Origin of the sequence: Cylindrospermopsis curvispora GIHE-G1 (assembly GCF_014489415.1) — a bacterium.
Taxonomy (GTDB): domain Bacteria; phylum Cyanobacteriota; class Cyanobacteriia; order Cyanobacteriales; family Nostocaceae; genus Raphidiopsis; species Raphidiopsis curvispora_A.
In genome coordinates, this window is sequence record NZ_CP060822.1 from 1,787,819 (window position 1) to 1,845,489 (window position 57,671).

The 57,671-nt window shown below is 39.4% G+C and carries 50 protein-coding genes and 1 CRISPR repeat array (1 of these 51 cut by a window edge); of the genes, 26 read left to right on the plus strand and 24 right to left on the minus strand.

The features are described from left to right. Window positions 1-252: 252 nt before the first annotated feature. Window positions 253-2,388 (plus strand): WYL domain-containing protein, encoded by a 2,136-nt coding sequence (locus IAR63_RS08155; protein WP_187707215.1) that lies wholly within the window; start codon window positions 253-255, stop codon window positions 2,386-2,388. 74 nt (window positions 2,389-2,462) lie between these two features. Here the strand turns inward: IAR63_RS08155 and IAR63_RS08160 are convergent, their stop codons facing one another. The 5 genes from IAR63_RS08160 to csx18 all read right to left on the minus strand — a co-directional run bounded on the left by IAR63_RS08160 (window position 2,463) and on the right by csx18 (window position 6,356). Further along, window positions 2,463-2,672 carry a type II toxin-antitoxin system HicA family toxin gene (locus tag IAR63_RS08160; protein WP_006278808.1) on the minus strand — a complete coding sequence of 70 codons (210 nt, stop codon included), beginning with the start codon at window positions 2,670-2,672 and terminating at the stop codon, window positions 2,463-2,465. Beyond that, window positions 2,669-2,869 carry a type II toxin-antitoxin system HicB family antitoxin gene (locus IAR63_RS08165; RefSeq protein WP_006278807.1) on the minus strand — a complete coding sequence of 67 codons (201 nt, stop codon included), beginning with the start codon at window positions 2,867-2,869 and terminating at the stop codon, window positions 2,669-2,671. Before IAR63_RS08165 ends, IAR63_RS08160 begins: the two co-directional genes overlap by 4 nt. 221 nt (window positions 2,870-3,090) lie before the next feature. Beyond that, window positions 3,091-4,314: a CRISPR direct-repeat array (repeat unit 36 nt; unit sequence GTTTCCATTGATTCCACTTCCCAGAGGGAAGCGGGG). Between the two features lie 414 nt (window positions 4,315-4,728). Further along, window positions 4,729-5,010, minus strand: a complete 282-nt coding sequence (gene cas2 / locus IAR63_RS08170; protein ID WP_006277913.1) for a CRISPR-associated endonuclease Cas2 — start codon at window positions 5,008-5,010, stop codon at window positions 4,729-4,731. Window positions 5,011-5,091: 81 nt separating this feature from the next. Next, window positions 5,092-6,084 carry a CRISPR-associated endonuclease Cas1 gene (cas1, locus tag IAR63_RS08175; RefSeq protein WP_057176789.1) on the minus strand — a complete coding sequence of 331 codons (993 nt, stop codon included), beginning with the start codon at window positions 6,082-6,084 and terminating at the stop codon, window positions 5,092-5,094. After that, window positions 6,084-6,356, minus strand: coding sequence for a CRISPR-associated protein Csx18 (csx18, locus tag IAR63_RS08180; RefSeq protein WP_057176790.1), 273 nt, complete (start codon window positions 6,354-6,356; stop codon window positions 6,084-6,086). Before csx18 ends, cas1 begins: the two co-directional genes overlap by 1 nt. 333 nt (window positions 6,357-6,689) lie before the next feature. Between csx18 and IAR63_RS08185 the strand changes: the two genes are divergently transcribed. Genes IAR63_RS08185 through IAR63_RS08205 form a run of 5 tightly spaced genes read left to right on the plus strand, consistent with a single transcriptional unit; the run spans window position 6,690 to window position 12,250 of the window. After that, window positions 6,690-8,306 (plus strand): Cas10/Cmr2 second palm domain-containing protein, encoded by a 1,617-nt coding sequence (locus tag IAR63_RS08185; protein ID WP_115538355.1) that lies wholly within the window; start codon window positions 6,690-6,692, stop codon window positions 8,304-8,306. Continuing rightward, window positions 8,291-9,334, plus strand: coding sequence for a type III-B CRISPR module-associated Cmr3 family protein (locus IAR63_RS08190; protein ID WP_057176792.1), 1,044 nt, complete (start codon window positions 8,291-8,293; stop codon window positions 9,332-9,334). The genes IAR63_RS08185 and IAR63_RS08190 overlap by 16 nt, the downstream gene beginning before the upstream one ends. An 11-nt stretch (window positions 9,335-9,345) precedes the next feature. Then, window positions 9,346-10,191: a type III-B CRISPR module RAMP protein Cmr4 gene (gene cmr4, locus IAR63_RS08195; protein ID WP_115538357.1), complete on the plus strand. Its 846-nt coding sequence runs from the start codon at window positions 9,346-9,348 to the stop codon at window positions 10,189-10,191. Between the two features lie 3 nt (window positions 10,192-10,194). After that, window positions 10,195-10,614 (plus strand): hypothetical protein, encoded by a 420-nt coding sequence (locus IAR63_RS08200; protein ID WP_187707216.1) that lies wholly within the window; start codon window positions 10,195-10,197, stop codon window positions 10,612-10,614. Further along, a complete protein-coding gene (locus IAR63_RS08205) occupies window positions 10,607-12,250 on the plus strand; it encodes a hypothetical protein (RefSeq protein ID WP_187707408.1) in 1,644 nt (547 codons plus the stop codon). The genes IAR63_RS08200 and IAR63_RS08205 overlap by 8 nt, the downstream gene beginning before the upstream one ends. A gap of 246 nt (window positions 12,251-12,496) precedes the next feature. Here the strand turns inward: IAR63_RS08205 and IAR63_RS08210 are convergent, their stop codons facing one another. The 4 genes from IAR63_RS08210 to IAR63_RS08225 all read right to left on the minus strand — a co-directional run bounded on the left by IAR63_RS08210 (window position 12,497) and on the right by IAR63_RS08225 (window position 17,243). After that, window positions 12,497-14,386, minus strand: coding sequence for an ABC transporter ATP-binding protein (locus IAR63_RS08210; RefSeq protein ID WP_187707217.1), 1,890 nt, complete (start codon window positions 14,384-14,386; stop codon window positions 12,497-12,499). A 180-nt stretch (window positions 14,387-14,566) separates the two neighbouring features. After that, window positions 14,567-15,373, minus strand: coding sequence for a phosphonate ABC transporter, permease protein PhnE (gene phnE, locus IAR63_RS08215; RefSeq protein ID WP_187707218.1), 807 nt, complete (start codon window positions 15,371-15,373; stop codon window positions 14,567-14,569). Window positions 15,374-15,376: 3 nt separating this feature from the next. Next, on the minus strand, window positions 15,377-16,108 hold the full coding sequence (locus tag IAR63_RS08220) for a phosphonate ABC transporter ATP-binding protein (RefSeq protein WP_187707219.1): 732 nt from the start codon (window positions 16,106-16,108) through the stop codon (window positions 15,377-15,379). A 148-nt stretch (window positions 16,109-16,256) separates the two neighbouring features. Then, on the minus strand, window positions 16,257-17,243 hold the full coding sequence (locus IAR63_RS08225; RefSeq protein WP_187707220.1) for a phosphate/phosphite/phosphonate ABC transporter substrate-binding protein: 987 nt from the start codon (window positions 17,241-17,243) through the stop codon (window positions 16,257-16,259). 435 nt (window positions 17,244-17,678) lie between these two features. Here IAR63_RS08225 and IAR63_RS08230 point away from each other — a divergent pair, with 435 nt between their 5' ends. From IAR63_RS08230 to recJ, 8 genes are all read left to right on the plus strand, one after another. Then, window positions 17,679-19,067 carry an AAA family ATPase gene (locus IAR63_RS08230; protein WP_115538362.1) on the plus strand — a complete coding sequence of 463 codons (1,389 nt, stop codon included), beginning with the start codon at window positions 17,679-17,681 and terminating at the stop codon, window positions 19,065-19,067. A 4-nt stretch (window positions 19,068-19,071) separates the two neighbouring features. After that, complete coding sequence (locus IAR63_RS08235) at window positions 19,072-19,608, plus strand: hypothetical protein (RefSeq protein WP_187707221.1); 537 nt, start codon at window positions 19,072-19,074, stop codon at window positions 19,606-19,608. A 497-nt stretch (window positions 19,609-20,105) separates the two neighbouring features. Beyond that, on the plus strand, window positions 20,106-20,309 hold the full coding sequence (locus IAR63_RS08240; RefSeq protein WP_152980378.1) for a hypothetical protein: 204 nt from the start codon (window positions 20,106-20,108) through the stop codon (window positions 20,307-20,309). Further along, window positions 20,263-20,871: an IS607 family transposase gene (locus IAR63_RS08245; protein WP_057176801.1), complete on the plus strand. Its 609-nt coding sequence runs from the start codon at window positions 20,263-20,265 to the stop codon at window positions 20,869-20,871. Before IAR63_RS08240 ends, IAR63_RS08245 begins: the two co-directional genes overlap by 47 nt. A gap of 215 nt (window positions 20,872-21,086) precedes the next feature. Continuing rightward, entirely contained in the window at window positions 21,087-21,791 is a 705-nt protein-coding gene (cysH, locus tag IAR63_RS08250) for a phosphoadenosine phosphosulfate reductase (RefSeq protein WP_187707222.1), read from the plus strand. A gap of 73 nt (window positions 21,792-21,864) precedes the next feature. Next, window positions 21,865-23,109 (plus strand): exonuclease subunit SbcD, encoded by a 1,245-nt coding sequence (sbcD, locus tag IAR63_RS08255; RefSeq protein ID WP_187707223.1) that lies wholly within the window; start codon window positions 21,865-21,867, stop codon window positions 23,107-23,109. A gap of 436 nt (window positions 23,110-23,545) precedes the next feature. Beyond that, window positions 23,546-25,381, plus strand: a complete 1,836-nt coding sequence (locus IAR63_RS08260) for an APC family permease (RefSeq protein ID WP_187707224.1) — start codon at window positions 23,546-23,548, stop codon at window positions 25,379-25,381. Window positions 25,382-25,435: 54 nt separating this feature from the next. Then, the gene (gene recJ / locus IAR63_RS08265; protein WP_187707225.1) at window positions 25,436-27,259 is read left to right on the plus strand and encodes a single-stranded-DNA-specific exonuclease RecJ; all 1,824 of its coding nucleotides are present in this window, start codon (window positions 25,436-25,438) and stop codon (window positions 27,257-27,259) included. A 76-nt stretch (window positions 27,260-27,335) separates the two neighbouring features. Here the strand turns inward: recJ and psb30 are convergent, their stop codons facing one another. Beyond that, window positions 27,336-27,455 carry a photosystem II reaction center protein Ycf12/Psb30 gene (gene psb30, locus IAR63_RS08270; protein ID WP_009342523.1) on the minus strand — a complete coding sequence of 40 codons (120 nt, stop codon included), beginning with the start codon at window positions 27,453-27,455 and terminating at the stop codon, window positions 27,336-27,338. Between the two features lie 132 nt (window positions 27,456-27,587). Between psb30 and IAR63_RS08275 the strand changes: the two genes are divergently transcribed. From IAR63_RS08275 to IAR63_RS08285, 3 genes are all read left to right on the plus strand, one after another. Then, window positions 27,588-27,944 (plus strand): YkgJ family cysteine cluster protein, encoded by a 357-nt coding sequence (locus tag IAR63_RS08275; protein WP_096544177.1) that lies wholly within the window; start codon window positions 27,588-27,590, stop codon window positions 27,942-27,944. A gap of 68 nt (window positions 27,945-28,012) precedes the next feature. Next, on the plus strand, window positions 28,013-28,387 hold the full coding sequence (locus IAR63_RS08280; protein WP_187707226.1) for a TMEM165/GDT1 family protein: 375 nt from the start codon (window positions 28,013-28,015) through the stop codon (window positions 28,385-28,387). A gap of 20 nt (window positions 28,388-28,407) precedes the next feature. Then, entirely contained in the window at window positions 28,408-28,698 is a 291-nt protein-coding gene (locus tag IAR63_RS08285) for a TMEM165/GDT1 family protein (protein ID WP_187707227.1), read from the plus strand. A gap of 23 nt (window positions 28,699-28,721) precedes the next feature. Here the strand turns inward: IAR63_RS08285 and IAR63_RS08290 are convergent, their stop codons facing one another. The 4 genes from IAR63_RS08290 to metG all read right to left on the minus strand — a co-directional run bounded on the left by IAR63_RS08290 (window position 28,722) and on the right by metG (window position 33,119). After that, window positions 28,722-29,225 carry a hypothetical protein gene (locus tag IAR63_RS08290; RefSeq protein ID WP_187707228.1) on the minus strand — a complete coding sequence of 168 codons (504 nt, stop codon included), beginning with the start codon at window positions 29,223-29,225 and terminating at the stop codon, window positions 28,722-28,724. 166 nt (window positions 29,226-29,391) lie between these two features. Then, the gene (lptC, locus tag IAR63_RS08295) at window positions 29,392-30,555 is read right to left on the minus strand and encodes an LPS export ABC transporter periplasmic protein LptC (protein WP_235678384.1); all 1,164 of its coding nucleotides are present in this window, start codon (window positions 30,553-30,555) and stop codon (window positions 29,392-29,394) included. A gap of 99 nt (window positions 30,556-30,654) precedes the next feature. After that, complete coding sequence (locus IAR63_RS08300) at window positions 30,655-31,284, minus strand: LabA-like NYN domain-containing protein (RefSeq protein ID WP_040009398.1); 630 nt, start codon at window positions 31,282-31,284, stop codon at window positions 30,655-30,657. 233 nt (window positions 31,285-31,517) lie between these two features. Further along, window positions 31,518-33,119, minus strand: coding sequence for a methionine--tRNA ligase (gene metG, locus IAR63_RS08305; RefSeq protein WP_187707230.1), 1,602 nt, complete (start codon window positions 33,117-33,119; stop codon window positions 31,518-31,520). 659 nt (window positions 33,120-33,778) lie between these two features. Here metG and IAR63_RS08310 point away from each other — a divergent pair. Both IAR63_RS08310 and IAR63_RS08315 read left to right on the plus strand, forming a co-directional pair. Beyond that, window positions 33,779-34,597: an alpha/beta fold hydrolase gene (locus tag IAR63_RS08310; protein ID WP_187707231.1), complete on the plus strand. Its 819-nt coding sequence runs from the start codon at window positions 33,779-33,781 to the stop codon at window positions 34,595-34,597. Window positions 34,598-34,638: 41 nt separating this feature from the next. Then, a complete protein-coding gene (locus tag IAR63_RS08315) occupies window positions 34,639-36,114 on the plus strand; it encodes a leucyl aminopeptidase (protein ID WP_187707409.1) in 1,476 nt (491 codons plus the stop codon). Window positions 36,115-36,133: 19 nt separating this feature from the next. On the opposite strand, the gene ilvN is transcribed toward IAR63_RS08315, so the two are convergent. Further along, window positions 36,134-36,661 (minus strand): acetolactate synthase small subunit, encoded by a 528-nt coding sequence (ilvN, locus tag IAR63_RS08320; RefSeq protein WP_096544190.1) that lies wholly within the window; start codon window positions 36,659-36,661, stop codon window positions 36,134-36,136. 216 nt (window positions 36,662-36,877) lie between these two features. Between ilvN and IAR63_RS08325 the strand changes: the two genes are divergently transcribed. From IAR63_RS08325 to IAR63_RS08340, 4 genes are all read left to right on the plus strand, one after another. Then, window positions 36,878-37,120: a TIGR02450 family Trp-rich protein gene (locus IAR63_RS08325; protein WP_096544192.1), complete on the plus strand. Its 243-nt coding sequence runs from the start codon at window positions 36,878-36,880 to the stop codon at window positions 37,118-37,120. Window positions 37,121-37,570: 450 nt separating this feature from the next. Beyond that, entirely contained in the window at window positions 37,571-38,437 is an 867-nt protein-coding gene (gene bchL / locus IAR63_RS08330) for a ferredoxin:protochlorophyllide reductase (ATP-dependent) iron-sulfur ATP-binding protein (RefSeq protein WP_009342543.1), read from the plus strand. A 220-nt stretch (window positions 38,438-38,657) separates the two neighbouring features. After that, window positions 38,658-39,188 carry a DUF5331 domain-containing protein gene (locus tag IAR63_RS08335; protein WP_096544196.1) on the plus strand — a complete coding sequence of 177 codons (531 nt, stop codon included), beginning with the start codon at window positions 38,658-38,660 and terminating at the stop codon, window positions 39,186-39,188. 30 nt (window positions 39,189-39,218) lie between these two features. Beyond that, the gene (locus IAR63_RS08340; protein WP_096544198.1) at window positions 39,219-40,622 is read left to right on the plus strand and encodes a ferredoxin:protochlorophyllide reductase (ATP-dependent) subunit N; all 1,404 of its coding nucleotides are present in this window, start codon (window positions 39,219-39,221) and stop codon (window positions 40,620-40,622) included. Window positions 40,623-40,879: 257 nt separating this feature from the next. On the opposite strand, the gene IAR63_RS08345 is transcribed toward IAR63_RS08340, so the two are convergent. The 5 genes from IAR63_RS08345 to IAR63_RS08365 form a co-directional block, all read right to left on the minus strand. Then, a complete protein-coding gene (locus IAR63_RS08345; RefSeq protein WP_235678385.1) occupies window positions 40,880-41,851 on the minus strand; it encodes a Uma2 family endonuclease in 972 nt (323 codons plus the stop codon). A 154-nt stretch (window positions 41,852-42,005) separates the two neighbouring features. Continuing rightward, window positions 42,006-43,328 (minus strand): CO2 hydration protein, encoded by a 1,323-nt coding sequence (locus IAR63_RS08350; protein WP_187707232.1) that lies wholly within the window; start codon window positions 43,326-43,328, stop codon window positions 42,006-42,008. Between the two features lie 29 nt (window positions 43,329-43,357). Further along, on the minus strand, window positions 43,358-44,875 hold the full coding sequence (locus IAR63_RS08355; RefSeq protein ID WP_187707233.1) for an NADH-quinone oxidoreductase subunit M: 1,518 nt from the start codon (window positions 44,873-44,875) through the stop codon (window positions 43,358-43,360). Window positions 44,876-44,918: 43 nt separating this feature from the next. Next, on the minus strand, window positions 44,919-46,778 hold the full coding sequence (locus IAR63_RS08360) for an NAD(P)H-quinone oxidoreductase subunit F (protein ID WP_187707234.1): 1,860 nt from the start codon (window positions 46,776-46,778) through the stop codon (window positions 44,919-44,921). A gap of 188 nt (window positions 46,779-46,966) precedes the next feature. Continuing rightward, window positions 46,967-47,188, minus strand: coding sequence for a hypothetical protein (locus IAR63_RS08365; RefSeq protein ID WP_187707518.1), 222 nt, complete (start codon window positions 47,186-47,188; stop codon window positions 46,967-46,969). 75 nt (window positions 47,189-47,263) lie between these two features. Between IAR63_RS08365 and IAR63_RS08370 the strand changes: the two genes are divergently transcribed. After that, on the plus strand, window positions 47,264-47,653 hold the full coding sequence (locus tag IAR63_RS08370; RefSeq protein ID WP_187707235.1) for a 6-pyruvoyl trahydropterin synthase family protein: 390 nt from the start codon (window positions 47,264-47,266) through the stop codon (window positions 47,651-47,653). On the opposite strand, the gene IAR63_RS08375 is transcribed toward IAR63_RS08370, so the two are convergent. Beyond that, entirely contained in the window at window positions 47,622-48,797 is a 1,176-nt protein-coding gene (locus tag IAR63_RS08375; RefSeq protein WP_235678386.1) for an AI-2E family transporter, read from the minus strand. The genes IAR63_RS08370 and IAR63_RS08375 overlap by 32 nt on opposite strands. Before the next feature lie 727 nt (window positions 48,798-49,524). Between IAR63_RS08375 and IAR63_RS08380 the strand changes: the two genes are divergently transcribed. Both IAR63_RS08380 and IAR63_RS08385 read left to right on the plus strand, forming a co-directional pair. Continuing rightward, entirely contained in the window at window positions 49,525-50,925 is a 1,401-nt protein-coding gene (locus IAR63_RS08380) for an LCP family protein (RefSeq protein ID WP_187707236.1), read from the plus strand. 55 nt (window positions 50,926-50,980) lie between these two features. Further along, window positions 50,981-52,144, plus strand: coding sequence for an RNA-binding domain-containing protein (locus tag IAR63_RS08385; RefSeq protein WP_057176915.1), 1,164 nt, complete (start codon window positions 50,981-50,983; stop codon window positions 52,142-52,144). Between the two features lies 1 nt (window position 52,145). Here IAR63_RS08385 and brxL read toward each other — a convergent pair whose 3' ends face one another. The 3 genes in view from brxL to pglX are tightly spaced (at most 19 nt apart) and all read right to left on the minus strand, a layout consistent with a single transcriptional unit that may run on beyond the window. Further along, window positions 52,146-54,206 carry a protease Lon-related BREX system protein BrxL gene (gene brxL / locus IAR63_RS08390; RefSeq protein WP_235678387.1) on the minus strand — a complete coding sequence of 687 codons (2,061 nt, stop codon included), beginning with the start codon at window positions 54,204-54,206 and terminating at the stop codon, window positions 52,146-52,148. Then, on the minus strand, window positions 54,187-56,805 hold the full coding sequence (gene pglZ, locus IAR63_RS08395; RefSeq protein WP_187707237.1) for a BREX-1 system phosphatase PglZ type A: 2,619 nt from the start codon (window positions 56,803-56,805) through the stop codon (window positions 54,187-54,189). Before pglZ ends, brxL begins: the two co-directional genes overlap by 20 nt. 19 nt (window positions 56,806-56,824) lie before the next feature. Then, window positions 56,825-57,671: the 3' end of a BREX-1 system adenine-specific DNA-methyltransferase PglX gene (gene pglX, locus IAR63_RS08400; protein WP_187707238.1), read on the minus strand. 2,792 nt of this gene lie beyond the right edge of the window; only the last 847 of its 3,639 coding nucleotides appear in the window; the start codon falls outside the window, past its right edge — the gene reads right to left on this strand; its stop codon occupies window positions 56,825-56,827.

Here is a 57,671-nt window from a genome sequence, read left to right on the forward strand (position 1 = left end):
ATGTGGTTTTTGACAATCTGTATAACTAATTACAAGTTTCATCATAACATCAAAGTACCTAAGCCGTGTTAATTTGACGCGAACAACAAAATTAAAAGTTGTAACGATTAGTTATAGATTTGTTGTAATTGGTAATTTTAGGTAATGAAAATTTGGGAATCTTCAAGGTATTTTTCGTGATTCGCGTTAAGTATTATTAAGAATTAGTAATTTAGCCTAGTATATATTTATTGATTTTTAATCATTTCTTTTATGTCTCCAATTTGTCATTGTCTTATCGGTCTTCCTGGTTCCGGAAAGTCAACCTTTGCTCGTCAGTGGGTGGAATATGATCCTAATTGTGTAATAATCTCTACAGATACAATTCGGGGGGAGTTGTTTGGTGATGAAAGTATACAAGGTGATTGGAATTTAATTGAACAGGAGGTATTGAATAGGGTTAAAGTTGCTGTTGCTTCTGGTCGTTCTGTAATTTATGATGCTACAAATTTTAAGCGATCGCAACGTATGGATATATTGCAAAAGTTTGCATGTGTAGGTGCAGAAACTTGGATGGGTTGGTATTTAAAAATACCCTTAGATGAATGTTGCCGCAGAAATGAACAGCGACAACGGCAAGTTGGTAAAAACATAATTGAGAGTTTCAACAAGCAGTTAATAAACTTTGAACCCATTGAAGCAGAGGGTTTTGCTAAAGTAAATGTTGTGCCAATGGTAAATGGCAAATATGACTTTTCTCTAGTTGCAAAACAGATTAAAAGTTTACCTCGTTCTATTGTTAATCGTCGTAATTGTAGCCAGAAGAAAACTTTACATCACTATTCTGGTTTAATTGATTTTGAACGATTAATGTATTTGATTTCGTTAATTATTAAATTCCCTGGGTTGGGTTTACTCCATGAAATTAATCCTGATCTTTTACAAAAGGAGTTAGTTGGTAATGTTCAACCTATAACAGATTCTTTAGATGAAATATCTGCATTAATGTCGCGTAAGTATCATTCTATTTATGCTCAACCCGAAGCTTTAGCTAATGATTTGCAATGGTTAGAAAAAAATGGAATTCTTAATGAACAAGGATTAGCATCAGAAATTTTGGTTGGTGAATATACAGGAAATATTGATAAATTTGAGGCACATACCTATTCTGATAGTGATGCCTTTTTACGATTAATAACAATTATTCGCTGTTTGGTACACTTCCCTTGTTTTCGCCATGAGGAAGACGAGGATAAAACAGTTCAAGAGATATTTTTTGAAAGCTTGAAAAAATATATTGTTGGTTTTAGTCAAGACACACTGCGTAAAGATATTCAAAGAGTTTTACACCCCTATAAAATATTACCTAAGGATATTATGAAACGTGCTTATTTTGTTGGCAATGCAATTTTAAATAAACATGAACTGGTACAGGTTTATAAAGTGCTTCGTTCTCATGCTAAAGATTTAGATGATCCTATTTCTTTATCTATTTATGAAGGGATTGAGAAAAAGTTAGAATTAAGTCAAATATTGCGTCCTCAGAAGAACAAAAAAGCAGATTCTAAAGAGCCTGGTGAATCAGAGTCTCAGGATTCTACTCAAACCGATTCTGAGGACTATACTGATGATTACCGAGTGAGAGCGATCGCTGATAGTCCCGGTATTGATCTGGAAAAATTGTCAGACAACGCAGCTTACAAGAAACTAGATCAACTTACCGAAGCTATTTTATCAGGTCAATTATTAGAACTTATCCGCTTTGCAAATACAGGACGTCATCTTAATGATCCCTATCCTAACCAACTATTCCAAGTCTGGCCTTTACAAATTGTATTTTCAAAAATAGGCTGGTATTTAGGCTACGAAACCAAAGGTGGAAAAGCTGATAAATTATTTAGATTTGAGCGATTAGATCGCTTTTCTATTAATGAGTATTTACCAACAAAACGCGACAAAAAAGAACAGAAAGCAGCTTTATCTAAATTAGAAAAATTATACCAATCTAGCTATAGTTTATTTTTAGGTAATAGCGTTGACGAACAGCAAAAGTATTTAAATCCTAAACAACGTTCTTCTGTAGAAATTACAGTAGAAATATGGTGTGAAGAAAGCATTTTTAATTTTCTGAGTGAAAGAACTAAACGATTACCTCATAATAAAATTAAATTCTCAAAGCGATCAGGAAAAAGAATTTCACAAGGGGAGACGATATTTGTTTTACCACTAACAGAAGATTCTAAGTATCCTTATTGTTGCCAACTGACTTTACCCTGTTGGAGTATTGAGGATATAGACCTCAGACGTTGGATTATTGGTTTTGGAGATAAAGTTAAGGTTGTACAACCATTGGAGATTCGGGAACAAATTAAGTTAATGGCGGATGGGATTAATAAGCTATATCAGTAGTTTTGAATGAGTTGTTTTATAAAGAGCAGATGCAAAGAGAAGAGACTTTACAAGGAGGGAGTGCGTTGGCGAAATTAGTCTAAATCTTCTTCAATCAAACCAGCATCTTTCAAAATACTTTTCAGTGTACCCGTAGGTAGATCACGATTTCCATGAACAGGTATAGAAAGAATCACACTCATACCTTCCCTAACATAGATATGATGACTACCTGTAATCCTTTTTAGATTCCATCCATAGCGTTCAACAATCTTACACAGAGACTTACCAGAAACGGATTTCATAAAGATAACTCAATTAACTGTTTTTGTGGTTCAACTTCTTCTTGCTGACTAGCAACTTCTAACCAACCTTGAACAGCATCTTTCAACATTTCTAATAAATGTTCGTAACTTTCACCCCAGGTATGACATCCTGGTAAAGCTGGTACAGAACCACACCATACACCGTCTTCTTCCCAAATAATTGCTTTTATTTTCATAGCCAATTCCTTGAACTAACGATATTTTAGCGCAGAAGGAGTCAGACGTACCAGTTTAATAAAAATGAATAATCGCTGTTTGGGGAGTTGAGGAGGTGCGATCTTATAGCTTATTGTAGGCGATCGCTCTCATATTTTAAATTTCTCCCCATTCCCTAGCATCAATAAAAATAGAAAGATGCTTTTTATTGCTCGTGGCAATAATTACCTAAAGACAATGCGTTTCTATTGATTCCACTTCCCAGAGGGAAGCGGGGAGATTAACAGTGTAAATGATTTTTTGTAGGAGATTAAGGCGTTTCCATTGATTCCACTTCCCAGAGGGAAGCGGGGAACAGCTTTCCAAGACTTCTGACCCGCAGTTAGTTATGAAGTTTCCATTGATTCCACTTCCCAGAGGGAAGCGGGGAGCCGCGCGCCTTACACTTTAAGTTACCTGTAAAAAAGATGTTTCCATTGATTCCACTTCCCAGAGGGAAGCGGGGCACCGAGGGCCAAGAGGCTCTACTCTCCATCACCCACGGTTTCCATTGATTCCACTTCCCAGAGGGAAGCGGGGAGGATTTAAAAAATGACAGCAGAAAAAAATCAGGAGGTTTCCATTGATTCCACTTCCCAGAGGGAAGCGGGGATACAGCGGTTTCTTTGGTCGAGAAATCAAGGCTACGTTTCCATTGATTCCACTTCCCAGAGGGAAGCGGGGGGATATAGAACCCCTGCCCGCTCCAGTAGAACTCATGTTTCCATTGATTCCACTTCCCAGAGGGAAGCGGGGAAAGAAGGTCGTGAAGGTTTTAGCAAGAACGTTCAAGTTTCCATTGATTCCACTTCCCAGAGGGAAGCGGGGAATTTTAATCCATATGCAGAAGAGGAAGAGAAGGAAGGTTTCCATTGATTCCACTTCCCAGAGGGAAGCGGGGTAAATAAAGACCGGATGAGGTTTCACTACCTAGCTAAGGTAGTTTCCATTGATTCCACTTCCCAGAGGGAAGCGGGGCCTCGATGGTACTATCAGGATCTCAAAGATCATTTTGGTTTCCATTGATTCCACTTCCCAGAGGGAAGCGGGGGGTATTTTATACGCCTATTGAAACCGTTAGGTACTAGCGAAAGTTTCCATTGATTCCACTTCCCAGAGGGAAGCGGGGTTATATTTTTGTTCGCTCTGGCCCTTGGCAATCTATCTACGTTTCCATTGATTCCACTTCCCAGAGGGAAGCGGGGTTCTAATACTTCGTTGGGTAATGCGGTGGGTAATGTCAGTTTCCATTGATTCCACTTCCCAGAGGGAAGCGGGGTATTACGCAACCAAGCTGGAATCATCCAAGTCATCTGTTTCCATTGATTCCACTTCCCAGAGGGAAGCGGGGACTACCAATTGTAAAGGACTTAGTAACTAGGGAATATTTGTTTCCATTGATTCCACTTCCCAGAGGGAAGCGGGGACCTCCATTTTAAGCCCTTACCCTGACTGGTGTCTAGACCCACTTTGCGAAGGTCAGCAAATTTTCTCTGTTTTTCACCCCTACCACCCTCAAAATAATGGCTGAAACCCTTACACCACAAGGCTGCGAGGTTCCCGACGAAATAATAGGCATTCCAGCGTTTTTTGCTGACCTTCGCATTTCATTCGTTAATCACTGAATTTACTGTCATTAATATCACTTTAGCCCTTAATTAATACTCAATAAATAATCTCAATACTAATCGTTAATTAACCCATCTAGCTATATCATTATAACTGATTCATGCTCAAATAACTAGTATTCAAAAACAAAAATTTTATTGTATATTTTATTTTTGCTTAGACTAAAGTAAACAGATATCATATAGATTAAAACTTTACCTAGCATGAATACTCAGATAATAATAGAATTGGGTAATTGCACTATGGGTACTCCCACTCCCCAAGCTTCTATTTGAGGAATGGTATGTTTAGATAAAGGATAAAATCTAATATTATCCTCTTGTAACTTGATAATCTTTTTCAGTCGGGAATGCAAATCACGATATTGCTGTGTGCTTAGTTGACACTCAAATACGGAATACTGCACTCGCTGACCATAACCTTCTAGTAAATCAGCTACTTTCTTGCGCCTTTTATCATCAGGAACATCGTAGGCAATTACATATAAAAACATAATTAGAAGTACCACTTAATAATACCATAAACTTATAATGTAATTCAGCATAAAATTAAGACATTCTGCTGTAAAGAAAAACTAATGTATTCTATATGGACGATAGTGATGGGCAGGATTGTAAACAAACTGCTTAAAAGCTCTTACCTGTTGAGTGAGTAAGTCCCACTTTGGTTGTTTAGTTCCATCCTCCGTTTGTACTTCCTCTGTCATTCTTTGCAAAAAAGCTTGTAAAAACTTTTTTCTTCCTGAATTATTTAAATAACATCCCCCTTTTATAAACTCAAAATCAGCTCCTACATCAAAAATATTGCGATTGATTAACCACATAACCAATGAGTCTATTAATGGGGAGCGAAACTCTTCAATTAAATCAGAAGCTAATGCTGGATGACCATCATGACCTTGATGCAAACAACCATAGTAAGGATCTAAACCTTGAATTTCTATTAGTGCCAATAGATGATTCCAAAGCACTTGATATCCAAAACTCAACATGGCGTTGACCTGGTTTCCAGGGGGACGACGACTGCGACCTAAAAAAATAAAATTCTCGTTGCTAAGACATTCCCCAAAAGCTGAAAAATATTGGGCAGCACCAGCGCCTTCTATCCCCATTAGTCTCTCACAACTGTCAGCTGATGCAGTTTGCTCTGCTAAATAATTAAGGCTTTCTAAAACACGTTCTAAATTAGCAGATGCTGTTTTTTTCTTCTGTCTTTGCAATAATACTCTACTGTTCTTTATTTTACTTTTAATAATCTCCCTCGCTGTTACTAATTTTTCCATAGCAGAAAGTTGTTGTTGATAACGAGACAGTTGGCGATATCCTCTCGATATTGGTAAAATTCTGCCATAGCAGTAACCCATTCTGGATAAATAGGCAATAGGAATGTCGCGCAACAAACAGGCTCGAACTACTTGAGTGGTTACCTGGGAACTACCAAATATTAGTATCTGTTCTAATAAGGGTAACTGCACTTGTGCTTGTGTAACTTCACCTCTTTTTACCACTAATATCTCTTTTTGCAAGCAAATGTAGCAGTTTTGCTCAGAAACATACAGGGTTTGCATTAACGCCACCAACGTTGTAAATTTGACTTCTTGACAGCAGAATATTCGTTTCCACCAGCTTCCATATCTTTCCTCGATTCTGACTGTAACCACCATACTATCCTATCAGCAATATTGGATACAAAATAAGTAGCAAATGTTATCAGTATTGTATTGATAATAACTGCTGCTAATCCCAAGGGCGCAATCAATAAAATTACCAAGGTGATAATTCCATTAACAACGGCAACAGAAATGTTTCTAAGAGTGGCAGAGCGACGTGAAATATACACAATTATCAAGTTCCTTATTGATTTTTCTCAAGGTGTAAAACTGGGGAGCGGAAAGTATTAAACTTTTTCAATCCGTAGATTAAATTGCTTTGAGATAGAAGACTGCAATGTAACAATATAACACAAGTTTTGTAGCCATAGTCATATACGGCTGAGGTAAGTCAGAAAGTCTACCTAGCACTCACTTCTAGCCATTAACCTTTACCCTAATTGGTGTTCCCCACTAGAGGAAAGTCTGTGATATGTCAAGAATTGTTACAAAACTGAGCTTTTGTTAAAAGTGTACCTTCTAAGTATGTACTATATAGAATAAGCAAACACGAGTTAGAGAAAATGGGTAAGTATAGTGTTGTCACTTTTGCTCCCGTACAAGGTTTCATCGAAAAGTCCCGTAAACTACGAGACTTGTATGGTGCATCCCTGATTTTATCTTATTTAAGTAAAAAAATAGCCAAACATGTGGATCAAGATCCAGATTTAAGGCTAATTTCTCCCGCAAGTCCTAACATTCTCAAGGGAATGCCCAATCGTATTCTAATTAAGGGGGAACTCACAAAAGAAACAGCTGAGCATATTATACTCTGTTCCTGGAAGGAATTACTAAAACATTGCCGAGAATGGATAGAGGGTAATATTACCAACTGTGGTCCATATTACTGGGAGAGAGAATGGAGTTTATGGGGTTCCCACGCATGGGAAGTATTCCAAGGCTCTGGTGATACTATTATTGCTGCAATGTCTGACCTAGAAGTTAAAAAGTTATCCCGCGATTGGAGCGCTGTCAATTGGATTGGCGAAAGTTCTAGTTTAAGTGGATCCGATGGTATTGCATTCCCTGATCTGGGCTCAAGTCATCGCAATCCTCAAACTTTGAATTATGGGTGGGAAAAAGAACAAATTCAAAATTTCTATACTGAATTAGCTAAATTAACCGACAATACGGAGGAAGAAAATCCCGAAGGTAAATTTATTGCAGTCAATGAAAAACTCAGTATTCCCGAACTGGTTAAACGTCTCATAACATGGCACGAAATTCAAAAGGGAATTAATATAGAGCGATCGCTCACAAATTTTAGAGAAATACAACGTAAACCAACGGAAACCTTTAAGGGTCAGTGGACAGGATGGTTTATGGGGGATGGTGATAGAGTCGGATATCACTTGCAAAAACTAGCTAGGATGGAAGATCCTGATACTGCAATTCACAATTTCAGCCTAGCTATACGACAATGGGGTAGAGATTTTGAACGAGGATTCGATTTAGGTAAGGTAGTTTATGCTGGTGGTGATGACTTTTTAGGGGTAATTTATAGTCAAGATCCTAGTCTTTCTGTCTCCCCATTAACTGCTTATGAGTGGTTGCTGGGTTTAAATGATACATGGAAAAAACATGAACAAGAAATTTCATTGAGTGTTGGTTTTGTCTGGGTAGCAGGTAGTGTGCCTCAGCGAGATGTTTTACAACACTGTCGGGAAGCTGAAAAAGTAGCTAAGTCTCGGGGAAGAAATAGGATAACTATGCGCATACTATTTAACAGTGGTCAGTATGTTCAGTGGACTTGTCCTTGGGACTATTTGGATATTCTAACCAAATACAAAGACAGAGAAGGAAAAGCAAATTGGAGTCACATTTATCAAGATTTGGCATATTTAAAATCCCGGCGTGCTTTTGATATTGATGATCGTACTAATGTCAATAAAACTAAACTGGTTGAAATAACAGCCTTGGTAACAGCTTTGCATTTTTTAGATCTTTACTTCCCTAGTCAAGATTCTGAACCAAGTTTGGTTACTACCTTGATCAATCAAATGAATAAAAATCAAGAGGAATTAGCTCAAAAATTATCAGGATTTAGTGATGATGCTGATACCATAGAAAAGGCAAAAGCTATTATTGATTGGATTACGGACTTAGTAGAAGTAGGTTGGCATTTATGTTCAATTACTTAATTAGTATTAGTCCTTTGGGACTTATGTATGGCAGTGCGGGGGCATTTTTATCTCCGGAAAACTTAGTAGGTCGCTCTGGTGCTAAATTCCCCCCTGAAGCTGCTACTTTGGCGGGTCTCATATTTAGCATCAATAAGGTCAATAACAAGCGATCTCAAGTAGAATTAAGAGATAATTTGTATGTAGCTGGGCCCTTTTGGGCAAAGTCAGATAATCCACAGAACTTTTTTGTTCCCATACCACGCAATAAAATTATTGGCAAAAAAGAATGGGGAGAGTGGAATATCCAAAATGGCGAATGGTATTTGCCTAACAAGCAGGATAATAAACAAGAGGAGAAGCTAGACTATAAATTGGAGTCAGATTATAATTGGCAAACCATAGAGTCGTGGAAATTACCTACCAAAGAACTAGTCAAAGCTAGTAAACCTAGTAATGATTCTTGTAACCTTGCTAATGATCCTTGGAAATTTGTTTCTTTTCTCCACCCGAAAATTGAGTTTTCAGCAAGACGCGTTGAAAAATCCGATGGATTGTTTTTAGAAAACTCCGTACAACTACCAGATGATGTTTGTTTAGTCTATTTATCCACTTATGATATCGATAATGGTTGGTATAAATTCGGGGGCGAAAATCACATTGTGGAAATAACCTGTAAAAAACTTCAACCCAAAACCAAGGAATTACTCCAACAACCCATTGGTAAAAGTTTTGCCTTATTGACACCGGGAGTATGGGGATCCAACCGTATTTCTCACCGTTATCCCCACCCAGAAGATGACAGTCATCCCTTTCCCCAGGTTGTGCAATTACTCACAGACAAAGCAGTTCCCTATCGTTTTCGTTCCCAGGGAACTTTAGGAAGAGGACGTTATGCTGTACCTGCTGGTAGCGTTTACCTCCTCAAAGAACCCATTAATCAACCGTGGTGGAAATGGGATGAAAAATGGTTTCCTAACGAAGGTTACAGTCTCAAAAAAGTAGGCTGTGGTTTGTGTTTACCAGTAGAAATTCAGGGAATTAACTAAAGGAAGAAAAAATGTACACCAAACAATATGGCATTATAGAAACACTAGCACCCGTTCATGTTGGTGCAACTGCAGGAGAAGAAAGTGGTAATTTGAACCTCATATTCCGTGACCAGTTCACCCAAACGGGGATTATTCCCGGTAGTTCCATTCGTGGAAGATTGCGGGCTGAAACTCGCATTTTAGAAGGAGAAGAAAGGGCAAATCACTGGTATGGTAACGGAGCAGATGACGATAAAAATAACGAATCTATTGTCAAATTTGAATATGCTTCTATTATTTGGATTCCCGTTTTTTGTCCAGGTCAACCCATAGTTTGGGTTACTTCTCCTCGCTTATTAAAACGTTACCAACGTATAGCTGGTGACACGGTAGAAATAAAAAAGAATGGTCAAAATAAACTTCTTCGGGAAATATCAGTTCCCACACCTTATACAGGTTCTACCATAATTAAGACAAAACAAGCTGCAGGAGGTAAAAGAACTATATTTTTTAACCTAGGATTCTTAGAAATTAACAACACTGAAGATCTATCAGCGTGGTTCCCTGAACTTGAACAAAAATCAGCAGTAGTGGTAGATGATGGGGATATTGGAATGATCCATGATATGGCATTATATCGCCAAAGTCGGGTGCGTTTGCAATCGGAACAAAAAGTAGTAGATAAGGGTGGATTTTTCAATACTGAAGCCTTACCTGAAGGCACAATTCTAGTATTTCCCATAGCTATTAGAAACAATATCCAGGGTGAACAAAAATGGCAGGCATTTGGCACTAGTAACACGGGAGATATTTATTTGGGTGGATTAGAGTCCATTGGTTTTGGTCATTGTCAATTAACAGTTAAAGGAGCGTAAATTATGACTTGGAAATCCTATAATTTAGATCAGAAAGCTCAAAAATTAGTTCTTATCTATCGGGATAAAAAAGGTGTGATTGGTCAATCCCATAAAATGCGTAGCACCGTAGCCTACGGTTTAGAAAGATTTTCCGGTGAACACCTACGACTGTTGAGTAAAAATAATGATGATGACCAACAAAAAGGTAAGTATTGGCAGGCTACCTGGAAAGAATTCACACAGATTATGAAGAATGCGGGCGTACAATTACCAGAAATACCAACTAATAATGACACCGCACAACTACAAGACTATGCATCTAGATTATGGAACCTATCTATTGATGACCAACGTGTTTGTTTAGCCGTGTTAACACAATTTTGTGATAGCTTAGTGTGGTGGACTCAACGCTATAAAAAAGCAGGTGAAAATGATGATTAATGAATTACGTTTAATGAACAGTAATGAAGTCCCCTTAATGTTTCAAGCTCAAGTTGATGGAAGGGGACAGGTTCAGTATATTGCAGATCGGTCAAAGCCAGAAAGATGGGTTGACGAATGGGATGAAGCAGTAGCAAACCTACCTAAATTTGGGACTCATGTGAGAACCAAAGAATATGAGATTTCCTGGCGTTTTCTTGCCAATAGTGGACAAGATGATGATATTATTAGACCTGTAATTGGTGCCAATGGATTTCCCTATTATCCTGGTGCTAGTATGAAGGGGGCATTTTTAAGAAGTTGCACCCGTGAACAAGGTATAAGATATTGTGGAACTCAAACTACCCAGGATACCAAACCAGGTATATTGCGGTTTCATGGTGCATATCCAAAAGATGATAGTTGGCGTGAGGAACAATTAATTGACATAGTTCACCCTCAAGAAGAATGGCAAGTTAAAAATAATCATAGTCATTCTGCATTCCTACAAATTTCCCTATATCAACCAACCCTGGTTTTTGGTATTTCTAGCAATATTGAGTTAGATGATACTGAGTGGCAAACAATTTGGGAGATTTGGGATAAAGCCATACAAAAGGGTATTGGTTCTAGAGTCAGTGCGGGTTATGGTCAACCTGTTATTGCACCAGAACAAAACCAGAATAAATTATTAAGTGTTAAACTAAAGGGCAAAGGTTTAGCATCACAGTTAATAGACAAAAGTGGTGAATTTCGTCCCAATATATTTAAAGCTGCTCTCCGTGGTCATACCCTCAGATTATTAAGTGGAATGATCAATGAAAAAACCGCAGAACAATTAACCAAAGAACTGTGGGGAGGATTTGCAGGAAATAATGGAGCCATAGCAGGAGATTTAGGGATTAGTTTTAATCCAGAAAATTTAGTCATGGGTGAGTTTAGATATAATAATGTCACCATGCCCACCTACGATTTAAAAAGTGGTACCTTAACCATTGTTTGTATGAAAAATCCTTCTCCTGAATATAGAAAGCAATTGAAACTGTTGGCAAGGGCTATTCTGCGATTTAGTATGTTGATTGGTGGATTTGGCAAATCCTCTCGTCGGATAGATCATAGAGAATTTTTTCCACAATATTTGGATAATCAAAATAGGCCCATGATTGGTTGTCACTGGGAATTCATCCCGGATTCAAAGGACTATTATTTCCCAGTTAATAATATTCCACATATCAAAAATGCCATTGATAAAGTTCGTCAAACTGTGGAAGAATGGTTAAGGTTTAAAGGAATAACACCTGAAAATGTGAGGTGTTTATGGAGAGAATCTTTTCACCCTCAGAATGTACAAATTTGGGGACGTATAGCTGAAGATAAGGATGATAGTTTAGCAGTGCATTGGTTCCATGGTAATTATCAAGGGAATCAATCAATCAAGGGTTCTACCTTGACTGGTCGCATGGGCAATATTGGCAGAATTTATCATCGAATGTATCCTCATTACAAGAAAACTGTAGATGGTAATATAGTTCGCCAAAAGGGGTACGTAGAATTACTCACTATTTTTCCTGGTGCTAATTCTCCTGACCAAACTAGACAATTTTTGGCTTTTTTAGGAACACCTGCAAGTAATTTCCAACGATTATGGGGCCACTAAGTAGGGAGGCACAATTATTTGTAGGATGGGTGAACCCATGCGGGCGTTGGGTTCACCCATCCTACGTTCATCTTATATTTAATTCCTCTCTCGACAATCTAAATCATCGAATACTAAGATTAAACTACATACTTTTTATGTCCAGAGCATACTTCGCTGGATATAAACAGTCCTTTTCCACAAGAAAAAAATGTGTGGCGCAGCAATAAAACTGCGATCGCTCTCCACTCCTCTAATAATATTGGTCTAGCCTACCTCTAACTCAGAGGGTAAAAATCCATTAGCTTGCATTTTCCATAATTTGTGATAGGTTCCACCCAATGCCAGTAAATCATCATGAGACCCATCTTCAACAATAGTTCCTCTGTCGAATACCAAAATACGATCCAGATGGGAAATAGTAGACAAACGATGGGTGACCACAATCACCGTCTTATTATTCATTGCCAAATCTAGTGTTTCTTGAATTGCCTTTTCAGTAATAGAATCTAAACTGGAAGTTGCCTCATCTAGAATCAAAATTGGTGCATCCTTTAAAATAACTCTAGCAATAGCAATCCTCTGTCTTTGCCCTCCAGATAATTTCACTCCTCGTTCACCTACCAAAGAATTATAACCATTTTTCATTTGGGCGATAAAATCATCAGCATAGGCCTTAATTGCCGCTATTTTCACATCTTCATCTTGGGCGTCTAAGCGACCATAACGGATATTTTCTATTAAAGTTCTATGGAATAGGGAAGTGTCTTGAGGAATTAAGCTAATCTGGGAATGGAGAGCATCCTGAGCCATTTCTCGCACATCTACCCCATCAATAAGAATTTTTCCCGATTGGGGGTCAAATAATCGCAAAATTAAATTGACAAAACTGGATTTACCAGAACCAGAGAATCCCACCAGTCCCACACGTTGTCCTGGTTCGATTGCCACAGAAAGATTTTCAAAAACTTTTTTTTCTTGAGAATAACTAAAGTTTACCTGGTGAAACTCAATCCGTCCTTGGGAAAATTGATGGGTAAGTGCATTCTCTTTATCAATTAATTCATGAGGTTGAACTATTATATGAACTCCACTGGCTACATTACCAATAAAGTCAAAAAATTCAATGAGCCTGCGACTTAATTTTCTCGAGTCACTGATGATTAACAATGACAAACTGGTTGCTACAACAAAATCAGCTCCTGTGATTAATCCCTTACTCCACAAATATATAGAATAATACAAGGTAGTAATTTTAAGAATTGCAGCAGAAATATATTGAAACCAACGAATTCTTTCTCCGTACCAATTAGACTTTTTTACTTCCTCTAGTTCATGTTTTAGCTGATCATCTAAATACTTCCTTTCAAAGTCAAAATTGGCAAATAACCTGGTGCTACTAATATTTGTTACAGCATCAACAATCAACCCATTAGTGTTACCTTTAGCTACTGCTGCGTTGCGGGAGTAAATTTGACAACGGTTGGCTAACCAAAAGGAAATGACCATAAAAAAAACTGCCCATGTACCAACTAATGCTGCTAGGGGAGGATAGGCACGATAAAGCAAAATTGTGGATACAATGCACACAATTATTATAGGCATAAATTCGGTAATCAGCACGCTGATTATTTGAGTAACACCTATGGAGGTTTCACTAATACGATGTGCTAATGCTCCTGCAAAACTACTACTTAAATAACGATAGGAATGATATTGTAAATAAGCGTACAAAGATCGGACAATATGCTGGCGATGAATGAGAGGCACAAAAGTTTGCAAAAAACCTGATGCACGACTAAAAACTACTTCACCAATACTGAGCAGAATAAATAAAGTTAATGGTTGTTTAATAACTTCAAAGATTTGCGCATTATTTGAATTAGTTACTGTGACACTACGAAGAATTTCCCCTATACCATAGGGCAACATAATTCCACAGGTAGCATTTAATATCTCCAAGATTACCATTGCTACATACCACCAGCGAAACTGGTTGACAAAATAACAAACAAATCTGAATGGTGTATTGGGCAAATTTGGTGCATCTGATGCACACTGAAAAGAGTGCCAAGGTCTTAGTTTTTCAGAAAGTACTTCTTCCTGTAACGGTTCACCGCTTCCCACCAAAGTATATTTTAAATTAGATACATCCATATTTTCTTCTTATAATATAAATGAGGTAAGTAGTGCCAATAGAAAAATTATGAGTCTTGAGTACACGAAAGATTCCACAGCACTTGAAACTCTCTAATTAGATAATACATATATTTCGCAGTTAGATAATAGGATAACACCCATAAGTAATATTGATTAGAGGAATGTGGGTGTAAACATTCACATAGAATCCAGATAACGACGTAACTTGCTACTAAAAATATCAATTACTGTCACCACAACTAACAATACTAACATCATAGTAGTCGCCTTATTATACTCAAAACCGTCTATATAACTCTTTAACTGAAACCCAATTCCACCTGCACCCACCACACCTAGCACAGAAGCAGCACGAATATTATACTCAAACATCCACAGAGTATAACCCAGTCCCAAAGGTAACACTTGAGGTAATATGCCATACTGAACCATTTGTAACTTTGATGCGCCAATTACCCGTAAAGATTCCAACGAACGGGAATCCACAGCTTCAATAGCTTGTTGATAAAATTTCCCAAGATAGCCAATAGTGTAGATAGCTAGTGCTAAGGTTCCAGCAGGTGATCCCAAACCCGTAGCAGCAACAAAGATTAAACCTAAAATAATCGAAGGAACAGAACGAACAGCATTTTGCAGGAGATTGGCTAACCATTGCAACCACAAGGGTGCAATATTATTAGCACTAGCTACTGCAATTGGTAAGGAGAGCAGCGCACCAATAGAAGTACCCCACAAAGACATTTGTACAGTTTCTATTAGGGCCCTAACAGCTATATCCAGAACTTTCCAATCGGGGGGAAATAACCTGACAATAAAATCTGTGACGTAGGGCCAACTGTTCTTGACCAACTCAAAATCAACTTTTAAACCCTGCAATGCCCAAACATACACCCCCACAACCACTAAGAGGATAATTATATTCCTTAACCAAAAACCAAGCTGAGAATAGTGATTAAATAGAGGGTGTTTAGGTGTTTTTGTCATAGTCTAAAAGTGTGAAACCTGAGCAACTTTCTCTGGTAAATTATAAGGTTTACCGTCATAAACAATGCGCCCAGCATTCAAAACTATAGCACGATCGGCATATTTTGCAGCCATAGCTAAATCATGTAGCACCATAATAATAGTTAATCCCTGCTCTCGATTTAGTTTGACCAGGGTTTCCATTACCTGTTGAGAAGCCATCATGTCTAAACCAGTAATTGGTTCATCCGCTAACAGGATTTGCGGGAATTGAATTAGAGCCCTGGCAATAGCTACTCTTTGTTGCTGTCCACCACTGAGTTGACTGGTTTTTTGATAGATTTTACCTTTCAAACCCAGTTGTGCTAATAATTGTTGAGCTAAGAAGTGATCCTGACGAGGAAATCCAAATAAAGTTTGGGTGGTTTTTCTTTTGCCTAAACGACCACATAACACATTATCTAAAACTGATAACTGCCCAATTAATCCCCCACCTTGAAATAACATGCCAATATCTTGACGAATTTCTGGCAAGGTCTCGTTTGTCATCTGTCTATTGTTTATGTAAACAGAACCACCTACTACCGGAGCTAACCCTATGAGCGATCGCAATAGGGTGGATTTCCCTGCTCCGTTTAAACCCAATAGAACCACAAATTCACCTTGGCTAATCTCCAAATCAATCCCATTGAGGATGGGACGATTTGAGGATGGAGTGTAACTTGTTTTTAGATTGTGACATTCAATTAATTTCATGGTAGTAACCAAATTATTGTTAATTAAAAATATTCTAGCATTTTTAAACAGTTTGTGACAGGAAATAGCTTTGTAAAAAACTACCTATAGAAGTTACATATCAAAATCCACCACCCCATTTTTCGCCAGGGTTGGCTGCTGTTCGACATTATGGTTCTATGCCCAAATTTTTCAGAGCATCGCGCACGGGTTTCAAGTGACGATTATGATCAACTCTCACTAGCTCGGTGGAATTATACAAACCCTGCAACAATTGGTTATTTTCTGGTTTGTTTAACTTGAGAAAGGCGTTAATAATTTTTTCTCGCATGACTACTGGAACATCATCATCAACAACTATTCCATGAGCGGGAACACCGGATATTTTATACAGCACTCGCAATTTAGCAGCATCTGTGGTGGATATATAGGGGGGATACATGGCATACTCAGAAACTGTTGCTACATCTGCTTGACCACGCACCACTGATTCCAGTGCTTTACTGTAATTACCTCCATAAGTAATTTGACTAAAGAAACCTTCCATCCGATCTTTGTCGGGGACAAATCCGTTCTTTACCAACTCACTGACTGGGAAAATAAACCCTGATCCAGAGGTGGGGGAGGTAAAGGCAATTTTTTTGCCTCTGAGCTGTTCCAGCGTCGCTTTAGTAGAAGCTTTAGGAGTTAGAGGACTGTTTTTGGCAACTACAAATATGGAATTATAAGTGTATCTACCGGAGTAGTTAGATCTCACCTCTGCTAGATATAAACGAGAATTTGCTAGTCCTTCCGCTTTTAAGGCTGGACGACTACTTAAAAAAGCCACATCGGCTCTATTAGCTCTTAGGGCTTCTACAGCAGCAGTATCATCGCTAATTTGTGCCTTTACGGGTATTCCTAACTCCCGGGACAAGAAGTTAGCTACTTTCCCCACTTGTTCTTGCAGGTTAGGAGCATCCTTTCGACTAGGAAAGACTATGGTCAAATTTTTGAGATTTTTTGTAAGTAACAGTGGTGCTGCTGCAGAAGGATTGGAGTTAGCCACCGTCGGTTGGGTTTTCACCACATTGCTGACAAATAAACTTGTCACTGTTGCCAATGTACTGGCAATCAAGAACTTTCTTTTCCCAGTTAGGAATTGGTCAAGGTTCATTAGTAATAATTCTCAGTATTTTTGCAAATTAGTTTCAACTAATCCCAATGGTTAATCTAGAACTTTTGAGAATAAAAGTCAATAGGCTGGGGTAGAAAATTTTGGGATTCAAAATATAGTTAAAGTATTAGTATTGATTATATTAAGATTAAATACTAGCTAAACACAAACTGTTGCTACTTAATTTTTAGAGATGAAGATATAATTCTAGGGCTATTTCAAACTATAAATTTGTTTAATCGCATCCCATAAATAGGCTATACCTAAACATATCCTCCTAAGACAAAATGAGTTGATGGAGTTGACATATAACTTGATATCTGTTACTTTAAGGTGAATGTATGGTGTCTCTCTTAAAAAATCAACTACTCGTAGCCATCTGCAAGACAGTTTTGGACAAGGCTATATATTTAAACCAGCTAAATGTAAAAGCGAATGAAAATTTCCATAAAGAATCTCGGACCTATCAAGCAGGCAGAGTTTACACTTAACGAACTAACTATTATATGTGGTGGGAACAATACCGGTAAAACCTATGCTACCTATGCATTGTTTGGCTTTATCTCATTTTGGCGTGATGCTTTCTCCATAGATATTTCCGACGGAGATGTGTGGCAATTGTTAAATGAAGGTTTAATTGAGTTAAATATTGAAGAATACATCCGCAATGCACCAAATATCCTTGAGAAAGGTTGTAAGGCATTTACACAACAATTACCTCACTTCTTCGCTTCCTCCGAAAAACATTTTGCCGGGAGTCAGTTTTTGGTAAACCTGGATTCTAGTGATATACACCCTCTTTCAACCTTCGAGCGGACTATGGGTGCAGCTAAAACCCAGCTATTCTTCATATCGAAAAAAGCCGACTCTTCCCTAGTTTCAATTTCTTTGCTCGTTGAGAAAGAGCAGGTAAGGATACCTCAAGAAATAATTAGTCGAATTATCGGAGACGCTCTAAAAGACATTATTTTTGGGGACCTTTTCCCCCGTCTTTTCATTGCCAGCGCCGAACGAACTGGTGTGGCAATATTCAGAAGAGAGCTTAATTTTGCCCGAAACCGTCTCCTAGAGGAAATGAGCTCAATGGAAAAGGAAATAAATCCACTTGAATTACTTTCCAAAGTATATGCGGATTATGCTCTACCCATTAAGTCAAACGTTGATTTCACAAGACAGTTAGAAGAGCTTTCAAAAAAAGATAGCTTCATAGCAAAGAATCATCCAGAGATTACAAATGACTTCTCAGACATTATTGGTGGTGAGTATCTTGTCACGAAGAATGATGAATTATACTATAGCCCTAAAGGAAAACGCGTAAAATTGACCATGGATGAAAGTTCAAGCGCTGTTCGTTCACTACTGGATATAGGATTTTATCTGCGACATGTTGCTGCTCCTGGCGACTTACTCATGGTTGATGAACCTGAGCTTAATTTGCACCCGGAGAACCAGAGACGCGTAGCTCGTTTGTTTTCGAGGTTGGTAAATGTTGGAGTAAAAGTATTTATAACTACTCACAGTGATTATATTATTAAAGAGCTTAACACTCTCATTATGTTAAATCAGGGAGGAAAAAGGCTAAGTGAAATAGCAGAGCGTGAAGGATACCGCAAAGAAGAGTTGCTCAAAGCTGATAAGGTTAGCGTTTTTATTGCAAAAGAGGAATTGATTAAGCTAGACAGCTTAAAGAAAAAGACTTATTGCCAAACACTAGTTCCTGCTCCCATAGATGCCAAAATGGGAATTGAAGCTTCTAGCTTCGATAAAACAATTGAAGAGATGAATCGCATTCAGGAAGAAATTGTTTGGGGGGACGATGAGTAGGGACATGGAAATTCTTGCCGAACTAATTAAGAAAACCGCACAGGTTGAGCTTAAAGAGGAGAACGGGAAGTTATATGCTATACTCGATGAAACTCAATCCCCGGATTCCATGGTAAAGATACGTAACTTACCTTCGGATGCTCTGGTGATAAAAGTGGATCAGTTTCGGTCTCCTGAGGATATCTTTAATGGGACGAAAGGGGAGTGCAGACGCGCCGACTACGTTATAATAAGTTCGGAGAAGCGATGCATTCTCTATATTGAAGTCAAGCGCACAAAAGATAAATGGCATAAGATTGTGCAGCAATTAAGGGGAGCAGAATGTTTTGTAAAATACTGTCAAGACATTGGTAAGTCATTCTGGAAGGAGAGTAGTTTTCTAGCTTGCTATAAACACCGATTCGTCAGTATTGGTTGCACAAGTATAAGCATCGATAAGAAAAAGACACGAATCGATAAAAATAGCCCAATCCATGACTCGCCAGATACAGCTATGAAAATTGCCTACCCAAAATACATCCTATTCAATAGCTTGTTATGAGACTAGACTCCCTGAGTCTAGAAGATTTATGAGGAAGAGAATAGATACAAGATACAAGTAATTAGTAACTTTTATAAAAATGGTAAAAAGAAACATAATCAATCCAAAAAATCCTACACATTTGCAGACTATTTTAAACTTAATTTTACTCCACAAGACATTTTACCTTATTTCAATGTTTCCTTAGAACGTTCCAGTTTGGAGTTAGCAAAGTATACTAACGATTTGAATCTTTTAAATTTTTAAAGAACCGTATCGAAGAAGTATTACCTCATTTAAGTCTTACCAGTGAAATTGCACGCAGAGAGTTTTTGATTGCTCCAGTGTTAACAGACCTGCTACACTACACAGGAGCTACCTTAAACATTGAATATCCTATAGTAGTCAACCATCAACTAAAATGTTTTAGGCAGTAAAAAGCAAATCTAACAAATCATACTAAATATTACCAAAATCTCATAGTATATGATATAGTATATGTATTGGAGTAAATTGCTGTGAACAGCAAAAAGGTAATCCGTGTTACAAAAACTGAGTTTGGGTTGGAAGACGGCACAATTTATCCTCATGCAGTGGAACTTGATGAAGTCCCTACACTTGAAGAGTTCCAAATGTATTACGACTATTGGTTCTTTATCTTTGAGGAAATAACCAATGGAAGAAAAACTAATGACAATAAAACAGGTTTGTACTGCGCTTAATGTCAGCATTCAAACGCTTAGGCTGTGGGACGAGTCAGGTAAGTTATCAGCAATTCGGACTGTTGGAAATCATAGAAGATATAAACAGTCCGATATTTATAAACTTATAGGTATTGATAAACCATCTGAGGAAGTAGAAGAGTCAGTGGCTCTTTACTCTCGCGTCTCAAGTGGTGAACAAAAGACTAAAGGTGATTTAGATAGACAAAATACTAGACTTACAGAATACGCAGCTAAGAAAAAGTATAAAGTTAATTACATATTTACTGAAGTTGGTTCTGGGATGAATGATTCTAGAGCTGAGTTACATCAGTTAATGAAATTAGCCATAGAAAGGAGGATTACTAAAGTAGTTATAGAACATAAAGACCGTCTAATCAGATTTAACTTCAATATATTAAAAATGTTCTTTGAGTCACATAACGTTGAAGTTGAATATGTAGAAGAAGTCTTACCTAAGTCTTATGAAGCAGAGCTAATAGAAGATATGTTATCTTTAATGGCTTCATTTAGTGCCAAGACTTATGGTGAACGTTCTGCTGAACGAAGGAGGAACAAATGATATTAGTTGAGAGACACATCATTCTAAGTTCTTAGGTGAACCTAGAATACCGGGTTACAAAGATAAAACCAAAGGACGTAATGTAGTTGTCTACTATCATGAGTCAGTATATAAAGCTGAACTCAAGCAAAGGTTTTCCAGCAACTTTTAAATCAGGTGGGTCAATTTTCCGGTAAAATACTTTGAGATATTTAAATGTTGACAAGAGAATTACCATGACAGTTGCAACAGCCTTTGACTTAGAAAGTTTAAATGAACAATTTGAAACCGCCACTCCCACGGAAATTCTGGCATGGTCGGTGGAAAACATACCTACGGGTTTAGTCCAAACCAGTGCTTTCAATGTTGATGACTTGATTATTACCCATATTCTTTATGAAGTACTGGATCACCCAACACCAGTGATTTTCCTTGATACCCTTCATCACTTTGAACAAACTTTAGACTTGGTTGCTAAAGCTAAAACAGTTTATGGCTTAGACTTAAAGACCTATAAAGTACCCAATGTCTATAGTCGTGAGGAATTTGCCGCTAAGTATGGAGAGGCGTTGTGGGATACTGATATTAGTAAATTTCATCAAATTACTAAAATTGAACCTTTGCAGCGTGGATTGGATGAATTAAATACAGTAGCTTGGATTACTGGTCGTCGTCGGGATCAGGCGGTTACCCGTGCGAATATGCCCGTGTTTGAGTTGGACAATCAAGGGCGCTTAAAAATTAATCCCTTGGCTACCTGGACAAGAAAAGAAAGCTGGGAGTATGTAGCTGAATACAAGGTAATTTATAATCCCCTACATGATCAAGGATACCCGAGTATTGGTGATGAGCCAATTACTACCAGAGTAGCTGATGGAGAAGATGAAAGAGCTGGACGTTGGCGCGGTACTGGGAAGACTGAGTGTGGTATTCACATTTAACATTTAAATCTAGATATAAATCCCACACTGTGAGTGTGGGAGCGTATCATGAAAAAAAGATTGCCGTAAATCCATGATCAAAGTTCTACACCTTTCAGATATTCATATAGGAAGCGGTTTTTCCCACGGACGTATTAACCCCAACACTGGATTAAACACCCGCTTGGAGGATTTTGTTAATACCCTATCTTTATGTATTGATCGGGCCCTGTCTGAACCAGTAGATATGGTTATATTTGGTGGTGATGCTTTTCCGGATGCTACCCCTCCACCCTACGTACAAGAAGCATTTGCCAGTCAGTTTCGTAGGTTAGTTGATGCCCATATTCCAACGGTTTTATTAGTTGGCAATCATGATTTACATTCTCAGGGTATAGGAGGAGCAAGTCTTAATATTTACCGAACTTTGGGAGTGCCTGGTTTTGTGGTGGGTGACAGTTTGACCACCCATCATATTCAAACCCCCAATGGTAAGGTACAAGTAATTACTCTACCTTGGTTGACTAGGTCTATGTTAATGACCCGCAAGGAAACTACGGGAATGTCTATGGCTGAGGTTAATCAACTTTTGATTGAAAAATTACAAGTGGTTTTAGAAGGAGAGGTGAGAAATTTAGACCCAAATCTGCCCACCATACTTTTAGCCCATTTGATGGCTGATAATGCTATGTTGGGTGCGGAACGTTTATTAGCTGTAGGTAAGGGTTTTACTCTGCCAGCTTCTTTACTTATTAGACCATGTTTTGATTATGTGGCATTAGGTCATATCCACTGCCATCAAAATCTGAATAAATCCAACGACCCACCTGTGGTTTATCCTGGTAGTATTGAGCGAGTGGATTTTAGTGAAGAAAAAGAACAAAAGGGTTATGTCATGGTAGAGTTGGAAAAAGGTAAGGCCAATTGGCAGTTTTGCCCACTACCTGCTCGCATTTTCCGCACCATCGAGGTGGATTTATCCCCCAGCGACAATCCTCAACAAACATTATTGCAGGCGATCGCCAAACATGACCTAAGAGGGACTGTGGTCAGACTAGTTTATAAACTGCGTTCGGAACAATTAGATGTAATAGAAAACGCTGTTATTCATAAGGCGCTGGGAGATGCACATCATTATACGATTCACCCAGAACTAGTGAGTCAACTAGCTAGACCTCGAATTCCCGAATTAAATGCTAGTAGTAGTATGGATCCCATAGAGGCATTAAAGACCTACTTAAATAATCGTGAAGATTTAAAAGATATTGCCACATATATGTTAGAAGCTGCACAAGAGTTATTAGGAGATGATGAGACTATGATTTTAGTAGATAGATAGTGGTATATTAGTTTGTTGTATTACCCATAAAAAAGAGAGTGGGAGGAGGCATTACCAAGCGCCATTCACTCCCACTCTCTTATTTGCCGCTGAAGCGATTAGGGAATATCACTAACAAACCTGATCGTTAATTAGGGGGGTAATTTGTAATCGATTAGGTTTGTATTTATTGATCATTCCTATTGCAGCAAATGGTTATTACGTTATTAGTTTCACAAATCGAAAAGTGGAGACTAGTACCTTGTGGAACCATTAGTTTCTGTTTTTTCGTTTGTCAAATTCAATGTAACTCAATTCCAGAGACCCTGGTTGCCAAGTTGGCACTTGGTTAAGACATTATGGAAAAATTTTGCTTAGTGTTAATATTGGACATTATATTATAGATTTGCTGGATTTGTTCCCAACCACGTCAGAACATTAGTTCAGTAGGACTCTTATGTCATTATACTCCCAAATTAAAAAGTTTTTAATTGGTAAATCCTTACCCACCAGCGCCCACACAGAAGAGAGACTAAGCAATGCTGCTGCATTAGCAGTTCTTTCCTCAGATGCGCTCTCTTCAGTTGCTTATGCAACCGAAGAAATTTTATTGGTTTTAGTAGCTGCTGGTAGTGGTGCCCTAGGATTTTCCCTACCCATTAGCATTGGTATTGTTGCACTCCTAGCAATAGTTATCCTCTCCTATCGTCAAACCGTCCGAGCTTATCCTCAGGGAGGTGGTTCTTACATTGTTGCTAAAGAAAACATAGGTTTATATGCTGGTTTGGTAGCAGGCAGTTCCTTAATGATTGACTACATTCTGACTGTTACAGTTAGCATATCTGCTGGTACAGCAGCTCTAACATCGGCGATACCAATCCTGAGAGGTCACACAGTTCTTTTGTGCTTAATCTTCATATTTCTATTGAACCTAGCAAATTTAAGGGGAGTTAAGGAATCAGGAAGGATATTTATGATTCCCACCTACGCCTTTATTGGCAGCATTTTTTTGCTGATTATGGTGGGGTTATTTAAACAATTAAGCGGTGAGGTTTCCACATCATATCCTACCATTGCCATCAGTCAAGAATTAAGTTTATTCTTTGTTCTACGGGCCTTTGCAGCTGGTTGTACCGCACTAACAGGTGTAGAAGCAATTTCCGATGGGGTATTAGCATTTAAACCTCCAGAATGGAAAAATGCCCGTTTAACCCTCTTATATTTGGGAATTGTTCTGAGTTCAATGTTTGCAGGAATTACATTTTTAGCCAATTCCTATCATCTTGTTCCCGAATCAGGACAAACCTTACTTTCCCTATTGGGGAGAGAAGTTTTTGGTGATAGTGTCATTTATTATTTTCTACAAATTGTCACCCTATTAGTTTTATTATTAGCTGCAAATACCAGTTATGCCGATTTTCCCAGACTGTGTTACTTCCTTTCCAAGGATGGATTTTTACCTCGTCAATTATCATTACTGGGAGACCGACTGGTCTACTCCAATGGCATTGTTCTTCTGAGTGTTTGTGCAGCCATTTTAGTTGTCATCTTCAAGGGTCAAGTCAACGCTGTTATTCCTCTTTACGCAGTTGGTGTATTTACTTCCTTTACCCTATCCCAAGCAGGAATGGTGCGTCATTGGTTTCAAGAAAAAACCCCAGGTTGGCAGGCCAGTGCGGTCATGAATGGCATAGGTGCAATTACTACATTAATTGTTTTGTTGGTAATAGTTTACACTAAGTTTTTGTTTGGTGCTTGGCTAGTAGTAGTAGCCATTCCCATATTCATAAATTTGTTTTTAGCCATTGCTAAACATTATAGGCATGTAGCTGAAAGTCTTAGTGTTCAAGATGTGGTACCTTGTAGTTACGTGGCTAGACTTAAATCGGAAGTGGTTAGTCATCCTGCGGTGATAGTAGTTGGTCAACTAAATCGGGGAACAATAGAAGCTTTGGATTATGCACGCATAATTGCTGATAAAATTGTTGCCATACATGTGGATATTGGTTCTACAGACAGGAAAACATTGGAGGAAAAATGGCAAAAATTAGAGTCTGATATTCCTCTGTATATTATTGACTCCCCCTATCGTTCTGTCATCGATCCGGTTGTTAAGTTTGTGAGTGAGTTTGAGGAACAGTATCCAAATATGTTTACCACCGTTATTATTCCATCCTTTGTTACCCGCAATTGGTGGGATGCAATTTTACACAATCAAACTACTTTATTTTTGAAGGTTGCTTTACGGGCTGAAAAAAGCCGAATTGTCACCAGTGTCAATTATTTTTTGTGAAAATAGGGAACGATTAGAGTTTTAGATAAATCTATCTTCATATCACAACCAGTTATGAGTGTAAACAAAAAAAATATAGGGTTGCCATATCAACGCTGGCACATAGCAAAGCAAAATGAAGAATTAGCTGAAAAGTTAGCAAGTGTCAATAATGTTTCTCCTATTATAGGTCAGTTGTTAATTAATAGAGGTATGGAAACACCAGAAATAGCTACTAGATTTATCAATCCTGAATGTATAAATTTACCCTCTCCCTTGGACGAGTTCCCCGATTTAGTTCCTAGTGTGGAATTATTGGCAAGTGCTATTAGGAACCATGAGAAAATTGCTATCTGCGGCGATTATGATGCTGATGGCATGACTAGTACAGCCTTGCTGTTACGCAGTCTTGGATCTTTAGGTGCAAACATTGACTATGCTATTCCCAGTAGGATGCATGAGGGTTATGGAATCAATAAACGAATTGTGGAAGAATTTCACAGTGAAGGGGTCAGTTTAATTCTAACCGTAGATAATGGTATTGCTGCTTTTGAACCTATTGCAAGAGCAAAAGAGTTGGGTTTGAAAGTGATTATTACGGATCACCATGATTTACCTCCCCAATTACCAGTTGCTGATGCAATTCTTAACCCCAAATTAATATCTCTATCTTCTCCTTACAGAGGTCTTGCTGGTGTGGGTGTAGCCTATGTTTTAGCTGTATGTTTAGCTCAACATTTGGGAAAACTCACAGGTCTAGTTCAACCTATGTTGGATTTATTTACTTTGGGAACTATTGCTGATCTAGCTCCTTTAACTGGTGTTAATCGTCGTTGGATAAAACGGGGTTTAAAATCATTATATAAGTCTAACTTACCCGGTATTCAGGCTTTAATTCAAGTCTCTGGTGTACAACCGAGTATGGGAGAAAATCAGCAAGTATCTAAGGCACAAAATTCTAAGTCTTTAAAACCAGAAGATATTGGATTTCGTCTGGGACCAAGAATCAATGCTGTGGGTAGAATTGGCAATCCTCAAATTGTGATCGAATTACTAACTACGGATGATATGGGAATTGCTTTAGAACGAGCAATGCAATGTGAGCAAATAAATGCTGAACGTCAAAAAATCTGTGAGGAAATCCAAGGAGAGGCAATATTGTTGGTTGAAGATTTGTATGCACAAAATTTGCATCAAGACCGGGTTCTGGTGGTGGTCAAAGATAATTGGCATCATGGTGTAATTGGTATTGTCGCTTCTCGTCTGGTAGAACGTTATGGAGTTCCCGTCTTTATCGGTACTTACGAAAATAATAACCTGGTTCGTGGTTCTGCTCGAGGAATACCCGAATTCAATGTGTTTGAAGCTCTGGAGTTTACCAGGGATTTACTATATAAATATGGTGGGCACAAAGCAGCTGCTGGATTTTCTTTACCCGCAGCTAATCTAGAAAATTTCCGGTTGCGTTTATCAGAGTTTGCCAATCAATGTCTGGAAGTTCAACATCTCAAACCACTATTAAGAATAGATGGTCAAATCAATCTTTGTCAAGTCAATCGGGATTTATTCCAACAGTTGAATATTCTTCATCCCTGTGGAATTGAAAACCCTGACCCTATCTTTTGGACTCCCCAAGTACGAGTGGTAGAACAGCAAATGATTGGTAAGGGTAGTATTAAGTTGACTTTGGCTCAAATCATAGATAATATAAGATATGAAATTAGAGCTTTGGCTTGGCGATGGGGTGATTATTTCCCTTTACCCTTCACTATTGATATTGCTTATAAGTTGCGGGAAAATAACTTTAATGGTGCGAATGATATTGAGTTGGAATTAGTCGGTGTCAGGTTACCTCAACAGTATCATCAAAGCTGCAATTACAGCTTTGACGGAAACTAGTTGACTTAGTTTTGGCTTAGTTTTGTAGTATTTTGGCAAAGTATGGCTTGCTCACACCTGCTTCCCATTTATCCAATTAAAGATCCCCGTTACGAAAAGCAAGTACAAAAATTACAGCGGGTCCAGCAAGGACAATTAATGCTACACAAGTCAATTGAAACACGACTTCCCAGTTGATATTAGCTAGAGCTTCCATTTTTCCTCCCAAGGGGTTTAAAAAATTAAATAATTCAAATTGCTAAATGGCAATTTTCCCTACTATATCAATATACCAAAAAATAGGATCAGTTCATGTCTCTTTTTGTTTCATCTATTATGGAGGTAATTTATGGCTACTTGGCAATGTGTTAAGCAGTGTGGTGCTTGCTGTCATCTTGACCCTAGCGATCGCCCCCATTTATCCGATTATCTCTCACCTGCTGAACTCTCACTCTATCTCCGTTTGGTAGGTGAGGATGGTTGGTGTGTTAATTTCGATCATCAAACACGAGAATGTAATATTTATAGGGATCGTCCTTCATTTTGTCGGGTAGAGTCTAAAACCTTTGAAAAGATGTATGGTATCAAACCAGAGGAATTAAATGACTTCGCTATTGACTGTTGTCATCAACAAATAGATTCTGTATATGGCGATCGCAGTTTAGAAATGATTCGATTTAATGGGACCCTAGGTCTTGAGTTGTGAAGTAGGGACACGGATCTTTTTTTAAAAACTTGTCATTGGTCATTACATTATGAGATAATGATAAAAATATGAAAAACTCCGTTAGCACCGTGAAACTTGATACTTTAGATTTAACCATTACTGCACCTGGTGACCAATCACCACCCAAGACAAAAAAGTCTGACTCAGTTTGGGTAGTATTTGGGACAACCTTTATTACCATTTTTTTGGCGGAAATTGGTGATAAGACTCAATTATCAACATTATTAATGAGTGCCCAGTCCCATGCACCTTGGTTGGTATTCCTGGGAGCGGGAGCTGCTTTGGTCACCACTAGTTTACTGGGTGTACTGCTTGGTGGTTTTATTGCTAGTAGACTTAGTCCTAAAACGGTAGAAAAATCAGCAGGACTGGTATTATTGTTAGTTTCTTCGATGTTATTTTGGGATGTGATTCACGGTTAAGTTATTAAATAGATATAGATATGGATTGGAATCTTCTGGGAATTAGCTTTATTACCGTGTTTCTTTCCGAACTGGGTGATAAGAGTCAACTAGCGGCGATCGCATTGTCTGGTCAAGGACAATCTAGAAAGGCTATATTTTTTGGCACCGCAGCTGCGCTGGTGTTCACTAGTTTGCTGGGTGTGTTAGCTGGAGGAGCGGTGGCACAATTATTGCCCACTAGAATTTTAAAGACAATTGCAGCTATTGGTTTTGCTGTTTTGGCCATTCGTCTTTTACTACCTGAGAATGAAGACGATCGCGCTTCCTAAAAGCGATCGCCTTCATGGTCAAACTAGATTGCTGTGATTTCTCTATCATTCCAACAGCGATTAAATAGCCAACCAGCTCCTACTAACTTAATAACTTCTAGGATAAAATAACCACCATGTAGTAAATTCATGGTTTCTGGCACTGTACCAGGTGTAACCATCAAACTCAAATTACTACCCAGAGCGGACATTTGGGGGGTGAGGAGATAGGTATCTAACAGGGCCACCATGACCAATAAACAGGACCAACATATATAACTCAAGTCCCATTTTGACTTGGCTTTACCCATGGCCAATATGGAGGTTAATACTACCGCAGCAGCTACTAACTCCACACGGTTAAAATTCCAAAAAATGGTGTATCCGGCCATGGTAAAATTTGCTTCTTTCATCATACCAGTAATGTAAAGACTGGGCATGATTAACCCATCTAATACCATGCTAGCGCTGAGCCAAAAGCCCAGGGTGAAGATCACGGTGGTTTGCCAACCGGATCTTTTAAATTGAAGGTTAGAAATACCGTTCATAAAATATGATTGCTGTAATTCTTTTAATTACGTTATTTGAGAACACTAAAGAATCAGGTTTTGGGAATTGCTGACTACCTAAGTGCCATACCATTTAGTTTCTATCCAAAAATCCAATTTGACAACGAATATGCACCAAATGTTACAAATCGTTATCTTTCTCCAATCATGGGGATGGGGTAATAACCTGCTGGGGAATAATTTCTGTCACCACCCGACCAAAACTACCACCCTTAACGGTAATATTTTCCGTTGCCAAATTGCCAATTGCGGTTGACCCTTGGAAAGTCAGGGGTGGTTTCATCTGACGATAAATGACCTTTCCTTGAGCTTCCACCAATTTGCGCTCTAAATACCAAGTGAGTCGCTCTGATTTTAAAAATTGATTACGTTGCCCAATTGCCTTAACATCACCCGTTAAATAAACCGTTTTCTCTAGCAATTTCATTTCCGCTTGATTGCCAGATACTGTTATATTCTCCCCTTGATGAATTACCCTTACGGGAACATTACTTTTGACAATTTCTTGATTAACATCCCAGGCGATCGCATTGCTATTAATTTCCATTGGTGGATTAACTAACTGGAGTTTAGCTTCCGGTCCTAGGGTGGTAATTTGGGTTTTCAAATTAACCTCTATACCCTTTCCTTGAGCGCGATCAGTCAATTTATTGTTTTGATAACGTTGAATTTCCACAGGGCGATCGCCCACTAACTTTTCTGATTGAACTTGCCAAAGTAGGCGTTCGGTTTTGATTTGTAATTTAGGGTCATTAGAAACGGCAAATACCTGGCCTGTAAACTCCACCTGTTGTTGACGAGTTTTGACTCTAGCCTCCTGGGCGCTAGCTTTCAATTGACGATGACGACCATTGAACTGATTACGGACTATTAATAAATCTTCCTGGGGTCGCCATTCTAATTCATTTCCTTCCAGCACTACCCCATTGCGAGGATCTGTAGCCACAATCTTACCCTTGAGCACAAGTTGTTTACCATCTTGCTGAATATCCGCCGTTTCTGCTTTAATTGTATAAACTACTTTACCATCTTGATATAGTTCACCCTGGGGATTTTTGGCTTGACCAATTTCCTTTTCTTTGGTGTACTTAGCCTGGCGAGCTTGCACCTTCCAAAATGGTTTACCATCCTGGTCAAATTGCTCCAGACTAACATCAAAAAAAGTCAACTGACTATCACTCCTCAACTTATCAGAATTAGAATTATTCTCCACTGAAGAAATAGTAGATGAACCCGAGCAACCAAATAATCCTGTTAACAATAATAAAATCACTGACAAATAACTGAAATTTTTAGGCATGTTTAACATATAAAAGCACATAAAACTGTAGCGGGAGGAATTGGATTTACTTCCCCTCAAGAAGTTGCGCATTAACGCTACCATAATTCCCGCCTAGTTGGTTTTGCATTATTCTGGAATCTGTAAATGTCCTTCACTATCTTGATGGTCGTCCAAGAATCCCATACTGGATAATGGCCTATAGGGATAACCCTGACGAGGTGTCTTTTGGATATCCTCCCTAATCGCTTCCAAATCAATATAGCGATCGCTCACATTAATTAAGCTGTCACTGGTCATGGAGCGTAGACTAACAACTTCCACCCTGACGCCACGATAACTGACCGAGTTAACAGCATAGGCCAAATCGCCATCACCGCTGACCAAAACTGCGGTGTCATAGGAATCCACTAAAGCCATCATATCCACAGCTATCTCCACATCTAGGTTAGCTTTCTTGGAACCGTCTGGCAATTGTACCAAATCCTTAGCTATGACTCGATAACCATTGCGACGCATCCACAACAAAAATCCCTGTTGCTTCTCATTAGTCCGGTCTACACCAGTATAGAAAAAAGCCCGTAATAGCCTTGATCCACCAGTTAACCGACATAATAGTTTAGTGTAATCAATTTCGATACCTAATTGCAAAGCTGCATAAAATAAATTTGAGCCATCAATAAATATTGCCACTCGACCCCGATTTTCCAAAACCTGTTCTGGCGTAAAAATCGAGTCATTTTCCAAATTATTCAACATCATTGTTAGACCTCGGTTGTTATCCATGTCGTCTGCGATAGAAATCATTAAATTCACGCCCTTACTAGATTGGGTTAATTGACTCAGAAAAATGTCAGTTTTATACACCTCCCCACGGTAACAAACACCTCCAGGAGTAACCTTTGCCATGAGGAGACAAATGTTGAGAGGCTTAAATCCGGTTTTTTTCCCAACAGACCAAATTCAGTGGTGCAACTCAATAATAGAAAGTGTTAACTGTCTTTTGGTAGTTCTATCCGTTTGAAAATTGGCTGAGGTGTGCCTAACTGTTGTTTATTCGATAGTACGCCCCATGTTGCATGGGTAGTAAAAGGTGCAACAGTGGAGGTTTCTTTTGGATTGTTAAAATTGATTCCCCATCCTAATTGCTGATAAATATCGCTACTGATATTAGGAATAATTGGCGATAGTAAATAAGCTGCTAGTCTCACCGATTCCAGAACGGTGTACAACACTGTTGCCACCTCGTTGTGGTTTCCCTGTTTATATAATGACCAAGGAGCTTGTTCATCTATAAACTTGTTACTGGTTTGAACTAATAACATTACAGTTTGAGCTACCTCGTTGAAAGCTAAAACTGAATAAGCTTGTTTAACTTTCTCCCCTAATTGCCCACCAATTGTCTTTAAGGTATTCTCAGGGGGAATATCTTGTGGAGCAATGGAGGGAATCTCCCCAGCACAGTATTTTTTCACCATGTTCAAAGTACGATTTAACAAATTACCTAAGTCGTTGGCTAAATCTGCATTTAGAACATGGATGAACCTAATTTCATTAAAATCGCCATCCTTGCCAAATTCGATTTCCTTAAGGAAGTAATAACGAACAGCATCACTACCATATTTTTTCACCAGCGCTACAGGATCAACAGTATTACCCAGAGTCTTCCCCATTTTTTGACCATCTTTAGTCAAAAATCCATGTCCGAATACTTGTTTTGGCAAGGGCAAATTAGCTGACATCAGCATAGCTGGCCAATATACGGCATGAAATCTTAATATATCTTTACCAATTAAATGTAAGTTAATTGGCCACCATTTAGACACGGCATTTTCTAAAGTTGCTTCTGTTCCTGGTTCTAATAGTGCTGTTATGTACCCTAAAAGTGCATCGAACCAAACATAAAGAGTGTGTTGGGTATCCACAGGTACAGGAAAGCCCCAATCTAAATTGACCCGCGAAATTGAAAAATCCTGTAAACCTTGACTAACAAAGCTAAGAACTTCATTGCGCCGACTAGCAGGTTGAATAAAGTTTGGATAGGATTGATAAAACTCCTCCAGTGGTTTTTGATACTTAGATAGACGAAAAAAGTAATTTTGTTCATCGCGCCATTCTACTTCCTTGGTGGTATGGATAGGACAGCGCTTACCTTCTATCAGCTCCCTTTCTTCCTTAAACTCTTCACAGGATACGCAGTACCAACCCTTCTGCTCTCCTCGGTATATATCACCCCGTTCCCAAACTCTATTAAAAAATTCTTTGACAATTGCCTGATGCTTTAAATCAGTAGTACGACTAAATCGATCATATTGAATGTTCAAAAGTTGCCATAAATCAATAAAACTAGGGACAATTTGATCACAAAATTCCTGGGGTGATTTTCCTTGACTTTGGGCTGATCTTTGGATCTTTTGTCCATGTTCGTCTGTCCCAGTAATAAATATTACTTCATTACCCAATAAACGCTGAAATCTAGCTATAGTATCTGCAGCTATTGTGGTATAAGCACTACCAATATGGGGAACATCGTTTACATAGTATAGGGGTGTGGTCAGGGCAAAGGTTTTTGAAGTTTTATTTGTTAGATTCATAGATAATAAAAAAGAAATTATTAAACAGTTTTACCAGCTAGTTAGTTCTGTAAAGCTAGGTAATTATATAACATTACAGCTATTTTTTCCAACTGTGTTTTGATCATGGCAAGTTAATAACCTCACAATTTTTTTCCATTCTATAAACACTAATGATTGTTCTCCGTGACCAGGAGACAATTACTCAACAATCACATTCCCGGATTTGGCCTGGATTTTGATTACTGTAGTCAGAGAGTGTACTCAGATCAAAAACTGGGCAAACCGACGGAAAATCAGGCCTAATCTCTAATTTCTACAGTCCCATCTGATCCCGTTCAGGTTTAAGTACAGAAATGTAAAATATTAATTAAGAAAAATGCCAAATTTTTACGCAACATATAGGAATTAATCCGTAAATAGGTAGAAAAATTTGATTTTTTAGTATGGGCACTAGAGATTGTGCTTCGTCGAATACAATCTCATATCCAAACTTCAACTACCAACCATTGAGATGGATTAACTGCGTCAAGGATTTATTCAGCGATTTCACCTATTTATATATAATTCATTCAAACTTCGTTAAAATCTGTAATTATAGTTTCAGACTGAATTAATTTTTATATAGAAAGCTTGATGTAGTTAGCTTTTAATGACTCTATTCCCCGACAAATACCAAGATGACAGATGTGGAACTCAAACTCCGGTTTTTAACCCCCAAACCCCCACAACCAGAATATCCATTGTTTATTTATTTACCAGGAATGGATGGAACTGGTGAAATGCTACAGTCACAAATTACCGATTTAGGGCGGGGGTTTGACATTCGTTGTTTAGCGATTCCTAAAACGGATATGAGAGATTGGAACCTATTAACTACAAATGTCCTCGACTTAATTAATATGGAGTTGACTACAACACCCGTCAAGAGAGGAAACCGCTCGGTTTATTTGTGTGGTGAGTCATTTGGTGCTTGTTTGGCCATGAAACTGGCTACCCAGTCACCAAGTTTGTTTAAACGTATTGTTCTAATTAACCCCGCTTCTTCTTTTAAACTAAATCCTTGGATCAGCGTTTCATCCCAAATAACAAATTTAGTGCCATCATGGTTTTATCCCATGGGTGCTTGGGGGTTGCTACCCTTTTTAGCATCTTTACCTCGCATATCCAGTTCCCTCCGTCGTCAACTGCTGCAAAGTATGACTTCCCTCCCTGCAGAAACTATTAATTGGCGATTGTCCTTATTGCGTCACTTTCACGTAGACCATGAGAAAATGCAACAACTTAAACAGGAGACACTGTTAATCGCTGGGGCGAGCGATCGCCTGTTACCATCCCTTACAGAGGTAGAAAGATTAGGAAGGATGCTGCCAAATAGTAAGATCCTGATTTTACCTGATAGTGGTCACGCTTGTCTAGTAGAGGAAGAGATAAATCTATATAAAATTCTCCAAGACCAGGGATTTTCCGAGAAAGTCTCCCTCAATAGAAAATTTTAGGCCATACTGGAAGCAGGTAAAAACAAGAAAAAATGACAGAAATGATAACTCGGACTAGTGACACAGAATTATTAAATTGGACTGGTGATACCCTGGGTATTGGACTGTTTGAAGATGCAGTAGAGCTAAAAGACGATCTAGCAACTCTCAACCAGAAATACGGGGGAGTTTTCTCAGAAGTCATCGCTGAAGAAGAGTTCACCGGTAAAGCTAATACTACAGTGGCCATTCGTGTGGGAGCCAACTCCCCCATTCGTAAAGTAATTTTTATTGGCTTAGGAAAAGTAGATACACTGAAATTAGAAACCTTGCGCATAGCAGGTGCAACCCTTGCTAGGACTGCTAAAAAGCAAAAAACCAAAACTCTGGGTATTAGTTTTCCAATATACAATAATCAACCAGCGGCCACTGCCCAAGCTATTACAGAAGGGGCCCAACTAGCACTTTATCAAGATATTCGGTTCAAATCAGAACCAGAAGATAAGAATCCCTCTATTGAGACCATTGACCTATTAAATTTATCGGGACAACAACCAGCTATCACTCGCGCAGAACAAATTGTTTCCGGAGTTATTCTAGCTCGAGAGTTGGTAGCAGCACCAGCTAATGCTGTCACACCCATTACCATGGCACAAACTGCTCAAGCGATCGCCCAGGAACATGGTTTAGAACTAAAAATTCTGGAACAAGAAGACTGTGAAAAACTGGGTATGGGAGCATATTTAGGCGTAGCACAAGCTTCCGACTTTCCACCCAAATTTATCCACCTCATCTATAAACCCGCAACCACCCCTAAACGTAAACTAGCTATTATTGGTAAGGGTCTCACCTTTGATTCTGGTGGTTTGAATATTAAAGGAGCAGGTAGCGGAATTGAAACTATGAAAATTGACATGGGTGGAGCTGCTGCTACCCTTGGTGCTGCTAAAGCTATAGGTCAGATTAAACCAGATGTAGAAGTTCACTTCATATCAGCAGTTACTGAAAATATGATTAGCGGTAAAGCTATGCACCCAGGAGATATCCTCACCGCATCCAATGGCAAAACTATCGAAGTAAATAACACTGATGCGGAAGGGCGTTTAACCCTAGCTGATGCTCTAGTGTACACCGATCAGTTAGGTCTGGATGCCATGGTAGATTTAGCAACCCTTACAGGCGCTTGTGTGGTAGCTTTAGGCGATGATATTGCTGGCTTATTTACCCCTAATGATAATATAGCATCTCAATTGCAAACCGCTGCTGAGTCTTCTGGAGAAAAGATTTGGCGGATGCCAATGGAAGAAAAATATTTTGAAGGTTTAAAATCAGGTATTGCTGATATGAAAAACACTGGACCCCGCTACGGTGGTTCTATTACAGCTGCTCTATTTCTAAAGCAGTTTGTTAAAATGACACCATGGGCACATCTGGATATAGCCGGACCTGTTTGGGCCGATAAAGAAAGTGGCTACAATAGTGCTGGAGCAACTGGTTTTGGTGTAAGAACCTTGGTGAATTGGGTTGAGAGTGATTAGATCTAGTATTTTCGTGCTACTATTTTTGTAGTACTTCTCTGGGAATTGATTTCAACAGTTCAGTATTGACACCGGATTCGCGAGTGAGAGAAATTTTCCCTGTGCGGGCAATTTCCTTCAAACCGAATTTTTGTAAAACCTGAACAATTGCTACCATTTTCCCAGGATCTCCTACCACTTCTATGGTAAGAGAATCTTCTGCTACATCAACCACCCTAGCACGGAAAATCTGAGCCAGTTCCACCACCTGGGATCTGTTAGTGCTATTAGCATTTACCTTTAATAGCATCAATTCTCGCTCTACACAGGGAGTTTCTGTAACATCTTGTACCTTTAATACATTAATCAATTTATATAGTTGCTTAGTTATTTGTTCAATTACGCGGTCATCTCCAGGTACAACCATGGTAATGCGGGATATTCCCTCCTGTTCAGCAGGACCAACAGCTAAGCTTTCAATGTTAAAGCCACGACGGGCAAATAAACTAGCAATGCGAGACAAGACTCCCGCTTCATCTTCTACAAGAACTGAAAGAGTATGTTTCATGTTCGTCAAAATGGAATGGGTAAAGATAACTAACAACAGACCGATTATAGGAGAAAAGAACGCGTAGAACAACTGGGAGCGGAGCAGTGTTTGCGCGGAAATGGAGTGTTATAGCAATTTTATAGGTTGAGTTTAATAGGGTGACTCAACAGATTATGATGATAATTAGATGATAATTAATTGTGTATATCTCTCCGTATACTTATATTATTTCCGATGGCTAGAAAACAAAAGTTTCCTTATTTACTTGGTTCTAAGTGGACAGCTCAACAAAAAGTGGATGGTTGGAGACACTTTCAAGTTGTTAATCGTAAAAATCAAGGTAACTGGGTATATGCGGAAATGGTAGCTGCATGTGATCCAAAAGTGCGTTTTTGGATAAATGCCAAACTATTACAGGACAATTCCCAATGGCACCCCGGTTGGCAATCTCTAACAGAAATGAAAAATAATATGTAGTAGTACTTAGCGATCGCCTTTATCTAAAATTCCTGTTGGGAATTGTATATTGGGGGAGTATTATTCCATTTTAATAATAATTTACATAAAAGCTCCACCTAGCATTAAATCTCCCTAATCCCCATATTTCCGTCTTCCTATCCTACCACTTACCTGGATTAAACCTCATAATGGTTAATTTGTTTTTTGTCACTATTTTTATAGTAAAAGTAATAAAAACTTGATTTAGGACTAAATATAGAGATTTTTTAAAATTTAGGGGGGATTTAACCGATAAAAAATTAGTTTTGCTTCTAAATTCTACATTTAGAGCAGATTTGCGTAGTTCATCGTCCTTTGCTTTATGGGGAACTTGCATAATAATGACAATCACAGACCTTGGGAAATTACCTGGTAAAACCCAGGATCTCTGTGGAATCCAAAAGAAAAACTATTGAGAGATGAGAAATTATGAAATTAGCAGTTTATGGAAAGGGTGGTATTGGTAAATCTACAACCAGCTGTAACATATCCGTGGCCCTTGCCAAACGGGGTAAAAAGGTACTACAAATTGGCTGTGACCCAAAACATGACAGCACTTTTACCCTAACCGGGTTTTTGATTCCCACCATCATTGACACCCTGCAAGAAAAAGACTATCACTATGAAGATGTGTGGCCAGAGGATGTCATTTACCCTGGATATGGTGGTGTTGACTGTGTAGAAGCTGGTGGACCACCCGCAGGTGCAGGATGTGGTGGTTATGTGGTAGGTGAAACTGTCAAACTCTTAAAGGAACTCAATGCTTTTGATGAGTATGATGTGATTCTGTTTGATGTTTTAGGTGATGTGGTTTGTGGTGGTTTTGCTGCACCTCTAAACTATGCTGATTACTGTTTAATTGTCACCGATAACGGTTTTGATGCACTCTTTGCTGCTAATCGGATTGCTGCTTCTGTCCGTGAAAAAGCGAGAACTCACCCCTTACGTTTAGCAGGTTTAATTGGTAATCGCACCGCGAAACGAGATTTAATCGAGAAGTACGTAGAAGCAGTGCCAATGCCTGTGTTAGAGGTATTGCCCTTAATTGAAGATATTCGTGTTTCTCGTGTTAAGGGTAAAACCCTGTTTGAAATGGCAGAATCAGACCCATCTCTCAATTATGTTTGTGACTATTATTTGAGTATTGCTGACCAAATTTTAGCTCAACCAGAGGGGGTTGTTCCCAGTGATGCTCCTGACCGGGAACTGTTTTCCCTGTTGTCAGATTTCTATTTAAATCCCACTAAACCACAGACTAATAACCAGGAACAAGAATCGAAACTGATGATGGTCTGAAGTATTTAATTATGCGGGAAGATTGGAAACCCAGTTGCAGCAAACTAGCTATCGAACAACAGTTTCATCTTATCTACAAAATCTACAAATTGTCCTTTAGTCTCCCGTATCATGGTCAGTTGCTGTTATATTACACATAAAATACAGCAGTTCTTAAAAACCTGATTTTTCTGCTTGGTTTTTTCACCACACAATTTAGTTTTTACCGGATAAGGGAAATATGGCTTTCTTCGATAGTTTTACTGATGCAATTAAACAAAAGTGGTTACATTTTTTTGAGGTGAATCGCGAGTGGATTGTGGTGCAAATGGCTGCACAATCAATGTCTACCCCCGATGGAGGTAAACGTCCTTCTTCCTACCTGATCTTGGGCGTGGTCAATGCTCTGGAACCCAAACTTGCTCAGTTGATGTTTCCCTTTGCCAAGTTGAATCCTGACCCCGATATTTTAATTGAGGTTCTGGGATTAAATTTTGACCCCGATCTTGCTATTGCAGGTCAAGCACGTAATCTGGATGATGGGAAAGTATATTCCGATGCACCTAATATAAGTGGGGAAAATCCCTCCTTAGTCAATAGATCTCTAGGGTTGAATTTACCGGATGATGATTTCGATGATTTCAACCAATCCCATGAGACGGGTGAGTTGGTTTCTGACGTTTGGGGCGGGGATTCCTCTGGAAATGGGGAGGAACTACCTCCCAGGGTTTTTGATGGTTCGGAAATGGCCCGTCTCTTCCCCGAAAATTAAAGAAATATAAATAAAGGAGAGAAAACTTAAATGACAATGACTGCGGAAAATACTGCTTTAAGTTTTGAATGTGAGACCGGTAATTATCATACTTTTTGTCCCATTAGTTGTGTAGCTTGGTTATATCAGAAAATCGAGGATAGCTTCTTTTTGGTGATTGGCACTAAAACTTGTGGTTATTTTCTTCAAAATGCCATGGGTGTAATGATTTTTGCCGAACCCCGTTACGCAATGGCTGAATTGGAAGAAGGTGATATTTCTGCTCAGTTGAATGATTTTAATGAGTTAAAAAGATTGTGTGAACAAATTAAACGCGATCGCAATCCTAGTGTAATTGTGTGGATTGGCACTTGTACTACTGAAATCATCAAGATGGACTTGGAGGGATTAGCTCCCAAGTTGGAAGCGGAAATTGGTATTCCTATTGTGGTTGCTCGTGCGAACGGATTAGATTATGCTTTTACCCAAGGTGAGGATACGGTTTTAGCTGCTATGGCTAATCGTTGTCCTACTCAAACACCAGTAACTGAAACGGAAAAGAACGAACGGAATGCTATTCAAAAGTTACTGCATTTTGGGAAGAAAAAGGAAGAGGTAATTGAGGAAGAATCGGAATATGTGAACCATCCACCTTTGGTATTATTCGGTTCTTTACCAGATCCTGTGGTTACCCAATTAACCTTAGAATTGAAGAAACAGGGAATTAAGGTTTCTGGTTGGCTTCCTGCAAAGAGATTTACCGAGTTACCAGTGATTGAAGAGGGCTATTATGTTGCTGGTGTCAATCCCTTTTTAAGTAGGACTGCAACAACCTTAATGAGAAGGAGAAAATGTAAACTAATTAGTGCACCATTCCCCATTGGTCCGGATGGTACCCGTGCATGGGTGGAGAAGATCTGCTCAGTTTTTGGTATTACTCCCCAGGGTTTGGAAGCAAGGGAAGCACAAATTTGGGAAAATATAGAGGATTATGTGAAGTTGATTCGCGGTAAATCCGTATTTTTCATGGGTGATAACCTGTTAGAAATTTCCCTAGCTCGGTTCTTAGTTCGCTGTGGAATGACCGTACCAGAAATTGGCATCCCTTATATGGATAAACGTTACCAAGCAGCAGAACTATCCTTACTGGAAAAGACTTGTCAAGAAATGGGTGTTCCCCTACCTAAAATTATCGAGAAACCAGATAACTATAATCAAGTTCAGCGGATTTATGAATTAAAACCAGATTTAGTGATTACTGGGATGTCTCATGCTAATCCCCTGGAAGCAAGGGGGATTAATACTAAGTGGTCTGTGGAGTTTACCTTTGCACAGATTCATGGATTTGGCAATGCACGGGACATTTTGGAATTAGTCACCCGTCCTTTAAGGAGGAACAATAATTTGAAGGATTTGGGTTGGGATAAGCTGGTGCGAGAAGCAACTACAGCTTAAGTGGTTGACTCTAGGGTAGTTCCACAAGCTAGTCACGCCAACTGGTAATTCAGGGGAGGTTATGAGTATTCTGGTAAGACACATTGTGATTAATTAGTTTCCTTTCTAACTCGTGGGTCTTCCCATGAGTTAAGGAGGTTTTTTTGTGGGTGGAAAACACAACTGGCGATCTCCCATAGGGAGTGCTTCGCAATCGCTCTTTAGTCTAAACTCCAGTTTTTAAAAACCCCTAAGGGTATTCTAGTGCAGGTAATAGTTTATTCGAGTGCAGTAATATCAATACCCTTAGCTTTTAATTGTGATAGCAGGGTTTGATACTTTATTTGTTCCTGCTCTTTCAGAAATCTTTCTTGTTCTGCACGCTGATTTGCCTGTTCTGCACGTTGAGTTTCCTGCTCTTTAAGCAGTCTTTCATGTTCTGCACGTTGAGTTTCCTGCTCTTTGAGAAGTCTTTCATGTTCTGCACGCTGAGTTTCCTGCTCTTTCAGAAATCTTTCTTGTTCTTTAAGCAGTCTTTCATGTTCTGAACGTTGAGTTTCCTGCTCTTTGAGAAGTCTTTCACGTTCTGCACGTTGAGTTTCTTGTTCTGCATAATTACTCAATTCTACAGGACTAAGAAACCTACTCCCATCTGGATAATAGATGACTAATTCATCTCCCCTCATATCAAACCGTATATTCAATCTTGGACTTGTCCAAGTAGTAAAATTCTCAATTTCCTTAAATGAGTTATTTTCCCTAATGGATACTTCTAGACTAATACCATCTGGATCATACACATAATACTCCTCCACTCCATGTTCTAGATAAAAAAGCTTTTTTCTGTCCATCTCAGTATCACTATTACTGGGAGATAAAATTTCAAAAACCACCTGGGGAGGAATATTATTCTCTTCCCACTGTCGATAAGACCCCCGATATCCCTTGGGTCTACCAAACACTACCATGGTGTCAGGAGCTAGTTTAATTTTGTTACTACCCTTCACTGGATACCAAAATAAGTCCCCAGCCACAAACACATCCGCATTAGACTTAAATAGTATTTCTAAATTTTCCTTAATTTTGACGATCCATGTAAATTGTCTAGTGTTATCCGCCATAGGTTTGTGATCACTTTCTGGGTAGACAATTTCAGGTGCGATCGTCTCCCCAACCTGATTAATGTTAGATTTTATCACCCCTAGTTGAGTTTTTGGTGCAATTTGCCTCACCACGTCTATACCTCCCATTCACTTTGGTACTGACTCAATCGGTTTAATTTACTATAACATGGCTTGTGTAGGGGTGTTGAGTTTAATCAGCCTAACCTACAATATGACAAAACTAGTCGGTTCTAAACGACTTGAGCTTTGAGACCGGGAATTGATTCCCAGTCTTTTAATTTCATCTGTAGTTTGGACTCTGAATGCTTCGCAATTTAGCTGCATCTCGCATTCCATAGTCGGCACGGGTAAAACGGTTTAGTTGGGATTCAAAGAAGTCTCGATTTGCCTGCAAGTGACGAGGGTTAGTGTCATCTAGTGGATATAAAAGAGCAGTTCTCAATGCTTGAATTACCGCAGATGTGACATTGTACATGGAACGCTGGAAGGTAATTCCCAACTGAATCAACATGTCATCCTCACCTCGACAATGTTGTTTATAGTAGTCCACCAAGTAGGGGGGGAGGAAATGCAGCATATCCTGCATCAGCAACGTGGGGGGAATACCCGCAGTTCCCACGGGGAACACATCAGCATAGAGAATACCATAGTGGAAATCTTTTTGGTCATTTGGTACTTGTCCAGCTTGAGCATTATATGATTTTGTTCCTCTGAATGGTGCAGTGCGGTAAAACACAGCTTCCACATAGGGTAGAGCTGCTTCGTATAACCAAGTGAAACCTTTAGATTTGGGGATAACTTCATAACATTTACCATCAACGTAAACATGATGATAAATGGGACGACCCGCAATGGCAAAAATACCATTTATGAGGAAATTCATGGCATCGGGAACACCGGAGAAACCCCCTTCATCATAAATATCTGACATTTCAAAAAATACAGGTGCCATTACTTCCCAGAACAGTCCTAAGTTGGCATAATAAGACATCATGCGACACTGTTCTAAAAACATGTCTGGGAACAGTTTATAAAGTGCCAACATGAGGGGGTTTTTCCGAAAGTAGGCTTTGATGGCTTGGTCAGCATTAGCTTTATATTCTTCCGAGTCTAAATAGGCATCAAATTGGTTTACGGGAGCATACATTTTACGATGCCAAAGCATGGCTTGCATACAAGCTTCCGCAAATTCCATGTTGATTCTGTCATGGAATAAATGGTGGAATATTTTGGGCATTTTCCCGGTTTCACCCTTTTCCATAAATGCCAAAAGTTCCGGATGTGCTGTCGCTTCACCTCGCCAAATTCTTAAATCCGCATCATCTCCTGCATAATGATTATGTAAGTCTAAATATTCTTGGGGTAGGAAGTATTTAAAAGCAGGAAGGGGATTTAAAAACACCCTTTCACCAATGTATAGTAAATCTCTCCAATAAAAATCCATTGGCACAGCGTATGCTTTATAAATGCCAATGATTTGCATGAGATTTTCCGGTGTATCTGGTAGCATGGAACCACCAGCTTCTAACCGATGAATGATATCCGCAAATTCATGGGTTGATGGTGGTAGTTTGCTGGTGGGTTTGGGAACTGTTTGTACCATATTGGTTAATTGAGTTTTTTAACTGGGTTTTAATTGGGTTTTAGCTGATTTGTTTCTACTTGGGAAATAATGATTTGCCCAGTTGTAGGAATAGCAGCTACCATTGCAGAAGTTGTAGTTTCACTCCAACGCACTAACCAAGTTGGTTGCACTCCTAGAAAGATAATTAGTCCAGCTAGTACTAGAGCGGGTATTTTTTCTGCCCACATTACTCTAGGATAATAGGCTAAGTCATTGTTAAGTCTACCGAAACAGGTACGGTTGAGTAGAATTACAAAGTAAACTGCTGTTAAACCAGAGGATGCGACACACAATAGTGTGGGTATGGGGAAGGTGGAAAAACTCCCTTGGAAAACAATAAATTCTGCAATAAATCCTGTTAACCCAGGAATACCAGCGCTGGCCATACCCCCTAGAACAAGTAAAGCACTGACAATGGGTAATCCCCGAATTGGACTCATCAAACCATTCAGTTTATCTAGTTCTCTAGTACCAACTTTGGCTTCTATAATTCCTACTAAATGGAAGAGAATGGCTAAGATTAGACCATGACTAAACATTTGTGCTACTGCACCCACTAAAGCTAGTTTAGTTCCAGCAGCAGCTGCAAGCAAAATATAACCCATGTGACCGATGGAACTATAAGCTACCATCCGCTTGATATCTTTTTGAGAAATGGCTACTACTGCTCCATAAATGGCGCTAATAGCTCCCCATATTGCTAATGTGGGTGCTACCACATTCCATGCTTGGGGAAATAAGCCAAATCCAAATCTTAACAGTCCGTAGGTTCCCAATTTGGCTAGGATTCCACCCAGTAAAATGGCAATGGGAGCAGATGCTTCCACATAAGCATCTGGTAACCAGGTGTGAAAGGGTATTAGGGGGATTTTAATGCCAAAACCTAAAATTATGCCTGCTAATAAAACTAGCTGCATGGTTGAGGAAAGGTTTTGAGTATTCACACCATCTAGGGCAAAACTGTGGGAACCACTTAACCACACTATTCCCAAGAATGTGGCTAAAATCAATGCTCCTGATACTGCTGTGTAAATCAGGAATTTCATGCCAGCATAAGCCCGTTTGTTACCCCCCCATATAGAAATTAATAGGTAAAAGGGAATTAGTTCCAGTTCGTAGAACAGGAAGAACAGTAAAAGGTTTTGGGCGAGGAATGCACCAGCAACACCACCGGAAATTAATAAAACCAAGGCGTAGAAAAGCTTAGGACGTTCGGTATTTTCGCTGCTGCTATAGATTGCAATCCAGGTTAACAAGCTGTTCAATATCAACATGAGGATTGATAGTCCATCAGCACCCAGTTGATAAGCTAGACCCAAGGTTTCATTCCAAGGTAGATATTCTGAAAACTGCATTCCCGGATTGGTGATGTCGAATTTCAGCAGGATAAATGCGTTCCATAGCAGAACTAGAAACGCAATAGTTAAGGATATGAGTCGAATCCTATTTTTGGGGATGACTGTATCCGGTAATATACCGATAATGGCAGCACCAATTATGGGTAACCAAATTAAAACGCTCAACATAGTTTAATGATGGGTAAAATATGAGAATGGGTCATCCGGGTTTTTAAAAAACTAGATTCATAAATTGAACACTCCAAAAAGGCCAGGTTGCCCAAGCTCCTAAAACAGCAACACCTACTAAGACAGTGAAGGCATAAAATTGGGTTTGTCCACTGTTGCTATATTTCAAACTTTCTCCTCCTAAAAGAGAGAATAAACCCACGAAATTCACTATTCCATCCACAACAAACCTATCCACAATGTCAGCTAGTTTAGAAAGCTGGGCTACCCCAAAAATGATGGTAACTTTATAGAGTTTGGGGGTGTAAAAGTCATAAGCCAAGAGGTTTTGTAGGCCTTTCCACGGTAAGGTAATTGGTTTGGGAATATTACCCAAGTAAATGACAGCACTAATACTGACACCAAAAATGCTAGACCAAATTAACAGTAGTGCCACGTCTTTTTGTAATGTGGTCCAACTGGGTAGTAAGGATAAACTTTCCAAGACGATTGGTACATGCAAGACAAAGCCAAATAGTATCATCATGGGTAGAACCATCAACCAAATGGCTTCTGGTGACCTTTCACTCATTTGTTTGGGTTTGCCACCAAATATTAAACTAAATTCCCTGGTTAAACTAAAAGCTGTTAGGGCGTTCACTGCAATAATAATTCCCACTAACCAAGGGTGATTTGCCCATATCCCATCCACTAATTTCAGGAGGGCCCAAAAACTCCCCAGGGGAGGAAAAGCTATTAAACCTAAAGTCCCCACAATGAATGCCAAACCAGAAATTGGACGACGTGACCATAAACCCCCCAGTTGGGTTACATCCTGGGTAATGCTATTCCAAATTATTCCCCCCGTACTCATTACTAACAATGCTGCGGATAAGGCATGGGTCAGCACTAGTAGTAAAGCGGCTTCATTTTGTTGAGTGCCTACCGCAATAAAAACTAGTCCCATATAGGCGCTAACTGAGTAGGACAGACAACGTTTAATGTCAATTTGAGCGATCGCAATTAGGGAACCACCCACTGCTGTAACTGCACCGATGGCAATCATGGTGGTGGAAGCTATTGGTGATAAGCTAAATACGGGTTGGAGTTTGATTAGGACCCAAGCTCCACTGGCAACTACTACGGAGTTCCGGAGTATGGTACTGGGAATAGGTCCTTCCATAGCTTCGTCTAACCATAGGTGAAGGGGGAACTGAGCGCATTTACCCATGGGTCCAGCGATTAGAGCTAAACAAACTAAGGTGATAATGGTGGGGTCTACTTTAGCTGTCTGTGCCCAGGTGGCTAGATCTTGGTAATCCCAAGTTCCTGCTAATGTCCATAGTCCTAGAACTCCCATCAACAGGAATAGGTCACCTACCCGTTTGGTTAAGAAAGCATCTCTCGCACCAGTTACCACCAGGGGTTGACTAAACCATAAACCTACTAATAGGTAGGTTCCCAAGGTGAGGATTTCCAAAACTACGTAACTGAAGAATAGGTTATTACATAGGGCTAGTGCACATAACCCGGCTTCAAAAAATCCTAACAGGGAGTAAAAGCGTCCCCATCCCCAGTCCATTTCCATATAGCCCACAGCATAAACCTGGGCAAGAAAGTTTAATCCGGTGATTACAACTAGGGCACCAACCGTAATTGAAGATAGTTCCAGATTAATGGTTAGGTTTAACCCAGCGGTAGATAGCCATGGAATGAAGACTTCTTTAGCTGGATGGTTCCAAGTGGCTGTAAAAGCAATTGCTGAATGTAAAAAGGCCAAAAATGTTGTTATTAAATTGACATAACCAGCTGGTCTTGGTCCTGTTCGTCTAATTATCCCCGGAGACCAGGGTAATGCTAAAAGACCACCTAATAAAGCATAGCCAGGAACCAACCAAACGGTTTCTAGCAAGTATTGGGACATGTATTTAACCTCTATATTTACCGATGGTATTATTTTTAAAGGGCAAAAAGGCATTGATCCCTGATTACCTCACACTAAAAACAATACGAGTTTATCTTTTGTTATGGTTAGATTCAGTTTACCGTTATGTTTGTCAAAAAGGAATTACCTGAGTAGATCAATATGCGATATCTTATGTAACTTATTTCTTATAGCCCTATACATTGGTTTATCAAATGATAAACATTGATTTTTACCTGGGATTGTGCCAGAAGTATTTTCATTTCACTAGTTATTGGCATTATTAATTGACTGATGGGAGCAGGTTTCATATCCCGGTAGTCCAAAATCTGGACTACAATTAAATAAGCTATAGCTAAAAGGATAGAGACTGCACCTGTAACAATTGCGATAATTTTTGATCTACTCATACATTTGTTTGTTCGTTTAGTTGGAATTTGCATATAATGTTTATGATATATATCATAAACAAGGAAGCCAAATCAATGCCCAGATGGAAATTATCCACGGAATTTACATTTGACAGTGCCCACTACATCAAGGATTATAATGGACCCTGTGGGAGAATGCACGGTCACACTTATAGGGTGAAAATTGAGGTCACATCATCACAACTCCATAGCTCAGAATACTGTCCCCATTCGGTTATGGTGGCTGATTTTAAAAGTTTACGCTGGGCTAAAAAGGATGTTACCCAGGGAGGTTTAGATCACTGTGTACTGAATGATGTTTTGCCACCTGAGTATGAAACAACGGCGGAAATGATTGCTAAATACATTTATGATGAAACTAAAAGACGCTTACCAACGGGTGTGAAACTCAAGGTAGCAGTGTCGGAAACACCTAATTCTTGGGCTGAATATGAGGATGATTAACCAAGGTGGTTATGGGTAAGTTATTTTCTACAGGTGCTAAATCTTGCTCACCTGTCTCATCCAATTGGTGATTTGTCTGGTCAATCACCATAGGAGAACGAATCACCCCAATAACAGTTTTGATTACTACCGCACAGGGAACAGCAACAATTACCCCTAACAAACCTCCTACTCTAGCTCCGGTAAGCACTGAAATCAATACCCACACAGGATTTAATCCCGTAAAGTTACCTAGAATACGTGGAGCCAGGATGTTTTCCAGAATCTGTTGAACTATCACAGCTGCTGCTAATACCCTCACCCCCATGGAAATATCCTGGAGGGAAACTAATAGGGTTGTGATGGCAATACCTACGGAACCACCAAAGGGAATTAATGCCATAATCCCGATGGTTAAACCAAATAACAGTCCATAGGGGACTTTTAACCACAAAAATGAGGGAATTAGGGCCGAGGCCATACATGTGGATAAAATCAGTTGGGTGATGAAAAAGTTCTGGAAGCTCAACCTGACGGTTCGAGAAAATGGTTCCCGAAATTTACTAGGCAACCATTCCACTAAGCTTTGCCAAAGTTCATCCCCATGTTGCAACAGATAAAAGGTTAAAACCATAGTTAGCAGAAAGTCTAATAGACTGGTCACAGTCACCACGGCTAAGTTTAAAACCTGGGCGGTAATTGCCTGTAGTTGACTCTTGACACGATCATTGATTTGCACCACAATGGCATCAAGATTGATTGGCAACCCCATCATCTCCGCTTTCTCATTTAAGATCATTAATTGCGATCGCCCGGAATCTATCCATTCTGGTAAGCGGTTCACTAATTGTCTAGCCTGGGTCAAAGCTAAGGGAAATAGGGTCACACCCAATGCTAGGAGAATTGATAAGGCTATCAAGAATACTAGGATGGCCACTTGTTCCCTTCTAGCACCCTGTTTTTCCATCCAGGTAAGTGGATAGTTAAGCAAAAATGCCAGCACTGAAGCTCCTACTAAAATTACTATCAATGAGTGGAAATAATTGAAAATTGAGGACAACGCCCAACCATTGATCACCAATAGGGGAGCAAATAGGGCGATCGCCCCGATGCGGGACAATGGTGTAAATCTTTGCCACCATTCTAGTAGCTTTCTCGTGTGCATTTTGGGTTGATTGGGGTAAAAATGAGGATGACCGGAGACAAGTTAAACAGATTAGGAAAAACCTATGACTTAAAAACCATTATTCAAAAATAAGTGGGGAGGCAAAATTATTTCTAGGATGGGTTGAGGAACGAAACCCATGCGGGCGTTGGGTTTCATACTTCAACCCATCCTACGTTCATCTTATATTTAATTCCACTCACCCACTTATGGTGGTAAGTAACTATCATAGTCGATTTGCCGTATCCTTGACAATTCCAGGTGGTTCAACTGCCAACCCCTCGCTTTTACCTATTAACCCCTTCTATAGCCTAAATAAAGCTATATCTAACTAAGAAACTAAGAATTTACCTAAAGTAAGTAGGGAGGCACAATTATTTGTAGGATGGGTCGAGTAAGGAGACCCGTGGCGTTGGGTTTCATACTTCAACCCAACCTACGTCCATCTAAAGATTGGATTTATTAAGAAACTTAATAGGTTATACTCTCGTCAATATAATCAAATTGCATTGATTACTGTGGGGCCACCATCAACCTTTCCGGATTGCTCATAAATCCGGAGAATGGCATGAAAGTTCTTTTTAGTAATCAAGACCGCCAGTTATGTTTTGGGTTTCTGGTAAATCCCTGTGTCTTTAGACCGGGGGTCATATCAAGTAGAAGTTAATATATTTAATAACATAAAGAAAAAAGGTACATTGTTTTATCCATGAGTGTGAGGAAATCTGTGAGTAGTCAAAGAACATCAGCAGCGGGTAACAAACCAGTCAGAAGTAAATCCAGAAATAAAAACCCCAGGAGGTCAAAATCCGGGCGCTGGTTATTATTTGTGATAGGAATGGGGGGAATTGCAGTGCTATCGGGGTTAGCTGGAGCCCTATTAGCTGTTTCTGATAGCACCCCCTTACAGCAAGCCAACCTCACCCCAGAGCAGGCTTCGGTTTTTGCCAGAAATCCCATTTCTGGTAATGGTTGGCAATTTTCTCAATTAACTCGCCCTGTGAATATTTTGGTCATGGGTATGAGTGTACTACCCCCCGATATCCAAAACCCACCTGACCACACCAAGAATTTGGGTTATTTACCCCAAGTTAATTCCTTTGACGGTCTTTCAGATGTGATGCTCCTGCTCAAATTTGATCCCCAGACCAAAAAAATTGTCATGCTTTCTATTCCAAGGGATACCCGGGCCGAAATTGAAGGGGTTGGCACAAAAAAGCTTAACTCTGCCAATGTGAATGGTGGACCGGCATTAACCGCTCAAGCTATTAGTAATCTTTTAGGTGGAGTGGCAATTGATCGTTATATCCGAATTAATGTTTTAGGGGTAGGCAAATTAATTGATGCTTTGGGTGGGATAACAGTTTATGTCCCCAAAGATATGAAGTACCAGGATGACTCCCAACATTTATATATTAATTTAAAAGCAGGTAAGCAACATCTTAGTGGTGACCAAGCACTACAATTATTGCGATTTCGCCATGACGCTTTAGGTGATATTGGCAGAATTCAACGGCAACAAATGGTACTGAGGGCGCTTTTTGAGCAAAGTGTGAATGGTGCAACCCTGGCCAGATTTCCACAGATTTTAGAAACTATTAGGGAGCATATTGACACTAATCTGTCTATTGAAGAGTTAATAGCCCTGCTGGGTTTTGGCACGGGAACAAATAGGTCTAATATAGAAATGTTGATGCTTCCTGGTAGATTTAGTGAAAACGGTAGATATGGTGCAAGTTACTGGATACCGGATCAACAGGCCATTGAAAAACTAGCGGTGAAAAACTTTGGTTTGGGAGCATCATGGATGGATACCCAGGAAACCATTGACCCTTCCAGATTACGCATTGCTATTCAAGATAGCACGGGAGAAGGACAATCGGTTAGGGGTCTAATTAATACTTTACAACAAGCTGGATATGTGAATGTTAGTCGCGTTTCTCGTGGTGCGGGGGAACCGCTGGAAACAACCCATATTGTGGCCCAACAGGGTGATAGTAACAGTGCGGAGTCTGTTCGTCAGGTTTTGGGTTTTGGTGAGGTACGGGTAGAAAGCACTGGTGATATTGGTTCTGACATTACTATTCAAGTGGGGAGGGATTGGTTGCGAAAGTCACAGGAATTTTAGGGCGATTGCGAAGCACTCCCTACTGGAGATGATTAATACTGAGGGACTTTACTAAATGACTGACTATAGAGAAGAAATCATATCTGGAGAATCGGAAGAACTGGAATTTAAACGCTCCACCTCTCTACTAAAAGAAGCCACCCAGACTCTATGTGCTTTTGCTAATCACAAAGGCGGCGTACTGTACTTTGGTATATCCGATGACGGAACCGTGGTTGGACAGATGGTAAGTAATGACACATTAAAAAACATTGCTAATACCATTAAGCTCAACACAGATCCCAAATTGTATCCCCAAGTGGAAAAAGTGGAGATTGAAGGCAAATCTTGTATTCGGGTATGCATTGAGCAGAGCCCATTAAAACCCCATGTTGCCTATGGTAGACCCTATATCCGGATTGGCCCCACCACCCAGCAGTTGGATCAGGAGCAGTACCGAATCCTGCTTCAGCAAAGAACCAACGGTTATGGCTTTGATTTCCAGCCTTGTCCTGGTGCCACTTTAGCAGATATAGATGAAACAAGCGTGCAAAGGTTCATGGAAACAGCCAATGTTGTGCGTGACTTCAATCAGAATCTCTACCTACCAGTTGATCAGGTTATGGAAAAGCTGGATCTAGTCAAGAATGGCATAGTTAGCAATGCAGCAGTGCTTCTTTTTGGAAAAAACCCCGCCCGCTTCTTTTTGACCCATTATGAGGTCAAGGTTGCAAGTTTTCCTACAGATACGGGTTATGATGAGATGACAAATAATCATGAGTACACAGGTAATTTACTCGATACCTTTGGCAAGTCCATGGATTTCCTTTTGGGTAGCATAAGGAAATCCTATGGGAAGGGCGAACAACAAGGTGTTGAAATTCTTGAATTCCCCAGGTTGATGCTGCGGGAGGCGTTGGTCAATCTGATCGCCCACCGAGATTACCGTATGGATGTTAAATCCACCATCGAAGTCAGACCCTCGTTTATTCTTTTCTACAACCCTGCTCAACTGTTTACGCCTACTATTACTATTGACGCTCTCAAGCGGCACCATCCATCCAGACCTGGTAATAAATTAATCGCCAGAGTGTTTTATATGATGGGTTTGTTTGAGAACTGGGGTGGGGGCACACTCAAGATTATTGAAAGTGCTAGAGAAAGCACGGGTATAGACCCAGAGTTTGCCTTTGAAAATGGCATGTTTTCCTTGAAGATTTATCGAAAACCAGCCAGCTGACCTAATCTACGGACAAGGCTTTAAATACAGCATCAACAGGGTCAGTGTAAAACGAAGTTTGGAATTTGGCAAACAATTCAGGAGGAACACTGGCAATATCTACTGCGCTGCTCATGGGTAAAAGAATACGTTTAGCACCAGCATCAAATGCTACTTGTAAACTAGTAGCTAGGTTACTGACTGGTGTAATAGTACCACCTAGGGTCATTTCTCCCAAAATGACTAGTTGGGCTTGAAGACTGCGTTTAAGAGTGGCGGAGCATAATGAGATGAGTAGAGCTAGTCCACTTTCTTGGGGAATTCCACTACCTTGCAGGTCTATTATTTGTAACAAAAAGTCCCAGTTAGTGGGAATAATACCGCTGCTCACTCGTTGGGAGTTGGCTTTAAAATAGTTCATGGCTATGTTTAAACTATCTTTGATTTTGGATGTGTTGGCCATTCCTGTGCGAGTTAGTTTACCGTTACCTATGACTGTTTGTAATTCCAGTTTGAAAGCGCCAATTACATTGCTATCTGTGGGACTGATGAAGTGAAGGTGACCGGGATTTAAAATATCTGGACTAATTAGGGTTGCTGCTCCCTGTTCTGGAACCGAAACAAACTGCTCTTCCATTGTTTCCAAATCAATGTAGCTAAAATGCACATCATAAAATTCCATGCCACCAATTTTTTTCAGCTGCTCTTTGATTCGCCTCCTTACTTTTAGGGCATATATTAAAGCATCCCGTACATCTTCCTTACTAAATGAGCCATCGGGAAAAATTAGTTTTAGCATGCCTGAAACTGTTTTGCGCACTGCTTGCACGTCTCTTTGTTTTAGATTATTACCAAGACGAAAGTATTTATCTAAGACATCAGCAAAACTACGTTTACGCATTTCCCGCAGCCATTCAGCTAAATAATCTACTATAAAACCATATTGATTGGTAAAGTTCTCCGGACTAAATTTGGGTACCTCCCACCCTGGTATATAGGCGTGAAATCGGTCAAAAAATGCCGTGTCTATCATCGCTTGGGGAAAGGGTGCCAGCAGATGAGATGTTTTAACTAGGGATTCTACGCTATGATCAATGTTACCCACAAATACCATAGAAGCATTGGCACTAATTTCCGCTTTTCCTCGTGCGAAAGAGCCCGATGCCATATAATCTTTCATAATCTGCACACCATCATTATCATGAAAGCTGATTCCCGCAACTTCATCAAAAGCTACTACGTCGAATAAACCCACTAGTCCAATTCGACGGGTGGACATGTTGTAAAACAAATTGGCTACTGTGGTTTTACCTCCCGAAATCAGGATAGAATTGGGAGAAACTTCCTTATAAACATGAGACTTACCCGTGGAGCGAGGTCCCAGTTCACAACTATTATAGTTGTTCTCGCACAAAGGTATCAATCTAGCTAGTAAGTGCCATTTTACTTCTTCTTTGAGGGTAGTTGGCTCAATTCCTGTGGATCTGATTAGAATATCAATCCATTCACTACGGGTAAAAGCTGAACGGGTACTAAATAGTTCCTCCATGTCTATTGTGGGCATTTGTACTGGTTTTAAACTACCCACAATAAAAGGGCTTGGTTTTGCTCCTGCTTCATACTCTAGTTGTAAAATGCACCAAATTCCACTACCCAATAACTTGGAGTTGGTTTTGACAATCTCCGGACCTATGACTAGATTTTTTAGGCCTAGATTGGTTAATGTTCCCTGGTAAATATCATTCTTTTCATTTAATATGACGCTAACTTGATCTATAACTGTAAAACGTCCTAACTCCCTAATTTTAGACTTTACTAGTTCTGCTTCATCTGGACGTACATAGTTTTGGGCAAGAATCTTTTTTACTCGCTCTACCCCTTCCTCAATAGTAGTTTCATCATCGGTAGCACAGTACATACCCAATAAATATTCCAACACATAAACGGGTACATTAGCACCTTCCTTAATACGCTTGGTTAAATCCTTACGTACAACTTTTCCAGGATAATGGGTGTTAAGTTTGTGATTGAGGTCGTGCATGGGGGGAGCTGGGTAAGGTTTATTAAAAGTCGCCAAAATCATTGGCAATTCCGAGACTAATTCTCCATTTTTCTTTGACCAGTTCAGTTTGGTCTTCTTGATCTTTGATAATTAAGTAGCCTTCCGTGGGTGGAGAACTTGTGGTTATTAATAATCTTATCTCCATTTCTCGCTCTTGGATATGGGGACTAGTGCTATCTAGGTTGGTGGTGTACTCATCCGTAATTTGAATATTACTTTGAAGGTCATACATGGCAACTGTAATTTTACGGGGACGCCATCTTCCTTGTACTGGCTCAGTTTGTAGTATTCTGACGGTAAATCGGTTATTGCTGACTCTTTTGTTAGTGCCAATTGTTTCTACTTCTACTTTGCGCGGTAGTCCTTCGTCACCTTTGGCTGATTTTTGCTGATAATAGATTACGGGGACGCAAATTTCCTGTAGGGATGCTCCTCCATGAACAAATCTTGCTCCTCCTCCCTGCACTGCAAATCTTAATGTCCCTCGGGGAACCGCTGCAAATACTTCCTCTTGAACATAGGGGAGTTTAAAATTCTGTAGGGTGTTATCATTCAGTTGTTTACTTGTTAGTAGATAACGACGTGTTTTCTCTAAGATACATTGGTCCGATGGCATGACCAGTTTATCTCTTGGTTCAAGCCCAGGTCTTTGATATAAGAATCCATGGTCTGCTGTAATAATAACATTTTTTCCATTCAGGGAATTACAAATTTTTTTGACTAGTCTTAACAGGTCTTCAATAGCTGTTTGACAAGCCGAAAAAACATGAGATTCACTAGATGCTTGGTCACCAATGGCATCAATTACATTGTGATATATATAAATTAGTCTGTTGGGTTGTACTATTTTTTTGGCGTTTTCCGTATTCTTTGTTAATAGCTCTTTAGCTTCTATCACTTTTGCTTGTACAGAGCTGTTTTGATTTAGTACGTTTTCCCTAGTCTTACTGCTTTTCGTACTCATGCTATCTACTAACACATCCTCACTATTTGGTATTAATTCCAACTTAGATCCGGGTAGAAGAGCTGCCATTCCTAGACGGGTAATACTGGGTAAAACACCGAGAACTGGTTCTATTTGGATTTCTCCTCGTAACTTCTGTTGGATTATTTCTACCAGTTCTTTGGCTACCTCATAGCGAAAAGCATCAGAAATAATAACAAATACTCTTTCTTTGTTATTTCGTTGCAGAATGGGTAACACATATCTACGGAAGAATCGCTGTTGGGGGGGGATATCCCTTAGTTCCCAGTTGCTATTCTTGCTGAGAACATTAGACCAGGAGGAACCGAGATTTTCCAAAAACCATTGGGTATAAAAGTTGTCTATATCTTCCATTAGTTCTTTAATAATATCCCCTAAAGATTGAGTACTGGCTAAAATGAAGTGGCGATATTCTTGGTCGAACTTATATAGTTTTTCCGTATATTCTTGAAATAGAGGTTTGGGAGTTGACTCAAATCCTTTTGGATATTGTTGTTGTATTTCCCAAAGTGCGATCGCTGATTCTAGAGCTTGATAGACATATTTGTATTTAGAGTACCAAATCAACTCGGAACGAGGTTTTAACCATTGTTTCCAGGATTTTACTTCTAGGGGTACAGTTTCTGGAAGGGAGATTTGTGCAAAAGCAGTGCGGAGGGTTTTTACACAACTACGAATTAACACTTGGTCTATCACTTCAAAACTAGCAGATCTGTATAGAATCTCTGGTGGTTCATTTTCGATGAGGTCAAATATTTGTAATTGTTCGCTAATTTCTTCACTGAGTTTTTGCCAACCTTCGCGATGTTTATCATCGCGCATCCACTGGTCTATGAATGAGTAGGCTCGTTGTCCTGGTTTGATAATTTTATCTGCTATTTTTTCAGTTAATGGTGATTCTTTAATTAGGGTTCGTGAAGATGGGGTATTTAAGGATATACTAAAATGGGTAATGAGCAGATGGGTGAATAGCTTATTTAGGCTAGGAGTATTAGATGAGAAACCAGTGTATTCTTCTACCACATCCCAAAAAGCTTGAGCGGAAACAAATCGCACAATATCTTGCCAGATAGGGTTATCAGACTCTAATAATCCTTTTAGTAATACTTCACGAATTAAAAGATTACCATCAGGAACTTTTAAATTGACTAAAACCGAAAGCATGGCCAGTAGTAGTCCTTTTTCTTCCGTGTCGGGAGAAATAGCCATGGATTGTAAATGACCTATCCGCTTTTTACAATTAAAGAATTTTTTGAGATATTGGCGAATAGTCTCTTCTAAAGAGCGATCGCGTAGACCCAGGTCAGCATAAATTAGAGCTGCTGGGTCAGCGGAGAAGGTTAAACTGCTTTTTTCGATATCTAAGAGCCAGTTGTCTTGGGGTTCCGGTGGAGGAAAGGGGGCATAAAGTAAGAAATTTTGCTCAGGTTCTTCAATAAAGAGACGATATTTAAGAGTGAATGGGGTGTCACCCAGTTGAATTTTTTTGACATCATTTATTTCTAACTCCTCAAAAATACTGACAAATTGCCCATCTGGGTCATACCAAAATACAACTCGTCTTTGGTGGTGAGGCCAACGGGAATCTTCTTGAAATAGATTTTGCAGTAGGTTTTTGATACGTGTGATGTTCATGTGTTCATTTTCGTCTCTCTCAATTTTTCCATTGTGATGCTTTTTCTAAGTCAGCAATTTTAAGGTCAGTGCCCTCATAGACTAGTCCTTTGAATTGACAGTAGTTATATGCTACACCATCATCTAAGTCTAGTTTAATTCGAGCATCAGCTAAATGTTGCAGTTTTTCTTGATATTCTGCTAGTTCTGACTGTTGGTCTTGTAATTCTTTGAGACGCTTGGTGGCAATTTTTTTATCTGCATTGTTAGTGCTGATTTCCAGTTGTTTTTGATATTTAGTGATTTCTCCTTGGAGTTTGATTTGTAATTCTAGGACATAGTCTGTGCGCATACGGGAAAGGGTATCTTCCTGGTAGCGGTGTAAATAGATTAAGGCATTAAAGGCTCGTTTTTTCCCGCTAGTGAATAACCAGTATATGGGGCGTTTTTTATAGGTTTGGATATGGTCGGAGATAAATTCTTGTAGGAAGTAGCGTCGGATCCGTTCTCGTGGACTTTCTGAGTTTTTGATGGTGAGGGTGTCAGCAATGAATTTGAGGTTTGCACTCAGGTTATTTGGATCCCAGGCAATTTGCAGGAATTCTTCAAAACGAGTAAGGATGTCATTGGGGAAGTAGGTTTGATCTGTGATGGGGATTATGGCATCATTACTAGCTGGGAATTTTTGGTGTAGGGATGGGTCGAATTTGCTTCCAGCGTGAATGATTCCGGGTTTGTCAAGGCTATATCTACCCATGATACAGCCAATTATGTAGGAAATGAGGGAGCGCATATCTCGTTGTGGGTCTGCGCGGTGGATGGTGACTTGGTCTTCTGGGACTTCTGGTGTGAGTTCTGTTTCTAGTCCGTAGGATTTTATCCAGTAT

What these genes read in the sequence shown, in the direction of transcription:
- IAR63_RS08155 (WP_187707215.1), top strand. Translation starts at nt 253, where the DNA reads ATGTCTCCAATTTGTCATTGTCTTATCGGTCTTCCTGGTTCCGGAAAG.
- IAR63_RS08160 (WP_006278808.1), bottom strand. Translation starts at nt 2,672, where the DNA reads ATGAAATCCGTTTCTGGTAAGTCTCTGTGTAAGATTGTTGAACGCTAT.
- IAR63_RS08165 (WP_006278807.1), bottom strand. Translation starts at nt 2,869, where the DNA reads ATGAAAATAAAAGCAATTATTTGGGAAGAAGACGGTGTATGGTGTGGT.
- cas2 (WP_006277913.1), bottom strand. Translation starts at nt 5,010, where the DNA reads ATGTTTTTATATGTAATTGCCTACGATGTTCCTGATGATAAAAGGCGC.
- cas1 (WP_057176789.1), bottom strand. Translation starts at nt 6,084, where the DNA reads ATGCAAACCCTGTATGTTTCTGAGCAAAACTGCTACATTTGCTTGCAA.
- IAR63_RS08185 (WP_115538355.1), top strand. Translation starts at nt 6,690, where the DNA reads ATGGGTAAGTATAGTGTTGTCACTTTTGCTCCCGTACAAGGTTTCATC.
- IAR63_RS08190 (WP_057176792.1), top strand. Translation starts at nt 8,291, where the DNA reads ATGTTCAATTACTTAATTAGTATTAGTCCTTTGGGACTTATGTATGGC.
- cmr4 (WP_115538357.1), top strand. Translation starts at nt 9,346, where the DNA reads ATGTACACCAAACAATATGGCATTATAGAAACACTAGCACCCGTTCAT.
- IAR63_RS08200 (WP_187707216.1), top strand. Translation starts at nt 10,195, where the DNA reads ATGACTTGGAAATCCTATAATTTAGATCAGAAAGCTCAAAAATTAGTT.
- IAR63_RS08205 (WP_187707408.1), top strand. Translation starts at nt 10,607, where the DNA reads ATGATTAATGAATTACGTTTAATGAACAGTAATGAAGTCCCCTTAATG.
- IAR63_RS08210 (WP_187707217.1), bottom strand. Translation starts at nt 14,386, where the DNA reads ATGGATGTATCTAATTTAAAATATACTTTGGTGGGAAGCGGTGAACCG.
- phnE (WP_187707218.1), bottom strand. Translation starts at nt 15,373, where the DNA reads ATGACAAAAACACCTAAACACCCTCTATTTAATCACTATTCTCAGCTT.
- IAR63_RS08220 (WP_187707219.1), bottom strand. Translation starts at nt 16,108, where the DNA reads ATGAAATTAATTGAATGTCACAATCTAAAAACAAGTTACACTCCATCC.
- IAR63_RS08225 (WP_187707220.1), bottom strand. Translation starts at nt 17,243, where the DNA reads ATGAACCTTGACCAATTCCTAACTGGGAAAAGAAAGTTCTTGATTGCC.
- IAR63_RS08230 (WP_115538362.1), top strand. Translation starts at nt 17,679, where the DNA reads ATGAAAATTTCCATAAAGAATCTCGGACCTATCAAGCAGGCAGAGTTT.
- IAR63_RS08235 (WP_187707221.1), top strand. Translation starts at nt 19,072, where the DNA reads ATGGAAATTCTTGCCGAACTAATTAAGAAAACCGCACAGGTTGAGCTT.
- IAR63_RS08245 (WP_057176801.1), top strand. Translation starts at nt 20,263, where the DNA reads ATGGAAGAAAAACTAATGACAATAAAACAGGTTTGTACTGCGCTTAAT.
- cysH (WP_187707222.1), top strand. Translation starts at nt 21,087, where the DNA reads ATGACAGTTGCAACAGCCTTTGACTTAGAAAGTTTAAATGAACAATTT.
- sbcD (WP_187707223.1), top strand. Translation starts at nt 21,865, where the DNA reads ATGATCAAAGTTCTACACCTTTCAGATATTCATATAGGAAGCGGTTTT.
- IAR63_RS08260 (WP_187707224.1), top strand. Translation starts at nt 23,546, where the DNA reads ATGTCATTATACTCCCAAATTAAAAAGTTTTTAATTGGTAAATCCTTA.
- recJ (WP_187707225.1), top strand. Translation starts at nt 25,436, where the DNA reads ATGAGTGTAAACAAAAAAAATATAGGGTTGCCATATCAACGCTGGCAC.
- psb30 (WP_009342523.1), bottom strand. Translation starts at nt 27,455, where the DNA reads ATGGAAGCTCTAGCTAATATCAACTGGGAAGTCGTGTTTCAATTGACT.
- IAR63_RS08275 (WP_096544177.1), top strand. Translation starts at nt 27,588, where the DNA reads ATGGCTACTTGGCAATGTGTTAAGCAGTGTGGTGCTTGCTGTCATCTT.
- IAR63_RS08280 (WP_187707226.1), top strand. Translation starts at nt 28,013, where the DNA reads ATGAAAAACTCCGTTAGCACCGTGAAACTTGATACTTTAGATTTAACC.
- IAR63_RS08285 (WP_187707227.1), top strand. Translation starts at nt 28,408, where the DNA reads ATGGATTGGAATCTTCTGGGAATTAGCTTTATTACCGTGTTTCTTTCC.
- IAR63_RS08290 (WP_187707228.1), bottom strand. Translation starts at nt 29,225, where the DNA reads ATGAACGGTATTTCTAACCTTCAATTTAAAAGATCCGGTTGGCAAACC.
- lptC (WP_235678384.1), bottom strand. Translation starts at nt 30,555, where the DNA reads ATGTTAAACATGCCTAAAAATTTCAGTTATTTGTCAGTGATTTTATTA.
- IAR63_RS08300 (WP_040009398.1), bottom strand. Translation starts at nt 31,284, where the DNA reads ATGTTGAATAATTTGGAAAATGACTCGATTTTTACGCCAGAACAGGTT.
- metG (WP_187707230.1), bottom strand. Translation starts at nt 33,119, where the DNA reads ATGAATCTAACAAATAAAACTTCAAAAACCTTTGCCCTGACCACACCC.
- IAR63_RS08310 (WP_187707231.1), top strand. Translation starts at nt 33,779, where the DNA reads ATGACAGATGTGGAACTCAAACTCCGGTTTTTAACCCCCAAACCCCCA.
- IAR63_RS08315 (WP_187707409.1), top strand. Translation starts at nt 34,639, where the DNA reads ATGATAACTCGGACTAGTGACACAGAATTATTAAATTGGACTGGTGAT.
- ilvN (WP_096544190.1), bottom strand. Translation starts at nt 36,661, where the DNA reads ATGAAACATACTCTTTCAGTTCTTGTAGAAGATGAAGCGGGAGTCTTG.
- IAR63_RS08325 (WP_096544192.1), top strand. Translation starts at nt 36,878, where the DNA reads ATGGCTAGAAAACAAAAGTTTCCTTATTTACTTGGTTCTAAGTGGACA.
- bchL (WP_009342543.1), top strand. Translation starts at nt 37,571, where the DNA reads ATGAAATTAGCAGTTTATGGAAAGGGTGGTATTGGTAAATCTACAACC.
- IAR63_RS08335 (WP_096544196.1), top strand. Translation starts at nt 38,658, where the DNA reads ATGGCTTTCTTCGATAGTTTTACTGATGCAATTAAACAAAAGTGGTTA.
- IAR63_RS08340 (WP_096544198.1), top strand. Translation starts at nt 39,219, where the DNA reads ATGACAATGACTGCGGAAAATACTGCTTTAAGTTTTGAATGTGAGACC.
- IAR63_RS08345 (WP_235678385.1), bottom strand. Translation starts at nt 41,851, where the DNA reads ATGGGAGGTATAGACGTGGTGAGGCAAATTGCACCAAAAACTCAACTA.
- IAR63_RS08350 (WP_187707232.1), bottom strand. Translation starts at nt 43,328, where the DNA reads ATGGTACAAACAGTTCCCAAACCCACCAGCAAACTACCACCATCAACC.
- IAR63_RS08355 (WP_187707233.1), bottom strand. Translation starts at nt 44,875, where the DNA reads ATGTTGAGCGTTTTAATTTGGTTACCCATAATTGGTGCTGCCATTATC.
- IAR63_RS08360 (WP_187707234.1), bottom strand. Translation starts at nt 46,778, where the DNA reads ATGTCCCAATACTTGCTAGAAACCGTTTGGTTGGTTCCTGGCTATGCT.
- IAR63_RS08365 (WP_187707518.1), bottom strand. Translation starts at nt 47,188, where the DNA reads ATGAGTAGATCAAAAATTATCGCAATTGTTACAGGTGCAGTCTCTATC.
- IAR63_RS08370 (WP_187707235.1), top strand. Translation starts at nt 47,264, where the DNA reads ATGCCCAGATGGAAATTATCCACGGAATTTACATTTGACAGTGCCCAC.
- IAR63_RS08375 (WP_235678386.1), bottom strand. Translation starts at nt 48,797, where the DNA reads ATGCACACGAGAAAGCTACTAGAATGGTGGCAAAGATTTACACCATTG.
- IAR63_RS08385 (WP_057176915.1), top strand. Translation starts at nt 50,981, where the DNA reads ATGACTGACTATAGAGAAGAAATCATATCTGGAGAATCGGAAGAACTG.
- brxL (WP_235678387.1), bottom strand. Translation starts at nt 54,206, where the DNA reads ATGATTTTGGCGACTTTTAATAAACCTTACCCAGCTCCCCCCATGCAC.
- pglZ (WP_187707237.1), bottom strand. Translation starts at nt 56,805, where the DNA reads ATGAACATCACACGTATCAAAAACCTACTGCAAAATCTATTTCAAGAA.